Genomic DNA, 57,508 nt, shown 5'->3' with positions numbered 1-57,508 from the left:
CGCAGTTCCACCGAGGTGAGGGAGTCGAGGCCGAGGTCCTGGAAGGTCATGTCCGGCGAGATCGCGTTCGCCGAGGCATGCCCCAGCACGGCGGCCACCTGCCCGAGCACCAGCGTGGACACCGCCTCGCCGAGCGCCCGTCCCGACAGCCCGCCCAGGGCGGCGAAGGCGGCAGGCGTGACAGCCGCCTGCCGCATGGGAGCGGGCACCAGCGCGCGGAAGACCGCCGGGACACTGCTTCGCGCCCGCAGCGCGGCCCGATCCAGCCGCGCCGCCACCACCACCGGCTCCCGGCTCGTCATGGCGGCGTCGAAGAAGGCGAGTCCCTGCTCGGCGACCAAGGGCAGCAGCCCGGCCCGGGCCATGCGTCGCATGTCGGTCTCGGTGAGGGCGCTGGTCATCCCGGCGTCCTGCTGCCACGGCCCCCACCCGATCGACACGCCCGCCAGCCCCTGAGCGGCGCGCTGCCGTACCAGGGCGTCGAGGAAGGCGTTCGCCGCGGTGTAGCTCGCCTGGCCGCCGTTGCCGAGCGCCGCGGTCACCGAGGAGAACACCACGAACGCGGTCAGGCCGAGGTCGCGGGTGAGCTCGTGCAGGTGCCAGGCGCCGTCCGCCTTCGGCCGCAGCACGGCGTCGATCCGCTCGGGCGTCAAAGCGTCGATCGGGCCGTCGTCGAGCACACCCGCGGCGTGTACCACCCCGGTGAGCGGGTGCTCTGGCGGGATCGCAGCGATCACTTCGGCCAAGGACTCACGATCGGACACATCGCAAGCCATGACCATGACCTCGGCACCCAGGGCCCTCAGCTCCGACACCAGCTCCGCCGCGCCCTCGGTATCCAGGCCACGACGACCCACCAGAGCCAGGTGACACACACCATGTTCGGCCACCAGATGACGCGCGACCAGCGCGCCCAGCCCACCCAGACCACCGGTGACCAGCACCGTGCCGCCGGCACTCCACACCGACGCGGCACCGTCGACACCCCCGGCGGTGCCCGGTGTCGGCGAGACGGTGCCGGCAGCCGGCCCGCTCTGAGAGTGGTCGTCGTCGACCCTGACCAGGCGCGGCACCCGCAGCAGCCCGTCACGCACCGCCAACTGCGGCTCGCCGGGATCCAGCGCCGCGACCAGCATCCGTCCGTCCACCCGACCGGCATCCACCTGATCGCGATCAAGGTCCAGCAGGACGAACCGCCCCGGGTACTCCAGCTGCGCCGAACGCACCAGACCCCATACCGCCGCCGCGACGGGGTCGGCCACGGTTTCGGTGGCCACCGCCACCGCGCCTGAAGTCACGAAGACCACCAGGCGGTTGGCGTGCTCGTCGCGCCCGGCCTCCCGCAGCCGGGCCAGGACCGCCGAGGTCACCGACCGCACCGCGGCCGGAACGTCGTCCCCGGCGGGAACCGGGACCGGTACCAAGGTCACGTCCGCGGCAGGCTCCATCTCATGCGCGATGTCCGCCACCTGCCCGGCTTCGCGCAGGGCGGCGACCAGACCCCACCCGTCGGAGCCGAGCACCGACCACCGCCTGGCCGGATCGTCTCCGTTCCCGGATGCCGCCGCGAGCGGCCAGTCCAGCCGCAGCAGCGGCCCGCCGCCGGTGCGTGCCGCAGGCCGCGAAGCGCGGAACGCCAGGGAGCGCACCGAGGCCACCACGCCCCCGGCATCGGCCACGACCAGCGTGACCTCGTCCGGGCCCGCCATGCTCATCCGGACCCGCAGCGCCGAGGCGCCGGACGCGTGCAGCGACACCCCGCTCCAGGCGAAGGGCAGCAGTCCGCCCTCCGCCTCGTCGAGCCCGGCCAGCGATGCCACCTGCAGCACAGCGTCGAGCAGGGCCGGATGCAACCCGTAGGAGCCCGCGTCGGCGGCGACGTCTTCGGGCAGGGTGACCTCGGCGAACACCTCCCGCTCGGTACGCCAGACGGCGCGCACCCCCCGAAACGCCGGACCGTAGGAGAAACCCACCGCCGCCCGCCGGTCGTAGAAGCCGTCGAGGTCCACCGTGACGGCGTCCGCGCGCGGCCACTCCTCCATCCCCGCGTCAGGGACGCTCGTCGGCGCGGCGGAGGCGAGCACACCGGTGGCGTGCTGAGCCCACGGCGCGTCCGCTTCACCCTCCGGGCGGGAATACACCCCCACCGTCCGCCTGCCGCTGTCGTCGACGGCGCCGAGCGCCACCCGCACCTGAACACCTCCCCGCTCGGGTATCACCAGCGGGGAGGTGAGCGTGAGCTCCTCCACCAGGCCGCAGCCGACCTCCTCGCCGGCCCGCAGGGCCAGCTCGACGAAGGCCGTGCCGGGAAACAGCACCTGCCCGGCCACCACATGGTCCGACAGCCACGGATGCGCCGCGGTCGAGACCAGACCGGTGAATAGGAACCCGCCGGTGTCGGGCAGCTCCGTGGCCGCGCCGAGCAGCGGATGCCGCGGCAGGTCCAGTCCGGCAGCGGTGACATCGCCCGCGGCCACCGAGAGTTCGGGCCAGTAGCGCACCCGTTGGAACGCGTAGGTCGGCAGATCCACCCGGTGGGCGGCCGGGAACAGCTCCCGCCACCGCACCGGCACACCACGCACGTGCAGCCGGGCGGCCGCGGCCAACGCCGCCGCCTCCTCACCGCGGTCCTTACGCAGAACGGGAAAGGCAGCCGCCGGCTTGTGCGAGTCCTGGCGAACCGAAAGGTTCTGGTGAACGAGCGCCGACAACCCGCCGTCCGGGCCCAGCTCCAGGAACACCCCGGCCCCCGCCGAGCCCGCAGCTTGCACCGCCGCGGCGAAACGCACCGGACGCACCACATGGTCCACCCAGTACTGCGCCGAGCACAGGTACGCGGCGTCGACCACCTCGCCGGTCACGGTGGAGACGATCGCCTTCCTCGGCTCGTGGAAGGTCAGCCCCTCGGCGATCTGCCGGAACTCCGCCAGCATCGGCTCCATCAGCGGCGAGTGGAACGCGTGACTCACCCGCAGCCGGGTGGCCTTGCCGAAACACGCGGCGGTTCGCAGGACGGCGTCCCCGTCCCCGGCGATCACCACCGACGACGGCCCGTTCACCGCGGCGATGACGGCCCCGTCCTCCAGCACCGGCTCGACCTCCGCCTCCCCGGCCTGAACCGACACCATCGCCCCGCCCTCGGGCAGGCGCTGCATCAACCGGCCCCGGGCCGCGACCAGCGCGCAGGCATCGTCCAGCGACAGCACACCGGCCACATGCGCGGCGGCGATCTCGCCGATCGAGTGCCCCACCAACAGGTCCGGTGTCACGCCCCAGGACTCGACCAGCCGGAACAAAGCCACCTCGATCGCGAAAAGCGCCGGCTGGGCGAACTCGGTACGGTCCAGCAGCCCCGGATCCGCACCGAACATCACCTCAAGCGGTGACCGCTCCAGCTCGACCGCCAGCCGCGCGAAAACCTCGTCCAGCGCGCGGGCGAAGACCGGGAACCGGGCGGCGAGCTCGCGGCCCATCCCGATCCGCTGCGCGCCCTGCCCCGCGAACACCACCGCCAGCGCGCCCGGCGGCCCGGCGACACCACGTGCCGCCTCGGTCACACCGCCGCCGGTGGCCAGCAACACCGCCCGATGAGCGAACTCCGAGCGCGCCGCCACCAGTGAATAGCCGACATCGACCGGATCCGCACCGGTCTCGGCCACAAAGGAGGTCAGCCGATCGATCTGGGCACCGAGCGCGGCCTCGCTCTTACCGGAGACCACCCAGGGCACCACGACAGGCGCCGCACCCGGCGTCGTACCAGGCCCGGAGGGCTTGGCCGGAGCCTCCGAAGCGGGAGGATCGGACGGCTGCCCCGGCTCGGACACGGGGTCCGGCACCTGCTCGACGATCACATGCGCGTTGGTGCCGCTGATCCCGAACGACGACACACCGGCCCGCATCGGACGACCACTGTCCGGCCACGGTCGGCTGCTGGTCAGCAACTCGACCTGACCACCTCTCCAGTCCACTCTGGACGATGGCTCGTCGATGTGCAGTGTGCGCGGCAGGGTCCGCTGTTGCATCGCCAGCACCATCTTGATCACGCCGGCGACGCCGGCCGCCGCCTGGGCATGGCCGATGACGGATTTCAGTGATCCCAGGAGAAGTGGTGTGCTCCGGTTCTGGCCATAGGTCGCGAGGATGGCCTCGGCTTCGATCGGGTCGCCCAGACGGGTTCCGGTGCCATGCGCCTCGACCGCATCGATGTCTTCTGCGCGTAGGCCGGCATCGTCCAGAGCCTGTTCGATGACCCGCTGCTGCGCGAGGCCGTTCGGCGCGGTCAGCCCGTTGGACGCGCCGTCGGAGTTCACCGCCGACCCGCGCACCACCGCCAGCACCTGATGGCCGTTGCGCCGGGCGTCGGAAAGCCGTTCCAGCACCAGCACGCCCACGCCCTCGGCCCATCCCGTGCCGTCGGCCGCGTCGGCGAACGCCTTGCACCGCCCGTCCGGGGAGAGACCGCCCTGCTTGGCGAACTCCAGGAAGATGCCCGGCGTCGACATGACGGTGACCCCGCCCGCCAGCGCCAGCGAGCACTCCCCCGACCGCAGCCCCTGCGCGGCCAGGTGCAGGCCGACCAGCGACGACGAGCACGCGGTGTCCACCGTGATCGCGGGACCCTCCAGCCCCAGGGTGTACGCCACCCGGCCGGACAGGACACTGGGCGAGGTGCCCGTCAGCGTGTACCCCTCGGCGTCACCGGACGCCTCGTGCATCCGGGCACCGTAGTCCTGCGCCATCGCACCGAGATACACGCCGGTCCGGGTACCGCCCAGCGACGACGGCGGGATCCCGGCCCGCTCCACCGCCTCCCAGGTCACCTCCAGCGCCAGCCGCTGCTGCGGATCCATCGCCAGCGCCTCACGCGGCGAGATCCCGAAGAAGTCGCTGTCGAACCCGGCCGCATCGGCCAGGAATCCGCCTTGCTGCGGCAGCGTTGACAACGCGTCGAGATCCCAGCCACGGTCGACCGGGAACGCGGAGATCGCGTCGGCACCGGAGTCCATGAGACGCCAGAGCGCGGCCGGCGAGTCCACTCCTCCCGGCAGACGGCAGGCCATTCCCACGATCACCACGGGATCGTCGTCGCCGGCTACCGGCTCTTGGTTCACCCGGACCGGCTCCGATCCGTCGGCAAGAGAGTCCAGGTAGGACGTCAACGCCGCCGGAGTCGGATGGTTGTAGATCACCGTGGTGGACAGCGAGAGCCCGGTCGCGGCGACGAGTCTCGCCCGCAGGTCGGCCGCGGTGACCGAGTCGATGCCGAGTTCTTTGAACGTGGCAGTGGGGTCGAGGTCGGTGTGGCCGAGCACGGCGCCGATCTCGGCGGCGACGATTCCGGCCATGTTCACCGCGGCCGGCCGCTCGGCCTTCTCCGGCTCGTCAAGCCAGTACCGCCGGCGCTGGAAGACATAGCCCGGCAACCGAACGCGGCGCCCGGCATCGAACACCGCGTGCCAGTCCACGGTGACGCCGTGGGTGTACGCGGTCGCCAAGGACAACAGGAACCTGTCGAGTCCTCCGTCGTCGCGGCGCAGTGTGCCCACCACCGAGACATCACCCTCTATCGAGGGCGTCAGCACCGGATGCGGGCTCATCTCCAGGAAGACCTCGTGCCCGGCGGCCTTCAGCGCATCCGTCGCCGCCTCGAACTCAACGGTCTGGCGCAGGTTGCGCACCCAGTAGTCGCCGTCCAGCACTTCGCTGCCGTCCACCGTGGACTGGATGGGAATCCGAGGTTCCTGTGGTCGTATCGGGGCGAGCAGCTCGGCCAGTTCCGCCATGACAGGTTCGACCTGTGCCGTGTGGGAGGCGTAGTCGACACCGATCAGCTTGATCCTGACACCGGCTTGGGTAAGGTCGTCGACGAGTTGCCGCATCGGGCCAGGTTCACCTGCCACGACGACGGATTTGGGGCCGTTGACCGCCGCGACCGAGATTACCGGCGGGAGCAACGGTCGCAGCTCGTCGAGGGACATCGCGACCGATGCCATCCTCCCGCGACCGGCAAGCCCCGCACCGATGACCTTGCTGCGCATGGCGACGACACGCGCACCATCCTCTATGGACAACACGCCGGCCACATTCGCTGCGGCGATCTCGCCCTGGGAGTGACCGACGAGTGCTGCGGGCTCGACACCGTAGGAACGCCAGAGCGCGGCGGCGGAGACCATGAACGCCCAGAGCACCGGCTGCACGACGTCCACTCGGGCGAGCGCGGCTTCGTCGTCGAGCACGCTGAACGGATCCCAGGTCACGAACGATCTCAACGCCTCCGCGCAGGCGGTGTACTGCTCGCGGAAGACCGGTGACGTGTCAAGGAGTTCGGTCCCCATACCGACCCACTGCGTCCCTTGCCCAGGGAACACGAAGACCGGTTTCACCTCGGCACGGGCCTTGGCGCTGACCACGTTCGGTCCGGTAAGGGTGTCGAGAGCCCCCAGAAACTCGGTCCGGCTGGTCGCGCTGATCACCGTCCGGTGCGGGAACACGGTGCGGGTCGTCGCCAACGAGAAGCCGACGTCCGCGGGACTCAGGTCGGGACGGGCCAGAAGCTCCGCGTGCAGGGCGCGGGCTTGGTCGCGGACCGCGCCCGCCGTCTTGCCCGACATCGGCCACAACAGCGGTGCCTCGACGGGGTTCTCCGGTGCGTCGGCCCCGCGCCCGGTCGACGAAAGCACGACGTGACAGTTGGTCCCGCCGACTCCGAACGACGAGACACCCGCCACCGCACCGTCTGGCAGCGGGGTGTTCTCCTGGACGACCTGGAGGCGCCAGGCGTCGAAGTCGATCTCGGGGTTGGGTTCGGCGAAGTTCAGGCTGGGCGGAACCATCCGGTGCCGCAGCGAAAGCACGGCCTTCAGGAAACCTGCCAGCCCGGCCGCGCCTTCCAGGTGGCCGATGTTCGTCTTGACCGACCCGACCAGCAACGGCGAGTCCCGGCCCGGGGCGAAGACCGCGCCGAGCGCCGCCGCCTCGATCCGGTCGCCGACCGCCGTGCCGGTCCCGTGCAATTCCACGTAGTGCAGATCGCTCGGCGCCACCCCGGCCCGGCGACAGGTGGCCCGAATCACCGCCTGCTGCGCCTCACCGCGCGGCACCGCGAGCGAGTCACCGCCGCCGTCGTTGTTCAGCGCGGTCCCCCGTATGACGGCGTACGCGTCGTCGCCGTCCTCCCACCGTTTGAGCACGACACAGACGCCGCCCTCACCGCGCACGTAACCGTTGGCGCGAGCGTCGAAGGTGAAGCATCGCCCGTCGGCGGACAGCCCACCGAACTCCTCGACGATATTGGTGCTCTCCTCGGCCATGATGAGGTTCACGCCGCCGACCAGGGCGATCTCGCTCTCGCCGCTCCGCAGACTTTCGCATGCCAGGTGCAAGGCGGCCAATGACGAGGACTGCCCGGTGTCGACGGTCAGACTCGGCCCGTTGACACCCAGGAAGTACGAGAGGCGGTTGGCAATGATCCCGCGGCCGATTCCAGTCAGCGAGTGGTGGCCGATGCGCCCGGCGCGATGGCTCAGATACGCATAGTCGTCGGCCATCGCACCGACGAAAACGCCGGTCGGCGTCCCTTTGAGGACGCCTGGGATGATTCCGGCGTCTTCCAGCGCCGCCCAGCCGAGTTCGAGCATGATCCGCTGCTGCGGATCGGTGTACCGGGCCTCTCGTGGGGAGAGTCCGAAGAAGGCCGCGTCAAAAGCCGCCTTGTCCGCCAACCGTCCCGCCCACCTCGGCCCACCGTCACCGGTCCGTTCGGTGACCGCGTCGACCCCACCGGTCAACAGGTCCCAGAACGCCGCTGGACCATCGGCCTGAGGCAACCGACAAGCAAGACCCACAACAGCTATATCCGCCGAAGTCGCCAGTTTACTCATGGGGTTGTCTCCAAGGGGCTGGCCTCAGTTCGTGATCCACTTTCCCCGGGATTGTAAGGACGGTGTATCTAGGGCAATGCCTAGTTCTCATTCGGTCCTGAATACCGACCCGAGTTCAACAGATAATTGCTCTGTTGGGGTCATGATGGACTCGTTTGCGCAGCTCGGCGCGTGAGGGCCTATCGGGACGGGCGAATTCTCCTGGAGGCATGCTTCGGCTGGAAATGCTGCGTCGACCTGGGTTTTCCCTGTATGGCCCAGTGCCGCGTTCGTCTTTGGCCGGATAGATTCGCAGTAGTGGGTGCCGAGTCAGCCGCTCGAATGTGACTTGCCGTGCCGAAGTTCCTTCTCACCCGCTCTTTGGGATTACTCGTCGCCACCCGGGACCGCTCGATCAGGCCCCTCTCCATGATCAGAAGATATGCCAAGGGCGCCACCCGAAAATGGGAGCGACGGCGACGAAGCAGGGCGACCCGGCGTGACGGAGGGACGACAGCGACGGGAACCACAGTCGGCCGGACACCCGATGGCGGACATCCGGATCTGTCAAGATCGACGCCGTCCGCCGTTGACAGGCATACCAACCAAGCGCATGATTGGCACTTCTAAATAGAACATGTTTCAACAGCAGGTACCGGGCGCGAGGTGCCGGCAAGGCCGTTTCTCATGCGAAGGGTCTTCGAATGCCTGCTCACAGTTCCCATCCGACCCGCCGGCAGGTGCTGCGCGGCGCCGCCGCCGGCGCCGGGATCGCGTTCGGCTCAAAGATAATCGGCAGTGTCGCCGCCCATGCGGATATCGCTGACGCGCCGGAGTATGACGTCGTGGTGGTCGGGGCCGGGGCGGCCGGGATGACTGCTGCGCTGGTGGCGGCAGAGCGAGGGCTGAACACGCTCGTGGTCGAGAAGGCGGCCAAATTCGGCGGCTCGGCGGCCCGGTCGGGTGCGGGGATCTGGATACCGAACAACCAGGTCATTCTCGCCGCGGGGGTACCGGACACCCCGGCCAAAGCCGCCGCCTATCTCGCGGCGGTCGTCGGGAGCGAGGTGCCCGCGGGCCGACAGGCGGCGTTTCTCGACAACGGCCCCGCCATGATCTCTTTCGTGATGCAGAACAGCCCGTTGCGCTTCCGCTACATGGAGGGCTACTCCGACTACTATCCCGAACGGACCGGCGGCCTGCCGAACGGCCGATCCATCGAGCCGGACATGTTCGACGGGAATCTCCTCGGCCCGGAACTGGCCAACCTGAACCCTGCCTACATCCCGGTTCCGAACGGCCAGGTGGTCTTCAGCGCCGACTACAAGTGGCTCAACCTCGCCCTGGTCAACGCCAAGGGCGCCGCCATCGCGCTCGAAACCTACAGTCGCTGGATCAAGGCCACCGCACAGGGCAAAAAACCGCTCACCATGGGCCAATCGCTGGCCGGAGCGCTGCGGGCCGGACTGCTGCAGGCCGGTGTGCCGGTCTGGCTGAACACCCCGCTCGTCGATCTACGCGTCGACGCGGGCCGGGTCACCGGCGTGCTGGTGACCCGCAACGGCACACAGACCCTGCTCAAGGCCAAGTACGGGGTCGTGGTCGCCTCGGGCGGCTTCGAGCACAACGCCGGCATGCGCAACCGATATCAGCAGCAGCCCATCGGCACCGATTGGACCATCGGTGCCGCCTCCAACACCGGCGACGGCATCTTGGCCGGCCTCGCGACCGGCGCCGAGGTCGCGCTGATGGACGACTCCTGGTGGGGGCCGGTGATCCCGCTGCCCGGCGAACCGTACTTCTGTCTGGCCGAGCGCACCCTTCCGGGCAGCATCATCGTCAACCAGCAAGGCATGCGCTTCGTGAACGAAGCCGCACCCTACAGCGACGTGGTCCATGTCATGTACCAGAAGAACGCCACGGCGCCGGACATCCCCTCCTGGATGATCATCGACCAGAGCTACCGCAACCGCTATCTTTTCAAGGATCTCGCGCCGACCCTGCCGTTCCCGGACGCGTGGTACGGCAACGGTGCCCTCGTCAGGTCGAGCACGATCGCGGGTCTGGCGGCCAAGATGGGCGTCCCCGCCAATGCTCTGCAGGGCACGATCAGCCGCTTCAACGGCTTCGCCGCGACCGGCAGGGACCTCGATTTCAAGCGCGGCAACAGTGCCTACGATCACTACTACACCGACCCGGCGGTCATTCCCAACTCCTGTCTCGCCCCGCTGTGGCTTCCGCCGTTCTATGCCTTCAAGATCGTCCCCGGTGATCTCGGCACGAAGGGCGGAATGGTCACTGACGACAAGGCCCGGGTGCTCTCTCCGGCCGCTGCGGTCATCCCCGGCCTCTATGCGGCCGGCAATGCCAGCGCCGCCGTCATGGGCCACAGTTACGCCGGCGCCGGTTCCACCATCGGCCCCGCCATGACGTTCGGCTACATCGCCGCCAACCACATCGCGGACAACCGCTGAGCAAGGACGGTCACGCGGCGATCCGGGGTCCCTCTGCGAATTGTGCCGTGTGGGCGGAGTCCACTTCGTTCACACGACCAGTTACGGTCGGGTGACCTGTGCGGCTCGCTACAAACCTGATGGTGTGGATGCGACCTCCTCCCGGTGCGCCGGCCATACGTCACCGGCCCGAGGGCGAAGCCGGCCGGCGGAACGACGTCACAGAGTCGAGAGGGTGGAATCGGGTGGCGCAGGATTTCAATGATTCGGGCCGCGTGGATTCTCGATCGACAACGCATAATGTCCGTACGGGAATCGGGGGATTCTTTTATGGGGAGCGATATTGAGAAAGTACGGAGGGGTCCTCTCCGCGTGCGCGGGACTCCTGCTCGGCGCGACACTGTTGACGGCTCCACCGGCGGCCCTCGCCGCGGACGAGCCCGTCCCGGTGCTCGCCTACGGTATGGACGAGGGCGCCGGCAGCGTTGTCGGCGACGCGTCAGGCCGCGGCAATACCGGCACCGCCACCCTCACCACGTGGACGGACGGGAAGTACGGCAAGGCCATCGCCCTGAACACCCCGTCGAGCAGGGTGATCGCGCAGGACGTCTCGTCCCTGCGCCTCACCTCGGCGATGACGGTGGAAGCCTGGGTCAATCCCACGGACTCGGGAAGCTCGCAAGTGCTCGTCAACAAGGGCACCTCCTACAGCCTCGCGGGCTTCAGAGGCTCCTCGGCGTCCGTCCACACCTCGACCGCCTACCAGGTCACCGGTCCCATTCTGCCCCCGTACACCTGGAGCCATCTCGCCACCACCTATGACGGTCAGACCCTGCGTCTTTACGTCAACGGCGCCATGGTGGCCTCCCGGCCGGTTCAGGGCGCCATCATGGCGACTGCCGCCCCGCTCGCCATCTCCCGGGGGGGAGGTCTCGTCGACGAGGTGAGGATCTACGACACGGCACTCAGCGAGGCCCAGATCAACGCCGACATGACCAGGCCGGTGACCGGCGGGGCTCCGAACAGCCCGCCGACCGCACTGGAGGGCCTGGCCGTCGTCCCCGGGTACGGCAAGGCCACGCTCTCCTGGCAGGCCAGCACCGACGACGCCGGGATCACCGGCTATCAGGTCCACAGATCCACGGACGCGAACTTCACGCCCTCGGCCTCGACCCTGCTGAGCACCGTGACCACCACCTCCTACGCGGACGTCCTCCAATCCCGCGGCACGTACTACTATCGCGTGGGCGCGGTCGACACCTCAAGCCAACTCGGACCGCTGTCCGAGCCGGTGGTCGCCCAGGTGATGGAACCGGACAGCCCTCCTACCCCGCCCTCGTCGGTCTGGACCGCCGGCCACGGCGGGTCGGCGACCGTGTGGTGGAACGGTGCTTCCGACGACCGTGGAATCGGCGCCTCGGAGATCCACCGATCGGCGGTCTCCGGCTTCACCCCGTCGAGCGCGACCCTGGTCGCCACGGTTCCGGAGCCCTCATTCTGGACACATCTGGACCCCGTGCCGGCGGCCGGCACGTACTACTACCGGATCATCACGGTGGACCGAGTCGGTCAGCGCAGCGTGCCTTCGCGAGAGGCGCCGGTGACGACCCGTCCGGAACCCGACCTGTCGCAGAACCTGACACTCGCCTACGGCATGAACGAGGGCGCCGGCACGACCGTACGGGACGGCTCGGGGCGGGGCAACAACGGCACGGCCCTCGACACCACCTGGGCGGACGGCAAATTCGGCACGTCCATACAGTTCGATGACAAGGGGGAGATCTTCATGCAGCCGTCCACGTCACTGCGGATGACCGAGGGCATGACCGTCTCCGCCTGGGTAAACCCCTCCCGTTCCGGGACGGCGCAGAGGCTCCTCAAGTGGAGGGGCACGGAAACCGAACTCGAGATGCTCGCGTCCGACTCAGGCCCGCCGGGCCCCTCTGTCGTGGCCTTCGACTGGGAGACGAACTCCGTGTTCCGGCTGCCGAGCTACCGCACCCTGCCCGTCGAGGTCTGGAGCCATCTGGCCATCACGTTCGAGAAGGACACCTTCGCCCTCTACATCAACGGCGAACTGGCGGAAGTAAGGAGGAGGTCTTTCTCCCCGAGGGGCGAAACGGGATTCCTCTGGATCTATTCGGGCACCAACCCCTTCGCCGGCAAGATCGACGAGGTCAGGACCTACGCCGCCGCCCTCTCTCCGGCCCAGGTCAGGACCATCATGGAGACACCCGTTCCCTGACGGGAAGTGAGGTACGGTTCGCGCGTCCGCGCGCGAACCGTATCGGCACGGAACCGGCGGCGGGAATGATCGGCTTTGGGGAGCACCTCGGCCTCATCTCTTTGACCTGCGGGCTTGCACGATGCCTGACTGGCGATCACCAGGCCCGGCGGTGTTGACACGCAGGTGTATCAGGAGAGGCGTCACGCATAGAGGAACCAGAAGCCGGATTGGGGGGTGCAGGTGTACGAGGCCCACCGACCCTCCTGGATGCCGAGGTTCCCGACCCGGTGGCAGTCCCAGTCGTAGTAGTAGACGTTTCTGAGTGTGGCGGCCTGCGCGGGCGCCACACCGACGGATAGCGCCAGGCCAGTGGTCAAGAAGGCTGCGACGAGCAAAGTTCGCACTTTGCGCATCAATTCTCCTGCGGCATGAAAGAAGTGTATTTCCGGGGAAACATGCTGGTCACTCGATTCAGGCTTCCCGGCACCGGAAGTATCACATCGGCAGCCGTCCGAAGGTAGCCAACCACCGGTTCCAGATTTCGGCACGGGTGTGACCTGGTAGGGCTACAAGGAGGCGCGTGGCGAGCGTGAAACGTTCATTTACCGGGCGTTTAAAAATGAGATCCGGAGCCGGCGGGCAGGATGGAGGATGTCGCAGCCGAGGTGCTACCCGTCGCGCGTCACCCGGTAGCTCAGCTGCGGACTCACCCGGTGCAGCGCGTTGAGCAGCCTGATCTTGCCCACATAGACGTGGTCGCGATTTCGGTCGATGGCGCGGGCGATGGCCCGGGCGGCGTCCTGCGGGCTGATCTTTCCCCTGCCGCGGCCCGCGGTCATGTCGGTGTCGATGAGCGGCAACATCGCCTCGGTGACCGCCACTCCCGACGCCGCGGCCTGTTCCTGGTAGCGCAGGCTCCGGGTGAAGGTGCGCAGGCCCGATTTCGTCGCACAGTACACCGCGGCACCGCGCTTGGGCGCGATGGCCAGCCCCGAGGTCACGTTGACGATCCGAGAGCCTGGCCGGGCCCGTAGCAACGGCAGGCAATGTGCCGTCAACCGCAAGGGGCCGGTCAGGTTGATCGCGATCTCCCGGCTGATGCGATCGCACCCCTGGTCCGGTGTCAGGTCTCCGAGTTCGTAGACGTCCTGGACAGCGGCATTGTTGACCAGCAGCGACAGCTCGCCCAGGCGGGTCGCCGCCTCGGCGAGAAGACGCAGTTGCGTCACATCGGCGAGATCGCACGGGACTGCCGTGACCTGCGGCAGGGCGGCAGCGACACGGGCCAGAGCATCGGCGTCCCGACCGCACAACAGCAGCCGATATCCGCGCCGTGCCAGCTCGTGCGCCAGTGCGGCACCCACTCCGCGCGACCCTCCTGTGATCAACGCCAGGGGCATGACACGCTCCTCTCACCCTGATTCATTACGCCCGTGTATCGTAACGTATCTAGGTGAGAAGATAAGCCCATGCGTGACATCGACCGGCCGCGCGGCGGCAGACCCCTCGACAGTGACGCCTCTCAGCGCATCCTGCGGGCCACGCTCGAAATCGTCGCGGAGAACGGGCTGGGCAGGACGACCATCGAGGCCATCGCGCGCCGTGCGGGCGTGGGCCGCCCCACCGTGTACCGACGCTGGCCCGACATCGCCCCGCTGATCTCCGACGCGGTGGACATGGCCTTCGCCCAGGTGAGCGAGATCACCGAGGAGACCGACGACGTCGCCGTCGCCCTGGAAACCCTGCTCCACAAAAAGATCACCGTGCTGACGACCACCCTCGCCGGAGAGTTGATCAGACAGCTCGCACCGCATTTCGCGGCCGACGACGCCCTGGGAAAGGCCCTGTCGCAGACTCATCAGCACCAGCAGGCATCCTTGGCCCCCATCATGGAAAGGGCCCAGCGAGAAGATCGGCTGAACCTCCCGAGCGTCGCGCTGGCCACCGAGGCCGTGCTGGGCATCATCTACCTGCGCCTGCTGACCGCGCTGCCCCCGCTCCACCCCGAACAGGCAGCGGAGCTGGCCGCGCTGGCCATAAGCCCGCGTTCAGAGTCGACGCCAACATAGATCACGCAGGCCCGGGTCACGGCCGTCACCCATCCCGCACCACAACCTCGAAGCACCTGCGGTGGATGGCATGCTGAAAGTGTGATCGAATCTGACATCCGCCTGCATATCGCCCCCGAGTTGCTCCTGTTCCTGCCCGCGCGCCGGCGAGGCGAGTGGCAGCGGGTGGCGCCCGACGGGACATCGACGCTGGGGCATGTCGTGGAGTCACTTGGCATTCCGCTGCCGGAGGTGGGGCCCTTGACCGTCGAAGGCGCGGAGGTCGGCCCGTCCTACCAGCCCGCCGCCGGTGACGTGGTCCACGTTCACGCCGTGCCCCGCCCCCAGCGAGTGCCGCTCGAACCGGGACAGCAGGCGCCCCGGTTCCTGCTCGACGTCCACCTGGGCACCCTCGCGCGACGGCTCCGGCTGCTGGGCGTGGACGCGACCTACCACAACGACATGGACGACCCCTCCCTGGTCGTCGAGGCGAACCGGGAACGCCGCGTGCTGCTGACCCAGGACCACGGCCTGCTCTGCCGCCGGGCGCTCTGGCTCGGCGCCTACGTACGAGGCAACAAGGCGAACGATCAGCTCCGTGACCTGCTGGAGCGATTCGCGCCACCGCTGCGGCCGTGGACCCGCTGCACGGCCTGCAACGGGGAGTTGATCCCCGTTGAGAAACACGAGATCGACCGCCTGCTGGAGCCCGGGACCAAGCGTTCCTACGACGTCTACGGCCGATGCTCGGAATGCGGCCAGGTCTACTGGCGCGGCGCGCACAGCGAGCGCCTGGAAGAGATCATACGATCGGCCATGCGCATGGCCGATCTGGGTCCGGAGAACGGCTGAGCACGGCGCGGCGGCACGGAGATCGAGAACCATGGCGCAGCGTCCGGAGTCGATCTGCCCGTCACTCCTCGATGTGGATGGCCAGCGCCGGGCAGACCACCGCGGCGTGCCGGACGTCGGCGGCCTGTTCCGCCGGTGGGTCCGGGTTGAGCAGCACGACGATGCCGTCCTCGTCACGCTGGTCGAACACGTCCGCGGCAGCGACCACGCACTGTCCGGAAGCGACACACTTGTCCTGGTCGATGGTCACCTTCATGAGATCCTCCTGTCGTTTGCCTGCCCTGCGGGGGAAGGTCACCAGGTCACGGGGAGTTCGTAGACTCCGTAGACGGACCCGTCGTGCTTGAACGGGATCTGGTCCAGATCCGCGGCCGACCGCAGGGTGGGGATGCGCCGGTAGAGGGTGCTGTAGACGATCTGCAGTTCCAGCCGGGCCAGCGACTGGCCCAGGCACTGGTGCACTCCGAAGCCGAAGGCCATGTGGCGGCGGGCGTCGCGCTGGATGTCCAGCCGGTCGGGGTCGGGGAACGCCTCGGGGTCACGGTTGCCGATGTCGTTGGCCAAGATCAGCCCGTCGCCGGCGCGGATGAGCCGCCCGGCGATCTCGATGTCCTCCAGCGCCACCCGGCGCCGCCCGTTGTGCGTGATGTGCAGGTAGCGCAGCAGTTCCTCCACCGCCGAGGCGACCAGCCTCTCATCGCCTGAGTCGCGGAGGAGGGCCAGTTGGTCGGGGTGTTCCAGCAGGGCGAGCGTGCCGAGCGCGATCATGTTCGCGGTGGTCTCGTGCCCGGCGATCAGCAGCAGCACCCCCATCCGGGCTGCTTCCTGCCGGGACAGTTCTCCGGTCCTGATCCGCTCGGTCAGCCCGGACAGCATGTCGTCACCGGGGTTGGTGAGCTTCTCGCCCAACAGGTCGTTCAGATAGCCGGCCAGCCGGCCGAGGGCGGCCGACCGCTGCTCGGGCGTCGCGTCCCGCTTGATGACGGTCTTGCTGTTGTCCTGGAAGAAGTCGTGGTCGGCGTACGGCACACCGAGCAACTCGCAGATCACCAGTGAGGGCACCGGCAGGGCGAACGCCTCGACCAGGTCGACCGGTTTCGGGCCGGCGAGCATGTCGTCGATCAGGTCATCAGCGATCTTCTGCACGGCCGGCCGCAGCGCGGCCACCCGCCTGATGGCGAACGGCGCCGTCACCATCCGCCGCAGCCGAGCATGTTCGGGATCGTCCATCAGGATGAAGCTGACCTTCGACGAATCGTTGACGGGGGCCGAGCTCGGGTAGCCGGGCCGGGTGACGTCGGCGCTGACCCTCGGGTCGGCCAGCAGTGCCCGTTGCTCGGCGTAACGGGTCACCAGCCACGGGGTGCTGCCGTCCCACAGACGGACCTTGGCGAGCGGTCCCTCCTGCTGCTTGGCCCGCAGGGTCGGGGGCGGGTCGAACGGGCAGCCCGCCGCCCGGGCCATCGGGTACTCCGGAATCTCCGCGGGGTGCTCACTCGCCGGATTCAACGTACTGGTCATTGATTCCTCCAATGGAACCCGTACCGCGACATGTTCGCGGCAGGCGTTGATGAGCACTTCCCCTCCTGAAGGGGCAGTGGTCGTCGCCGAGAGCGGTGTCGGACCGGCGTCTCTCGGCTGTCATCGCAGGGCTGATCGAGCACCTCCGGTGCGATCGGCACGCACTGGCCGGCACCGCGGCATTCGACCTCGTCCACAGTGACTTTCATGGTCAGCTCCTCCTTTGCCCGCGATTCACCGAGGCGCGAAGGCTCTCGTCATGGGCAGGGCGTGACCGGTGCCAGCCACAGCCCGACGAGCGCGTCGATCAACCCGGTCGCGGCGTCGTGCCAGCTGGACCGGGGGGTGGGGGTGCCCTCCGCGAGAGCGCGCTCACGCTCGGCGTACATGTGCACCATCAGCTGACGGGCCATGTCACCGCGCTCGGCACGCACCTCGGCCGGCAGTTCGGGAAGGCAGCGGTTCAGCCCGTCGAGGACCTGGTGCAGCGACGGCGAGGTGAGAAACTCGTCGACCATGATTTCGCGGAATGCGGGGTCGGTCATCACCTGGGCACCGAACCGGGCATACCACGTGAGGTCCCCCAAGGCGGCCAGATGCTCGGCGCTCGGGCGCACCAGGCAGGCCACCCAGTCCCGCACGTTCGAGCTGTCGCCCATCTCGGCCAGCATCCGCACGCGTACCCGCTCGATCTGCTCGGCGTGTTTGCGCACGACGGCGCGGACCAGATCGGCCTTGGTCCCGAAGTGATAGCCGACCGCGGCGTTGTTTCCCTGCCCTGCGGCCTCGCTGACCTGGCGGTTGGAGACGGCGAACACCCCGTGCTCGGCGAACAGCCGCTCCGCCGCCACCAGGATCGACTCCCGCGTCGCATCGGCCCGCTCGGCCCTGGCGGTCCTGCCGGCCATGGTCACCATCGCACCGGAACCTCACGCAACCCGCCGACGACGAGTCCCTCGACCTTGTGCAGCTCTTCCACCGGAACGGCGAGTTCCAGGGAGGGAAGCCGGCGCAGCAGCACCTCGAGCACGACCTGCAACTCGGTGCGGGCCAATGCCTGCCCCAGGCACGAGTGCGCGCCGACACCGAAGGCCAGATGGGGGTTCGGGCTGCGGCCGAGGTTCATCTCGTCGGCCCCCTCGAAGGCACTCTCGTCGCGGTTGGCCGCGGCCATGCTGCACACCACGGTCGTCCCAGGCGGTAGCAGGGTCCCGGCGACCTCGATCTCCTCGCCGAGATAGCGCGGCATGCCGAATCCCGGGTTGGCGTCGAACCGCAGCGCCTCCTCCACCGCGGAGCGCACCAGCGACCGATCCACCAGGAGCCGCTCCCAGCGCCGCCGGTCGGCCAGCAGCATCGCCACCATCTTGCCGATCATGTTCGCGGTGGTCTCGTGTCCGGCGACCAGCAGACCCTGGCCGGTGGCCACCAGTGTCGCGTCGGACAGCCGCTCGCCGTCGGCGTCGGCGCCGGTGATGAGCTCGCTGAGCAGGTCCTCGCCCGGTTCCGCGCGCTTGGCGGCGATGTGGGCGGCCATGTACGTGACGAACTCGGCCTGTGCCGCGTCGATCTCCGCCTGCGTGTACCGGGTCAGGTTGAGCAACGTGTCGGACCAGTACGCGAACCTGTCCCGGTTCGAGTCCGGAACCCCGAGCAGGTCGCAGATCACCCACACCGGCAACGGGAAGCCCAGGCTCGCCTTGAGGTCCGCCGGCCGGCCCCGCTCCAGCATGTCGTCGACGAGCCGCTCGGCCATCGCCTCCATCTCCGGTCGCAGCGCGGTCATGCGCTTGACGGTGAACCATTTGCCGATCATCCGCCGCCACCGCTTATGCCCGTCACCGGCTTGCGGTATCGACATCGACATCTCATTGTCGAACAGCCCGCCCGACTCGTTGGCCGAGATCCGGGCCGCGTCGTCCGCGTGCGTCGGCCGGGTGAACCGCGGGTCGGACAGCACCCGCCTGACGTCCTCATAGCGCGTGACCAGTGACGCCTCGTCCCCGCTGGGCAGCGTCACCCGCGCCACCGGACACCCCTGCCGCAGTCGCGCCCATTCGGCCGGCGGCTCCAAAACCGCCTCGCTGGGAATCGGATAGCTCAGCTTCGGCCCACCGTCACCCTGACTCACCATGCCCCCTCCGAACCGACCTTCGAGTCATGATCAGTCAACCGGGACTGTCAACTTAAGTCAAGCAACTGACTTAAAACCTGTCTAAAATCTGTCAGACCATCCGCACCCGTACTGTCAGGCCGGAGATTTCGCCATGCCCCATGCCGAACCTGCCGTGGCATCCCCCCGCGGACGAATACCGTCGTGGTGGTGCCGGCCCTCGCCGGGATCGTGGGCTCGCTGATGCACGGGCGAAACAGGAGAACGCCTCAGCGGCAAACGTCTCCAGTCGCGCCCGCACGGCCTCGACTCCTTGAGGGGTCATGTTTCCTCGCCCCCAAAGCAGGTGACATACCGTCTCTTACCCGAAGTAACCAAGTCCTACTAGGGCTTAGGTAGTTTTCTCCCGAGGAGGAAGGCCGTCAGAAGCTCGCGGTAGAGGTCAGGACGGCCGTTGGCGATGGAGTGCCCTGCGCCGGGCACGTAGAGGAATGTCGAGTTCGGCAGAGTGCGCCGGTATTCGTCGGTGACCTGCCACTTGAGGTAGTCACACTGGCCGCGCACGATCAGCGTCGGCACGTGGACCTGGCGCAGCTTGGGCCTGGGATCAGGTACGGTCTCCGCGTCCGCGGAGGTGACCTGGTTGACGTAGAAGCCGGGCTGGTTGGTGTGCGTGGGCGCGGGCGCCGCCCCCGGGCAGCCGGTGGCGTCCTTGGCGGAGATGAGCAGTTCGCGGAAGTAGGCGTCCGCCTCGCGGTCGGGCACCATGCTGTGCGCGGCCGCCGGGTTGAGCCCGAGCAGGACGTTCTGGACGAGGAAGCGCAGCGAACCGTCGGGCCCGTCCCCGTTCCCCCAGGGCGAGCCCACACCGTCGGGATAGGCAGGCTCCCAGATCGCTCCCGGCGAGGTCAGCACGGCCCTGGCGACACGGTCGGGATGGGCCGCCATGTACGCGGCCGCCAGGGTGCCGCCCCAGGACCTGCCGACCAGGATCACCCGCTCGGCGCCGAGCGCGCTGCGGACGGCGTCGAGATCGGCGACATGCCTGGCCACCGTGTAACCACTGACATCGTCGAGGCGCGTGGAGCGTCCAGCGCCGAGTTGGTCATAGGCATAGACGTCGAACCCCTCACCAGCCAGTTCCCGCCCGCCCTCCGGGACCCCCTCGCCCGGTGTGCCGGGGCCGCCGTGCAGGAAGATCACCGGATACGGCCTGGCCGTACCCCTGGCCGGTTCGCTGACATAGGCCAGGCGGGAGCCGGTGGGCAGGTCCCAGAACCGCACACCCGCCGGAATCACCGGTACCGGCGCGGGAAACGGGAGCAGGACGGCGACGGCGGCGATACCGCAGAGCACAACGGTGACACCTGCGGCATACAGCGCTTTTCGCGCGACCAACCACGTGATCGACACGATCGAGACGGCGGCCGCTCCGGCGAAGACCGGGTACACGGGCACGACCATGGCGACGCCGAAGAAGATCAACGGCGAGAGGATCAGGGCGAGGACTGCCCCCAGGACAAGCTTCATGGGATCAACGCTAGGAAGGCGAGGAGCCCGGCTCTTCCTCCGTCAGAATGGACTGCTCCCCCGCCGCGCGGCGGGGCGGACCAGGCCCGTCTCGTACGCGGCGATGGTGGCCTGAAGGCGATTGCGTACGCCGAGCTTGCCGAGGATCACCGCGATGTGGTCCTTGACGGTGGCCGGGCTGATGCCGAGCACCGCGCCGATCTCGGCGTTACTCAGGCCGGTGGCGACCTGCTTGAGCACTTCGGTCTCGCGCGGCGTGAGCACGCCCGTGCTGCCGTTGTACGGCGGCGGCTCTTGCGCGAATCGGTCGATAAGCCGCCTCGTGATGCCTGGGTCGAGCATGGCGTCTCCGGCTGCGACCACTCGGACCGCGTCGATCACCCGCTCGGGCTCCGCGTCCTTCAGCAGGAACCCGGCGGCGCCGGCACGCAACGCGCCAAAGACGTAGTCGTCCAGCCCGAACGTGGTCAGCACCACCACCCGCGTCCCGGGCACCTCGGCGGTGATGCGCGCCGTGGCCCGCAGGCCGTCGAGGCCGGGCATCCTGACGTCCATCAGCACCACGTCGGGGCGCGACTGGAGAGTCAGCTCGACCGCCGCCTGCCCGTCGGCCGCCTGACCCACCACGGTCATATCGCGCTCGGCGTCCAGGACGGCTGCTATGCCCGCCCGCACGACCGCCTGATCGTCGGCGACAAGAATGGTGATCATTCGGGTAGCCATACCCGTATCGTGCCATCAGCCATGGTGATCAGTTCCCCTCCAACCGCGTCAGCGAGGTCTCGGAGCCCGGCCGTGGCCCTGCCCTCAATGCTTACGCCACCGTTCAGGTAGGCCACGGTCACCTCGTCGCCGTGCTCGAAGAACTGCTCTGCCGCTCTGAACGCGGCCACCTGAACCGCCGGGTCCACCTCGCGGCGCTCGCCCGTGAACTTGACGATGGCGCCCTTGCGGGAGGCCAGCGCCGCTACTCCGGCCAGCGTAGGGGCCGGATCTCCCGTCTCGCCCAGCTCTTCGAGCAGGTCTCTGAGTGTGGTGAGTCCACCCCTGGCCTCGGCCAGCGCGTCGGCGAGCCTGCCCGCATCTGCCGCCGCCACGACCGCCTCCGCGTGGCGCATCGCCGTACGCCGCAAGCCGCCCGCGATCCTGTCCCGCTCCGTTCGTACAGCTGCCGCCGTCAGCTCACCCGTCGCCGTGCGCGCCTGCGCCTCCCCGACCGACCGCCGCGTCCGGATCGTCGCGACGGCCGCGCCGAGTGCCCAGGCGGTGACGGCGGGCACGGTGACGCCCAGGCCCAGAACCACCCACGCGCCCAGCCGATTGCCCGTGATCCCCGGGCCGGCCGCCAGCGCCAGCCCACCTACCGCCGCCATGCCCAGGCAAGCGGGAAGGCCCTTCCCGCTTAGTCCGATGGCGTAGAGCAGCGCCAGTTCCACCCACGAGCACCACAGGAACACATCTCCCGCGGGCGGTACGGCTCGCGTCGCCACCAGCACCGGGTAGATCGACAGCGCCACCGCCAGCGCGAAGCCGGGTGCCCGTCTGCGCCAGCCGAGCGGTAGTGCGTGGAGGGCGCAGAGGGGAAGGAGAAGCAACAGGTCGGCGGGGTCGCTGTCGAGCAGGCTGGTCCCGACCGACAACCCGACGGCCAACGCCGCCAACGCCCAATCCGCCCCCCGTCTCCCTCGCCACCCGTCCTTCCTCCCCCGCCCCCGTGTCGTCATCCGGAAGGACGCCACCACGGCCCACCCATCCCCCTGGGGGCCGGCGGTCAGCGTTCCTCCGCACTCGGCCACGGCCGCCCTGAGCCCGGCCAGCCCCTTTCCCGCCCCGAGGCCGTCCTCCACCCTGCCGCCTTCCCCGGCCTGGTTGATCACCGTCACCACCAGGTCCCCGTCGGTGGCGGCGAGCTCCACCCGTACCTGCGCGCCCGGCGCGTATCGGGCGGCGTTGGTCAGCGCCTCCCGCACCACCCGGTACGCGACCGCCGCCACCTCCTCCCGCACCTCGTCCACCGTCCTGCGGTACACCACCCCGGGTCTGGCCAGCGTGTCGACATCGGCCAGCCGTGGCACCCCGGGAACGCCATCCGTGAGCGCGGCCAGTTCCCTCACCACCAGCCGCCCCTCAGCCGCCGCGTGCTCCAGCGCAGACGCCACCAGCCGCGCGTCCCCCAGCCGCAGCGCTGAGGCCGCGCCGACCACGATGCCGGTGAGCCGATGAGCCGCGGTGTCGTGCAACTCGCCGGCCAGCCGAAGCCGCTCCACCGCGGCAGCCGTCGCGGGCACTGCCTCAACCCCCGCCAGAAAGGCGGCGAGCGCATCCCGCTTGGCGAGGACCCGCCGCCGCCACCGCCCCAGCGCCCACGCCACCGCGGCCAATCCGGCGGCCAGCAACAGGCTCCCGACGACATCACGGACCCGCCACCCCAGAAAGCCGGAGACCCCACCCGTGATGACGACAAAGGCAAGCGCCACCACCCCGGCCGCCTCCGCGGTGCGCCGTACAGCCGCGCCGTACACGATCAGCATGGCGAGGACGAGCGCAACCCACTGCATGGAGGTCAGGAGGGTTCGAGGCGGCGGCAGGGCGAAATCCGGGTGTCCAGGACGACCAGCCTGATCACCACGACGGCCGCAACCAGGATCCGCCGACTTCTACCGATACTTACGCTCCCCACTGTGCATCAGTAGCACATCTGACCGCCCGATCCTCATTCAGCACCATTCTCGGGGTCTGAGGAACATCGGAACTGTGACCGGGAAGGTTCGCCGGTCACAGCGCCGGGTGTCCCGGAGCCGGCCCTTGAGACGCCGAGAGCCCCTGGCCACGGCCGGGAGCTCCCGGCGTTGAGCGGTCACCCGTGCCGGCGGGTCCCGGCTCGGCCGGTGGGATCGTTCGCCACGGCCGGAGCCGGGCATCAGCCGCCCACCAGGTCTCGGTATGGCCGTCACGGAAACGACGCCGCACGCGTGTCCAGTCGGCGGGAGCGTCCAGGCCGCCCCAGGCCAGAGCGCGGGCGGCGTCGATCGGGGTGTGCGGGGGCGACGTGCTCGGCCGCCGGTTCTCCCAGGCCGACCGCATCATCGGCCCCGGTCCGCCGTACGCGACCACGCGTTCCGCATCGAAGGTCGCATGGGTCTTGGCAGATTCGTGGAGCAATTACACGCGAGAGGTGTCCTCCCGATCAAGGTGACGGAAGCCTGAAGAACTCCCATCATCCCAGGTCAGAGGGCACCTCCTGGCATTTCAGGATCTTCACTTCAGATTCGACTCGGTGGATCCAGCCTCAGATGCCGAACTCGCCACCCTTGATGCCATTCAGAAACGCCGACCAAGCGGCGGGGGCGAAGACGAGCGCTGGGCCGGTCGGGTTCTTGCTGTCACGGACGGCTACGACGCGAGGAAGGTTGGTTGCGACCTCGACGCACTCACCGCCGTTGTTGCCGCTGCGGGAACTCTTCTTCCACACAGCCCCGGAGAGATCCGTGATGGTCAGATCTTCACGTTCCATCGCTCCACTGCTTCCTTGATCTTTTCGAGTGATTCGCCTGGACGATATGCCTCTGTACTCAGTCTGTCATAACGGTCCAGGATCCGCGTGACGAGATCATGCTCTGCTGACACTTCGCCTTTACCTGCCGAATCGACGGAGACGGCGGGTGGGGCATCGGGCAATTCCGCGATGACGAATGCCGACAACAAGCCATCTGTGCAAGAAGTGTCATACGGAATGAGCTGTACCGTCACGCGGCGATGCTGCGCGATAGCTGCCAGGTGGTCGAGCTGCTGATACATGACTTCCCTGCCACCAATCGGACGTTTGACCACCCACTCATCCAGAAGCACCCGAAGTTCGGGAGGATTATCCCGGTTGAGAATTTCCTGTCGCCGCATACGAGCCACTACCTGATCTTCTATCTCCGCTTCGGGAGTCGAGAAGTGACCGAGGAAGACGGCTCGCGCGTAATCCTCCGTCTGGAGTAGGCCGGGGATCAAGAAGGGTGCCCAGATCCGCAGCACGGTTGCCCCCGGCTCGATCTCCTCAATCCAGCGGAGGAACCATCCCGGCCCGGAAGGTGATTGGTGGATCCGTCGATATAACCGGACGAAGTAGTCACTCTCGGGAAGATTGAAGACGCGATCGCATGCCTCCGCGAAGTCAAGTTGCGGGTTGCGGGTACCGGCTTCGATGTGCCCCACAAGAGACGGTGAGCATCCAAGGCGATCGGCCAGCCGTCTTTGTGACCACCCTGTTTCCTTACGACATCTGGCCAGCTCACGGCCAAAGCGCGCGAGAGGAGACAGGTGGGAATCGAGGTTTTTGACCATGACCGCCTCCGAGGTTCCTTGGCATACCGCCGACCTTTGCTTACACGGTAGCGAAATCTCTTACATCAGCCGAGGTTTTCTGCAATCGGATTGTCCTTCGACTTCCTGTGCGAGACAGCTATGCCTACCTGCATTCTGGGCGTACATCAAACGAGCCACCAGGGAAGATCGCAACGATAAACCGACAATTACCTCACACAGCTGGAGCCCGAGATGACAAATCAAGATTCCGAAAGTCGCACTATCCGGACAAATGACAGCGCATCTGTAAGCACTCAGCGGATTCCTTGGCGCGTGAAAGAAGATCAGTACCTTCACCTGGTCCGATTGGCATGGGACCTGCACAAGCTTGGCTTGAGCGCGATGGTTGAGCTGCCGACCGGAAAGGAACCGGCTCTGCTGGTTTCCCGGGCGGCCGGGCCCTTGCGGATCATGGCGCTGAGGTTCAAGGGAACGTGGTTCTTCACCTGGGGCCGGGGCGAGGGCCAGCGAGTGCGGGCACTGTCGAGTGAGGCGTCAAACCGTGTCTGGGAGATGGCGCAATGAGCACCGTTAGGCTTCTGGGTGCCGTTGACCTCCCCGGCTCGCCGAGTTCGATCGCAGTGGCGCGGGCGTATGTACGGAAGTTGCCGGGAGTGGCAGGGCATCCGAGGGCGAATGAGGTTGAGCTACTGGTCAGCGAACTGGTGACGAATGCCGTACAACACTCCGACTCTGGGCGCAGGCCGCAGGGAATGCTGCGGCTGGTGGTTGCCGACCATGACCACACGCTGCATGTGGAAGTGATCGACGAGGGCTCCTCAGGCGCCATTCCACAGGTTCCCACACAGGTGGACTCGCTCAGTGAGAACGGCCGTGGTCTGTGGCCTGTTCAGGAGCTGTCATCGGCCTGGGGCTGGAAGGAGAGCGAAACCGGGCGAGTCGTCTGGTTCGACCTGCCCACCCGGCCTCAGCAGCCCTGACCTCCCCAAACCTCCGGACAGACGGGACCGTCCCCCGATCCCGCTGACCCCGGAGCCGGTCCACGCCGACGGCTCCCCCGTACCGGGCGTGGACCGTACAAAAGGCCGGCGTCCACGGACCTGATCCCACCATCGTCCGGGACGCCGGCCTCCCCCACCTCGGCCACAAGCGGGTCGTTTACGGAGCGAGCCGGTGCAGGTCGCGGGGAAAGAGGGTGACCTGGCGTATGTTCGGCACGTCGAGCAGGCGTGCCATGAACCTTTCCAGCCCGAAGGCGAAGCCACCGTGCGGCGGCATGCCGGAGCGCATCGCGTCGAGGTATCCCGAGTACGCCGACAGGTCGCTCTCGCCGCGCGCGGTCAGCGTTCGCACGTAGTCGGCGTGCCGGTGCATCCGCTGGCCGCCGCTGACCAGCTCCAGGCCCCGGAATATCAGGTCGAACGCGCGCGAGTAGCCGGGCCGCGCCGGGTCCGGATGGGTGTAGAAGGCGCGGTGCGCGGTCGGGTAGCCCTCGACGAACACGAAGTCCGAACCGTGCTCGCGCAGGGCCCACTCCCCGATCCAGCGCTCGTGCGCCGGTGCGAGGTCGGGCTCGGCGGTGATGTCCTGGCCGGTCTCCTTACTGATCATCTCAAGGACGTCGGTGAAGTGCACCACCACTGGTCTCTCCGTCAGCGCGGGCATGGTGACGTCGAGAAGCTCAAGTGAGGGACCGGCCGACGCGCGGATACCGGCCAGCATGCCCCCGACCGTCGCGTGGCACGCGGCGATGACGTCGCGGTGGTCCTCGATGAAGCCCATCTCGGCGTCGAGGGACGTGTACGACGCCAGGTGGCGGGCGGTGTCGCTCGGCTCGGCGCGGAAGACCGGTCCGACCTCGTAGACCCGCTCGAAGACACCGACCATCATCTGCTTGTAGAGCTGAGGGGACTGCGCCAGGTAGGCCGGACGGCCGAAGTAGTCGAGCTTGAAGACGTTGGCGCCGCTCTCGGTCGCCGCGCCCACGATCTTCGGGGTGTGGATCTCGACGAACGACATCGCTTCGAGCGCCGTACGGAAGCCGCCGACCGCGGCCGCGCCGATGCGGTGGGTGGCGGCGAGCTTCGGGTGGCGCAGCGCGACCGGCGCGTGGTCGAGCATCGTTGGCAGGCTCGCGCGCAGGTCGGGCCGGTAGAGGTCGAACGGGACCGGCTCGGCGGGGTCGGTCAGTGCCTCGATCACCGGCGAGGTGATCTCGACACCGCCCGGCGCGGACGGCTCGACGGTGACCGTGCCGACGACGGAGACCGTCGTCTCCTCCGGCAGGGCCTCCAGCCGAGCGCGGACGGCCTCCTCGGACACCACGACCTGGGTCAGGCCGGCGGCGTCGCGCAGGATCAGGAAGGCGACCGACTTCAGCAGTCGGCGACGGTGAATCCAGCCCGCGACGCGTACGGTCTCACCGACGTGCGCGGACAGCTGGGTGGACAGGATGCGTTGCATGGTGGTGACCTCCTCTGGTTCGCAACGCGTCCCCTGAGAGGCGTGGGCGAGCGGGATCCTCGCGGTGCCACCACACCTTCGCCACACCGCCGGCTTGTGCGGCGTGGCCTCTGCAAACCCTTGACGTGGGCGATTCGGCGGGACTCTACTGGGCCCGGAGGCCGTTCTTCCCCGCAGCTCGGGAGGGTCTTCGCACCCCGGCCGGAGTCCGCCTTCGCAGCTGCCGGCGGCTCTCTCCGACTCCGGTGATCGAGGCGCTACTCGTCTCCGTCATCGCTATTGATCGCCACCCTACCCGGCTTCCCAGGGACTTGCCCAGCTCGTTGACCGTCTTACGCGGAATGTCTGTTACGCCGGTAAGCAGGACAGCGATTTCTTCGCTTGGTTCGCCGACGACGTGGCGATGCGGCTACGGCTGCGAGCGTTCACCGATACCGATACTGAGGAATCATGAGCCATGACGCCGCTCAGCACCTGATTAATTGGACGTCCGCCTCCACTGCCACCTGTACCACCTTCACGAGTCCCTCTTTCCCACGCGAGAATGATCGATATGCGGAGCTGGTTGAGGGATTACGCGGAGCTCGTACGCGAGAAGCTTCCCAGGAAGACGGCAGAACAGCTGATCGAGCTGGCTCGCCCGGCGATCCGGCTCTCTCGGGCGCACGAGGGCGACGAGCTGGTCGGCCGACTCGGCGGGACGGCCGCCTTGCCGCCCAAGATGGAACTGCCGCCCGGGCTGGCGCTTGCGGCCGAACTGGACTGCGCCCGCCTGACCCGATACGAAGTCGACATCGCGTTACCCGGCGACGGCACACTGCTGTTCTTCACCGAACCCGAAGGGGACAGGTCGGACGTCATTTACCTCCCGGTCGCCACGGCTATGGTCCCGCGTCCCGCGCCGTACGAATATCCCGAACTGCCCCTGACCGCGTCGACCGTGGTGACCTGGCCAGAAGGCTGCCAGCCCGCCCTGGTGGAGGCCTTCGGTGGCGTCTCCGAAACGTACGAGGCGGTCTGGGACCACGGCGGTTTCGCCAAGTCGATCGCGACCTACGAACGCGACAGCTCCCCAGGTCCCCTGCACCACGTGGGCGGCTACTCCGTCGCCTTCCAGAACCCGGTCGAGGCGGAGGCGGCCCACGCCGCGGGCGCCGGCTGGTACGGCGACCCCACGTTCCACGCCGAGGCGAACCAATGGGTCACCCTCCTCCAACTCGGCGAGGACACCGACGCCGACATGATCTGGGGCGACGGCGCCTTCGTGATCTGGGCCATCCGCACGGACGCACTGGCATCCCGCGACTTCACGAAGACCTACTTCTACGTACAGGGTCACTGAACGTTTTCATCCTCATATGGCGGTCTGCCGGCCACGGCATGATCGCGGACCCGGTCGCCGCCTATGCGGGCCCGACCTCCTGGTAGGTGGCCCACAACCTGGAGGCGTCGCGCGCCGCGCTCGGCGAGCCGAAGCTCACGGGCAGCCAAGTCGCCGGAGGGTGCCGGTGAGCATCTACGTGATCGTCGCCGACGACCAGGCGCCCACCCGAGAGGGTCTTTTCCTGCCGTCCGAGCCGGACATGGAGGTCGCGGCGGCGGCATCCGATGGGTTCGAGGTGGTCTAGACGGCCAGGCGGCAACAGCCCGGCGTGGTGCTCGCCGGCGTCACTTGAGTAATCGCCGGACACAGTTTCCGATGTGCAAACCGAGCCCGCATACGCCTTCCGGGGCACACCTCAACCGGTGGTCAGGTGAACGGTGCCCCGTCCCGGCAATCACTCGCGCCGCATCACCGCCAGGCTGTTGGAGCACCTCGACCCCCTGAGCCGGTTCCAGGTTGGCTGTCTCTCCGTCGCCTGGGACTGGAGCCGTCCGAAGTCAGGGCGTACCCGGATAGATAGCGACATGATGTTGCTATAGTTCGCGACATGATGTCGCCAAGCTCTCGTCAAAGCTGGCTGCCTCTCTTCGTGCTCGCGGTCGGCGTGTCGATGGTCGTCATCGACGCGACGATCGTGAACGTCGCCGTTCCGGCGATGATCGACGATCTGGGGCTCACGGTCACCGATGTGGAGTGGGTCAACTCCCTCTACCTACTGGTGTTCGCGTCCCTGCTCATCCCACTGGGCCGGATCGGTGACCAGCGCGGCAGGCCGCGGCTGTTCGCCACGGGCATCGTGGTCTTCCTGGCGGCGAGCCTGCTGGCGGCGATCGCGGGGAGCGGCGCGATGCTGATCGGGGCCAGGGGGATCCAGGGAGTGGGCGCCGCGATGGCCATGCCCATGACGCTCGCGATCATCAACTCCACCTACTTCGGCAGGCAGCGGGTGATCGGATTCGCGATCTGGGGCTCGATCGTCGGCGGGATGGCCGCCATCGGGCCGCTGGTCGGCGGCTGGCTGGTCACCGACCACGGCTGGCGCGCGGCGTTCTGGATCAACCTGCCCATCGGCGCACTGGTCCTGCTCGGCGCGCTGCGCATCCCCGCCTCCCGTGAGGATCGGGCCACCGGCCACGACCCGCTGGGCATCGCGCTGGTCGTGCTGGGCGTGTTCTCCATCGTCTTCGGCCTCATCGAGGGGCAGAAGTACGGCTGGCTCGCTCCCCTGCGGACCGCCGAACTCTTCGGGCTGCGGTTCGAGAAGGTCTCCCCGGTGCCCTTCGCGTTCGGCATCGGCATCCTGGCCGTGGCCGCCTTCATCCTGCTGGAACGGCGCCGCGAGCGGGCCGGGCGCCCCGTGCTGATCGACCTGACGCTGTTCACGCTGCCCGGCTTCCGCTACGGCGCGATAGCCGCGATGATCGTGGCGCTGGGCGAGTTCGGCGTGATCCTGGTGCTGCCGCTGTTCCTGCAGTCGGCGCTCGGCCACAGCGCGTTCACGGCCGGACTCATCATCGCCACCCTCGCCGTGGGCACCTTCCTGGCCGGCGGCGTGGTCCCCGGCCTGACCAGGAAGTCGAGTTCACGGACGGTCGTGCAGATCGGCCTCGCCCTGGAGGTCGTGGGCGCCATCGGCATCGGCTTCTCCCTCGAGGCCGGCATGAGCGTGTGGCGGATCGTGCCCTGGATACTCGTCTACGGCATCGGCATCGGCTTCGCCACGGCCCAGCTCACCAGCGTGCTGATGGCCGACGTGCCCGCCCGGCAGTCGGGTCAGGCCTCCGGGTTGCAGAGCGCGATCCGCCAGGTCGGTGCGGGGCTGGGGGTCGCCGTCCTGGGCGGGGTGCTGGTCACCGGGCTCGGCTCGTCGGTCGAGAAGAACATGGCGGCCTATCCGGAGCAGGTCCGCACGAGCGTGGCGAACGCCGTGCAGGAGAGCGGTGGCGCGGCCATCCCGGGGCTGAGCGATCCGGCCATCCACGCGGCGGCGGTCGCGGGCGCCACGGAGGCGACCCGCAGGGTGCCGGTCATCACCGGGCTGGTCCTGCTGGCCGGGCTCGGCTTCACGTTCCTGCTTCCGCGCACCGCCGCTCCCGCCCGAGACCCCGAGGACGAGGACGAGGACGGAGCAGGGACGCCCGAGCCCGATACTGGAGGACGCCACCTGGAGGTGTAGATGCCAAGGATCAGCGCGGCGACCGTCGCCGCCCACCGGGCCAACCAGCACGCCGCCCTGCTGGAGGCGGCGCGCGAGATCCTGGCCGCGCAGGGGGTGCACGCGCTCACCCCGGCGGCGGTGGGCGCCAGGATCGGCCTGGCCCGATCCAGCGTCTACCGCTACTTCTCCTCCACCGCCGACATCCTCGCCCAGCTCACCGAGGAGGCCTTCCCCCGCTGGGCCGATCGCCTGCGCGCCACCGTGGCGGAGACCCCGCCCGACGGGCCCGCCCTGCCGCTCGACGAGCGGATCCGGGCGTACGGCAGGACCGCGCTGGAGTTCGTCCGCAGCCCCGACTACGCGCTGGTCCCGGCGACGCAGGCGCTCGGACTGCCGCCCGAGTGCCTGGTACGGCTGAACGAGCTGCACGGGTCGCTCATCGAGCCGCTCGGCGACGTGCTCCGCGAGGCGGGATGTGACCACCCCGCGCTGCGGGCCGAACTCGCGTGGGGCGTGCTCCGCGCGGGCACCCGGCGCCTCGTGTCGGGCTCCTCCGGCGGCCCCGGCGCGGAGGACACGACCGAGATCATCGAGATCACCCTCGACATGTTCTGCCGGGCTCTGCGCTGACCCACCGCCGGTCAAACGATCCGTCTCGATCCGGATCGTGGAAGGGCGGATGCACGTCGGGGCTATGATTCCCGAATGTCTCCTAGATCCGCTATATCGCTTCTACTGGTCGTTGGTCTCCTCGCCGGCTGCGGGGTCGCCCAGGAGAGCAGCGCGGACAGAATTACCTCTCCGAAACCGGCCGCCTCGTCGGCGGAGACGATCCAGGGGCGCTGGTGGACCTGGGCGGCCTCGGAAGGCGAGAACACGAACCCCGTGACGGACGCGACCGGGGAGTTCTGTGACCGGAACCAGCCAGAGGATGTGTGGTTCCTCGCCGGAACCTTCGGCGGGACCGTGCAGCGGACATGCAGGATTCCCGCGGGGCGGCCGGTGGTGTTCCCTCTGGTGAACCAGACCGGCTCCGCCGCGCAGTGCAAGGAGATCATGGCCACCGCGGAAGGCAGAGCCACCCTTGACGGTAAGCCGGTCACGCCTGAACGGCTGGAAGACGACAACGTTGCCGTGACCGGTGTGGCCGGTAACCCTCTGACAGGTGCGGAGGGAACGACCACTTCCTACGCCTGCGGCATCTGGGTGCGTCTCCAGCCGCTGCGGCCCGGCCGTCACACACTGACCATCCGCGGATCCTCCGGCGACTTCCATACAGGCGTTGACTACACACTTATCGTCGAGGCCAAGCAGCAAGCATGAGTGCCCCCTGAGATTTCGACGAGTGGTCAGTGAGGCCCAATGGCTACCGCCCCGCCTGTTACTGAGCAATTGGGACGGCACCGGCCTGTTCACGTTGGATGCCTTCACGCTACGTCCGACATTTCGGGCGTCCCGAGTAGCGGTGACCGTGCGGGCGTAGAGAAAACCGCCGCCAAGACGGGCCACCGGCCAGGTCGCTGCTTTCCCATATGACAGCTGCGTACCATTTCCCCATGTTTGAAGTGATCGTGGGTTTTGCAGTGGTGCTGAGCATCCCCGCGGCGTTCGTGTACGGCTCGGTAATCTTCGCGGCGCGATCAGCCCCTCGCGGCCAATATGGCCACATGCGTGGACATCACCTGGCCTGGGGGGCGGCACTGTCGACGGCCGGCATCGTGGTGATGGTGCTCACGGCGTGGTCCACCCATGAAGACCAGCACTATGACGACTTCGGGTCAGCAATGACCGCCCTGGCAGGCGTGATGGGCGGAACGCTGCTGATCCTCGGGTTAGGGCCCTTCACCCCATGGCTGCTGGGAGTGCTCGGGCGAAACGCCGTACGGCTGCCGCCGGCATTTCGGCTGGCAGCCCGTCACATGGCCGACAAACCTGCACGAACTGCTCCCGCAGTGGCGACGACAATGAGCGCGACCGCCGTCGCAGTCGCGGTGATGATCATCGCGGTTGCCGTAACGGCGCAGGCCAGGGCGGAGTATCAACCCCCGGCTCGGCCAGGCGCGCTCGTCGTGGAGGGGTTCTCCGCAGGCCAGGCGGCCACCGTGCGAGCGGCCGTCCAGCACGAGTTGTCCGGCGCACCCATCGCACAGAACAATCGTCAGCGCGAGACCGGCTACCTCAGTGTGCGGACCTTCGACCATTCCGTCTGGACGGAGGCCTACATCGGCGACCAGGCACTGCTCCGCTACCTCACCGGAGATCCGTCAACTCCCTACGACGAGGGCACAGCCGTAGTAGTCACGGCAGACGACGAAGAAGCCGACTCAGCGCAGATCCAGTACACCTTCCCCGCAACCAACGACTCGCCATCCACCAAAACCATCCCGGCGATCACCGTCAGACCCACCGATCCCCGTGTGGGCGGAGTCTTCATCCCCGCGAAGGTCATGCAAGATCTAGGCTTCCATCTGGAGCCGGAGCAGCTGATCATCGACCCTTCTTTTCATCGAACCTCGGCGATCGAGCAGGAGCGGCTCGACCGCCGGCTGGGCGAGACCGCGGTCACCTACCTTGAGCGGGGATTCCAAGCTCCGACCGACTGGCTGTACTTCGTCGCAGCGGTGGCCCTCATCGCCCTCGCCGGCGCGCTGACCGCGATCCGCTTGGCTGGATCGAGGCGCGTCCTGCTACGGGTCAGCGGCGGCTCAGCCGCGACCCTACGGTCCTTGGTCGCCTGCCGAGCAGCCTTCAGCGCGGCCTGCGGCACGGCGATGGGCGCATCCGCCGGGTGTGTCATCGGCCTGCTCCTGGCGTGGCCCATGACCGCCCCGATCGACTGGGACCCGCCGCCACGGGCGCCGTTCGAGACCCCATGGACGCCGATCGCCATTCTGGTCGCCGGACTTCCCATACTCGCCGCAGCGATCGCAGCCCTCGCCTCCCCCAGATGGCTCACCCGGTTGGACCTCACGTCGAGCCCCATGCTTCCCACCTCTCCCGGGTCGCGGTGGGCTTCTCCTACATCAAAGCCTTAAAAGGGAGCTCAGATCGGTCGATCGCGGACGGCCCGGCAGCAAGCACCACCTGATCACCGACGCGTTGCTGTCACTGGAGATCAAAAAGCCCCGAGCGATGATCCGCCCGGGGCATTCTTGCTGGTGAAGTGTGGTGATCAGGGGCAGGGTCGAACCGCCGACCTTCCTCTTTTCAGGCGTCCCATCCTTGCCGGAAGCCCTGCGATCGCACCCGCCGCAAGCCCTTGCACCCGGCTTCCTCCCTGCATGTAGACGTGATCGACGAGGGCTCGTCGGACGCCATTCCGCAGGTTCCCGTACGGGTGGACTCGCTCAGCGAGAACGACCGTGGTCTGTGGCTTGTTCGGGAGCTGTCGTCGGCCTGGGGCTGGAAAGAGAGCGGAGCCGGTCGAGTCGTCCGGTTCGAGGTAAGGGGATGATCACGCCCGGCCCGGCCTCGGTGGTCAGGCGAACAGGGCGCGGCCCCAGTAGTCGCCCGCGTCGCGTACGCCAGGAGGGCAGGCGAACAGGGCGCTGGAGACGTGCTTGATGTACTCGTTGAGGGAGTCCTTGCCCGCCAGGGAGCGCTGCACGGTGACGAACTGGCGATGGGGGTCGCGCTGGTAGGCCATGAAGAACAGGCCGGCGTCCAGCCGGCCCAGGCCGTCGGAGCCGTCCACGTAGTTGTAGCCGCGGCGCAGCAGGTGCGCACCGCCGTTGTGGGACGGGTGGGCGAGCCGTACATGCGCGTCGTCGAAGATCAGGGCCTTCCCGTCGGGGCCCTTGGCCTCGAAGTCGATCAGGTCGAACTCGTTCTTCTTGCCCAGCGGGGCGCCCTCTCCCTTGTCCCGGCCGAAGATCTGCTCCTGCTCGGCCAGCGGTGCCCGGTCCCAGGTCTCGACCAGCATCCGGATCTTGCGGGTGACCAGGTAACTGCCGCCGGCCATCCAGTCGGGGCCGTCACCGGGCCCCACCCAGAGCTGCTCCTTCAGCAGCGCCACGTCCTCCAGCTTGAGGTTGGCCGTGCCGTCCTTGAACCCCATCAGGTTGCGCGGCGTCGCCTGCGCGCGCGAGGTCGACGAGGTGCGGCCGAAGCCGAGCTGGGACCAGCGCACCGAGACCCGGCCGAAGCCGATGCGCGCCAGGTTACGGATGGCGTGCACCGCCACCTGCGGGTCGTGCGCGCACGCCTGTACGCACAGGTCACCGCCGGAGATCTCCGGCAGCAGCGCGTCGCCGGGCAGGTGCGGCAGGTCGGCCAGCGCGGCCGGCCTGCGCGAGGCCAGCCCGAACCGGTCGTCGAAGAGCGATCCACCGAAGCCGACGGTCAGCGTCAGCCCGGAGGCGGGCAGGCCGAGCGCCTCGCCGGTGTCGTCCGGCGGCGCCTCCGGCTGGCCGCCGACCGCGCCGAAGGTGCCCGCCTCCTGGCCTTGGGTCATCCTGGCCGCGGCGGCGGTCCACTCCTGGAGCAGCTCGGCCAGCTCCGCCTTCTTCTCGGTGATGACGTCAAAGGAGACGAAGTGCAGCCGGTCCTGTGCCGGGGTGACGATGCCCGCCTGGTGCTCGCCGTAGAAGGGGACCGCGTCGGAGACGGAGGCGACCGTGGTGGGCGCGGGCTCGTCACCGATCCCACGCACCGCGATCACACCCGCACCGGCGACCGCCACGCCGGCCGCCCCCATGCCGAACAGCTTCCTGCGGCTGATCCGCTCGCTCATCGCACCTCTCCCCCACCTGGAACGATCGTTACTTTGCCACCACCGCGGCGATCTTACTGATCGGCTCGGCGAGCGCGTTGATCGCGTCTGACAGCTTCTTGAGGTCGTCCTTGGACAGCTCGGTGTGCAGCTTCCAGCCATCGCCCTTCTGGTGCGCGCCGAGCGCGGCCTCGGCCCCGGCGAACTTCTCGTCCAGCGTCTTCACCAGTTCGGGGGCGCGCTCCTCCAGAACGGGACGGAGCGACTGAACCGCGGCCTTGGAACCCTGCAGGTTGGCGTCGAAGTCCCACAGGTCGGTGTGCGAGTAGCGGTCCTCCTCGCCGGTGATCTTCCCGGAGGCCACCTCGTCGAGCAGACCCTTGGCACCGTTGGCCAGCAGCACCGGCGACAGCTCGGCGGAGTTGGACTGCTCCACGATGGTCTTGATGTCGGCCATCAGCTTGTCGGCGATCGGGCCGTCCTTGCTGATGTCCTTCTTGACCCAGAGGTCCTTCTCGATCCGGTGGAAGCCGGTCCACTCCTCCCCCTCGGCCACGTCGTTCTCCCGGGCGTCGATGGCCGGGTCGAGGTCGCCGAAGATCTCCGCGACCGGCTCGATCCGCTCCCAGTAGGTGCGGGAGACCGGGAAGAGCGCCTTGGCCTTCTCGATGTCCTCGGCCTTGACCGCGTCGACGAACTCCTGCGCCTTGATCAGCAGCGTGTCGCTCTGCGACTTGATGTAGCGCTTGTAGCTGGCGGTCGCCTCGGCGAGCTGGGCGTCGTCGCTGAGCGGCTTGTGCTCGCCGGTGACCTTGAGCGGGCTGCGGACACCCTTGCCGACCATGCCGGGCTTGCAGGTGGCCTCGTAGCTGCCGGCTGGCAGCTCGACGATCACCTCGCGGGTCAGGCCCGGCACGATGTTCTCCACCTCGCCCATGACCCGGTCACCGGGTGCGTAGACGTAGAACTCGGTGACCTTGGCACCGCCGTTGGTGATCGCGAACGTCGAGGTGCCCGCGGCCAGCTCGGTGACGGCGACCTTGCACTCGGTGTCGGTGGCGGCCACCGCGACGGGGCCGCCCTTGGCCGGGGCGGCGGAGGCGCCCGTGCCCGTGGCCGCGGTGGGCTCGGAGGAGCAGGCCACGAGGCCGGTGAGAGCGAGTGCACCCGCGGCGATGGCAAGGAAAGTACGCATGATCGTCCTGTTCAGGCGGTTTCAGCCCGCGGGCTGCGGGTCGGTCGAGGGGGTGGCGGGTGAGGGCGTCGGGCGGCTACGCCACGGTCGCAGGAAGAGGATAAGCGTGGGCACCGCGTAGACGGCCCACGCCACCATCTCCAGCACGCTCGGCTGCGGAGTGATGTTGAACATCCCGGACAGCAGGGTGCCGTACCAGGAGTCGGCGGGCAGCACGCCGCTGATGTCGAAGGCGTAGGTGGACAGGCCCGGCAGGATGGCGGCCTCCTGCAGGTCGTGCACGCCGTACTTGAAGATTCCGGCGGCGACCAGGATCAGCAGGAGACCGGTCCAGGTGAAGAACCTGGTCAGGTTGATCCGCATCGCGCTGCGGTAGATGGCCCAGCCCAGCACGACCGAGGTGATCAGGCCCAGGCTGATCCCGATCAGCGGGACGGCGGTGGTGGTGGCGCCCTGCACCGAGGCGAAGAACAGCAGCGCGGTCTCCAGGCCCTCGCGCGCCACGGCGAGGAAGGCCATCACGGCCACCGCGAGCGCGCCGACCTCCAGGGCCTCGCTCAGCTTGGCGCGCAGGTCACCGGAGATGGTGCGGGCGGCACCCCGCATCCAGAAGATCATCCAGGTGACGAACACGGTGGCCAGCAGCGAGGTCGTCGCATCGAACAACTCCTGCTGCCGGTGCTCCAGATGGGCGACGGTGAAGGTGAGCAGCGCGCCGAACGCGATCGACAGCACGAGAGCGGCGCCGACCCCGGCCCAGACGAGGGGAAGCCGGTCACGTCGATCGCTTTTGACGAGGAGGGCGACGAGCACGGAGACGACGAGGGCGCCCTCCAAGCCTTCGCGTAATCCGATGAGATAGCTGGCGAACACCGTCACTCCATGAGATGGAAAGCCTTACCTAAATTAGGGCAGGGCAACCTTACTCTTCACAAGGAGGTAATTCCCACAGGGGTACGAAAGACATGAACAGGGCGGTGATAATGCCGTATGCGTACGATCAAGTGATTCACGCCACCTTGGGGCGTTCCACCCTTGGCACCTCGTGCCCTCTCCTACCTCGTCACCGAGGCCTCTGTGGCCTCGGCGGCCCGCAGGGATCGCCAGATCCGCTCGGGAAGCAGCCGGGACGCCTCGTCCAGGTCGATGCCGGGGGCCCCTGCCAGCCAGCGGCGGGCCGTCTCCGCGACCGGGCCGACGACCAGCATCTCGATCAACTCGTCGGGCAGTCCCACGACCAGCCCCGCCTCGACGTACGGTCGCAGCCAGCCCAGGATCCAGGTCAGCCTGGGTTCCCTCTCCGCCGCGATCAGCTCCACGTGCGCGGCCAGGAAGTCGGCGTAGGCGGAGGCGTGGACGAAGCGCGCGGCGGCCCTGTGCTCTCGGGTGAAACCGAGATATCCGGTGACCACGGCCCGGACGCCGGCGGCGGCCCGCGCCTCCGTGCCGTCACGGGGGCCTCCCTCCTGCCCCTGCGGCACCGCGTCGAGTGCGGCGATGACGGCGTCGAGCAGGTCGGACAGGCAGCGCGCGTAGAGGGCGGCCGCCAGCCCGTCGAAGCTGCCGAAGTGGTGGTAGAGGCTTCCGACGCTGACGCCGCTGGTAGCGGTCACCGCCGTCATGGTGAAGCCGTCGGCGCCCTTCTCCGCGTAGAGGTCCAGTGCCGCCGCCAGCAGCCGCTCCCGGGTCTCCTCGCCGCGCCGCTGTCTAGGCGACACCGGTCAGCTCCGCGGCCTGCGTCCACAGTTTCCCCGCCCACGCGAGGTCAGCGGCCACGGAGGCGAGGGGCAGTTCACGGTCGACGTCGAAGTACCGTCCGGTGCCGGCCTGGTCGAGCGCCAGCCGTACGACCGGAGCCGCGCCGTCGGCCGGTGCCTTCCACAGCAGCTTCGCGGTCTTCAGCAGCACCCCCACCGGGCCGCCCCGGTCGCCGAGCCCGGTCCTGATCACTCCGGGGTGGACGGCGTCGATCGTGATGCCCCGCGGCTTCCAGCGCTCGGCCCACAGCGGCATCAGCGCCAGGTTGCAGAGCTTGGTGTCGGCGTAGGTGCGCAGGGGAGAGAAGTCCGTACCGGCCGGGGTGCGCGCGAGGTCGGCACGGCCCTTGACGTACAGGCCCGCGGTGACCTGGACGACCCTGGCCAGGCGATCCTCCAGCAGGTGGTTGAGCAGGAAGGGCGCCAGGTGATTGACGGCGAAGGACTCCTCGAACCCGTCCTCGGTGAGCCGCCGCGCCGATGGCCAGACCCCGGCGTTGTGCACCAGCACGTCGAGCCGCGGGCAGGTTCCGGCCAGCGCCTCGGCGACAGCCCGGACCCCTTTCAAAGTTGAGAGATCTCCGGCGACCAGATCGGCGCCGAGCCGGGCGGCCTCGCCCGCCGCGGCGGGATTCCTGGCCACGATCACCACCCGGTGATCGCGGCGGGCGAACTCCTCGGCCGTGGCCAGCCCGATCCCGCGGTTGCCACCGGTGATGACGACAGTAGGTCCCATGGCGAAATCGTAGCCGATTCTAGAGAGTCTCTCTAGATTCGAGAAACCGCCGGACGGCCGGGCCGTGCGATCGGCGCCGCACGGCCCGGCCGTCCCTCAGGTGCGGAACGGGCCGGTCACGCAGTAGGTGATCCCCCCGGAGGAGGAACCCGACGTGCCGCGCTGGGAGGAGAAGTACAGGCGATTGCCGGCGGGGGTGAAGGCCGGACCGGTGATCTCCGAGGATCCCTGGCCGCTGATGCGCAGGAACGGGGAGATGGTGTCGTTGGGAGTGATCAGGCAGATCTCCATGTTGCCACCGTCCTCGGCGACGTAGAGGTCGCCGAAGGTCGAGCCGGTGACGTTGTCCACGCCGGTCAGCGGCGCGGTGCCGGGGCTGACGAGGTTGTCGTCGTAGGCGAGCTCGTAGGTACCGGCGGCGACGGGGACAGGGAAGACATGGATAGATGCGTCCCTCAAGTCCAGCTGGCAAGCTCCAAACGAGTCGACGCCCAACTCCTGGCCGTTGATGTTCAAAGGCTTGTAGGTGACATGGCGACAAACCGGCCCGCCATACGCACGGTCTAGCTCGTCCATGATTTCGCGGACACTCTGATAGGTGCCGCCATCAGCTGGTGGACTCGTCGTCCGACAGGCCAGGACAGCGGCCCCCTCAGTATATTCCGGCTCCGTGTCCGCAAGCTCTGGCGTTGAAACCGCCACTGGGGACACGCTCGTTTCCGGGCTTGCGGAAGCGGCGACTACCTCGGGAGCGGGTCCGGGCATCTGTGCAACAATCCCCCCACCCCCGCGGCGACCGCGAGGCCAGCAGCAACTAGCACCCATCTCACTTTTGAGCGCCTACGAGGCTGCGGTGCGGCCACCTGTTGCGGCAGCAAGTTCCCCAAGGACGCCCAGGCGATCTACTGCTGGACGACCAAGACCATCGTCTTTCTTCTCGACAAGGATGTTCTCACCGGCACAAGCGACCTGTTCCTGTTCGAGAGCGTCTCCCACGAGTACGGCCACCATGTCCAATGGCTCTCCGGGATCATGGAGGCCTCCTACCTTCGCACGTACCGCACCCCACAGCAGGGAGATAGCTGGCGCAGGTTTGAACTCCAGGCCAACTGCCTGAGCGGAGCCTTCATTGGCAGCGTTTGGCGCTCCCTGAAGCGCCCCCAGTCAGACTTCGCCGACCTGCGGCTTCTCCGCGAGGACCTTTCCACCCACGGCAAAGCCAGCAACTACGCCTACTGGCTGAACCGCGGTTTCCAGGCCAAGGGGCCCGGTGCTTGCAACACCTTCGCCGCCAAGTCCAGAGTGTCTTAACCGCTGCTCACATGTCCGCGCCAATATGAGCCCTCTCGACGCTGCCATGACTGGTAGAGAAGTCCGCCCCCGTCTTCTTCTGGGCGGGGGCTTTCCGCTGTTCATGCCGTTCTGGTATGGCGTGTAACCCGTGAGGCGTATGGGACGTCCCATGATCGTTGGTCCCGGCTCCGGCGACGGGGAGTCGGGGCCTCACGCGGTGCTGCGGCCCTGCACATCGATAGGCGGCAGCACTCGCACCCGCTCACGGAGATCCCGTACCGCGGCGACATCCACATCGCCCAGCGTGGCCGCCACCTGCCGTAGGCGCTCCCGGGAGGTGGACCGCAGCCGATCCGCAGGGACCCGCTCCAGCACATCCAGAGCCCGCGCCGCCGCATCCCCAGGCTGGCCCAGCGCCTCAGCTTGAGCCAGGACAAGCGTCGCCGCCGCCCACCCCGGCGTGTGTGGCACACAGCCCGTCGCCGACGCCTCAGCCCGGCCGGCGGCCCGATCGGTGCGCCCCAGGGCGAGCCACGCCTCCGCCTCGTGCAGATCCAGCTCGGGCGCGTCGAACCCGAACCGGCCCGGGGCGCCGCCCTCAGGATCCGCGGCAAGGATCCTGGTCGCCTCGCTGAGTGCCTGTTCGGCATCACCCATCTGCCCGAGTTGGGCGAGGGACGGCAGCACCGCCCAGCCCAGCAGTTGAGCCCGTACCAGCGGACTCGGGGCACGCTCCAGCCCGGCCTGCGCGTAGGTGAGGGCGGCGGGTAGGTCGTGGCGGGCGCGGGCCAGCATGCTCTGCGCTCCGAGTGTCCACGCCACCAGTCGGGCGTCACCGGTGTGTGCCCCGAGCGAGGCGGCAACGGCGAGGTGGGCTCGCGCGCCGGTGTGGTCGGCGAGGTGGAAGGCGAGATTGCCGAGGAGTGCGGACAGCCATCCGGCCGCGCGGCGTAGCTCTGTCCCGGTCGCAGCGTCGGCGGGTGTGGCCAGCGCGTCGCCCAGCAGGATCCGGGCGGCGTGCACCTCGTCGAACAGCACTGCGGGGGCGTGGCGGGAGTAGGTGAGCGCGTAGTGCTCGACAGCGGCCTCGGCGAGCTCCACCACAGTCGGGTTGCCGTGTGGGGCGTCCAGCAGGGCCAGGCGCAGCGACTCTCGGACGGCGGGCAGTCCACTGGCTGTGCTCATCAGCTCTACTCCTGGCAGCAGGACCGGCGCCCGCGCTGGGGCCTCCGGTTGACCGTACCCAAGGTCACGGTGCCCGCACACGCACCGCGGCCTCAAGCCGAGCTGATCCGGGTGCGCCCCGTAGGCGCGGGCGAGCATGCTGGCGTACTCCGGGCCTGGCCGGTCAGGGCCGTGCTCGAAGCGGCACAGCATCGCCTCCGACAGGGCCGGCGGTCGTAGTCCGTCAGCGAGGTACAGGGCTGCGACCTGGGCGACGACTTGGGTACGCGACCAGCCGAGGGCCAGCCGCCATGCTTCCAGCGCTGTCAGTTCCGGGCAGGTGCTGCGTAGAGCGGTGACGATCCGCTCCTGCGGGAAGCCTTCCCGTTGTCCGCGGATGCGGATGGTGGCCGCCTCGCGTTGGATCTGTGCACGCCTGGACCTGGTGATCTGCCCCATGGGGCGCCTCCGCAGTCGGAACGCCGATGGATGCACCGTAACTGACCGGGCACACGCTGTCAGGAGTGTGTGATTGAGGCCATGCCCTCAATGAGCGGCGGGCAGCCCTGCAATGACAGCACCCGCCCGCAGCGGCGACCGTGGAAGCGCAAGCCAGCAGGCACCACCGACTTGGAGGACCCACCGTGACCGTCATCCTCGACCGGCCCGCCACCACCCCCCGCACCCTCGTCAGCCCCGACCTGTTCGCCAGGCTGACCGCACGGATCGCCGTCGACCACCCCGAGCACGCCCATCAGGCCGAGCTCATCATGGAGCAGGCGCTCGCCTTCCTCGCCGCCTGCGCCGTCAACCCCGGCGTCGGCCTCGGCCCGTCCGACACCGTGGACATCGGCTGGCACACGTTCATCCTCTACACCAGCGAGTACGCCGAGTTCTGCGAGCGGGTCGCCGGGCGGTTCATCCACCACGCCCCCGACGACGTCCCCGGCGAAACCGGGACCGGGAACAGCCTCGCCGCTACCATGGCGGCGATGGAGGCCTCCGGCTACCGGGTCGACCCGGTGGTGTGGCCGACCTCCGCCGAGTGCAGCAGCGGCAAGTGCAACCAGTGCTATGCGGGGTGCAGCGATTCACCGAAACCGAAGAAGGCAGTGGGCTGACCTGCCCGCACCTGCCCGCGCGGCGATCGAAGAGCAGACCGGCCCGGTCACCGGTATCCGGTCGGCGGAGATCGGGCTGACCTCCGGCGTCGCCGCACACGTCACCACCACTGCGGGGGCCGTCTTCGTGAAGGCGGCCTCCGCCGCCGCGCCGGTCGCTGGGCACCTGCTGCGCGAACGCGCCGCCAACCAGGCACTCCCCGTGAGCATTCCCGCCCCGCGGTTCCTGTGGACAGCCGATGTCGCCGGCTGGCATGTGCTGCTCTTCGAGCACGTCTCCGGCAACGCCGCTGACCTCTCCCCGGGGTCGCCGGACCTGCCCGCCGTGCTGGACGCCGTAGCCGCCATCTCCGTTGCCGCCCCGCTGCCCGCGCCTTCGGTGTCAGGCAAGATTCGGGGGCTGCGGCGGGTGGCAGAGGAGCAGCTCGCCGCGTCCCCTGCTGACGCCGCCTACGGGCCGCTCGTCAAAGCGCTCGACCTCGACGACTTCGCAGGGGCTACGCTGCTGCACGCTGATCTCCACGCCGACAACCTGCTCGTCGACAACGGCAAGGTGTGGATAGTGGACTGGTCCATGGCCTGCCAGGGCGCCGCCTGGGTGGACGTCGCCCTGCTGATCCCGCGGCTAGTCGACGCCGGCCACACACCCGCTGGGGCTGAGCAGGTTGCCGCCCGGGTGCCTGCGTGGAGTTCGGCCCCGGCGGATGCGGTGACCGCGTTGGCTGCGACTCGTGCCCTGTTCGCGGGGCGGATGGCAGAGGCCGGGCCTGCGCACCTGAGGGTGAAGCGGGAGCGGACCGCCGCCGCATGTCGAGCGTGGGTGGAGTACCGCACCGCCTGACCTCCGGGCAAGACGAAGACGCCCCGCCGGTCCGAAGACCAGCGGGGCGCCGTCATTAAGACCCGTGAAAGCACTCGCGAGAAGACGCACCATAGAGCCGCAATATGGAGAACCGGTATCTCCTTGCCTTCGGCAATCCATGCTCACCTTGAGGTGCTCTCCCCACCCGACGGATTCGTGAGGAGCCACCCACAGTGAAAATCCGCAGACTCCACACCATGGTCGTACTCGCGGCAGCGGTGAGCATCAGCGCCCTGACCGGCGCCGCATCCGCTTCCGCCGCTACTCAAACCAACGCGTTTGAGCCTTGGGTGGTTGTTTACGGCCCCTACCCCACCCTGGAGGAGTGCGTGGCGGAGCGGGAAATCGTTCTCCCATACGGTGACCCGACTGGTCCCTGCTTGGGCTCCCCCTCGTTCGGCTACCGCTTCAAGGTGTACATCACCTGAGAGTGCCCGACGAGAGCGGGTGCGTGGGATCGGTGTGGGGCCTCGTCGGTACGGCCGCACGTCAGAGACCACACCACCCCAGTATGCCGGGGCGGAAACACGAAGAAGCCCCGCCGCCCCGAAGGGCAACGGAGGCTACCGATGGTGCTCTCGACCGGATTCGAACCGGCGTTTCCGAGTCCCTGACGGGCGCTCGGTGTCCTAGGCCGCTAGAACGACAAAAGCACCTACACGATCAGCTTACAGGCCGGCCGCGTAAGGGCAGCGGCACCCGGTAGCACCTGGAGCACCAACAGAACACAGTTCACCAGTCAACCGTCTCATAGGCGGCCCATCCCCTGCTCTGGGAGTGATCCTTGATCCGACGTCTGCTCGTCTCCGCCGCTCTGGTCGGCTCCGCACTCATCGCCTCAACCGCCGTCGCCCTGCCCGCCTCCGCGACCCCTTCCGCGTACGCCACCATCATCGGCTACTACCCCAGCGCCGAATCCTGTAATTACTTCGGCCAGCAGGGGCTGGGCACTGCCTGGCCCTGGTACACCTGCTTCCAGTCGGGCAGTGTCTGGGCCCTTCAGGTTCCCTGGTAGACCGCCTGCGAGCGCGGTAGCCGTATAACGCGAAAGAGCGCCGCACCCCCGTCTAGGGTGCGGCGCTCTCGTGTATGCAGTGCGGACTAAGGGGCCTGCGTCGGAGTCGGCCTCGTCGAGTCGGGGTGGGCTCCGGCGTCGGGGTGATGGTCGACCCGCTCGTCGGCGCGGGGTTGGGGACGCCGAGCTTGCACTTCAGGCGGGGATAGCCCTTGACCGAGCCGTCCCACTTGCACAGGGACTGGACACCCGAAGGGGCGGGGCGGTGAACCGCTCATGACGTGGGTGCGCCACAAGGAGCGCTCCGCACACAAGTGCCCAGCGCCATCAGGTTCGTCCGGCATACCCGACGGTGACATCGGCGATCTCTGGCGATGCGCCTGTGGCAAGCTGTGGTGCATCACCCTGAACGCCAACTTCGAGTTCTTCTGGTGGCCTGCCGTACGGTGGCAGCGGCTCCTGTACTGGCGGAAGGGGCGATCGTGAGCGAGGGCATCAACTGGGAGCCCGCTCTCATCGCCATGGCAGATCAGTGGATGCGCACGGAACCCGTCACCCTGCCACCCGGCCTTGTCGCCTTCGAAGCGGGCACGTCCGCCACGGTGGACATGACGCTGAAGGACGGGCCGATGCGGCAGGTCGGGCCACTCCGTATCGTGCTGACCGCGACGTTGGCCGACGGGTCGAAGGTCACGAGTGTGAGGAGCTTGGAGCCATGAGCGACCCCGTAGCCAACCTCATCAGCCTGACCGAGGAAGCCGGAGTAGAACTCGACGATCAGCAGCGCGAATGGCTGGAACGGATGAGACGCGAGCACGGCGAGGACGTCCAGTTCGAGCTATGGACCCTGCCGTGAGCACCTGGGAAGAGCGGATGAGCCAGCGGGCCAAAGCCCGCGAGGCAGCCCGCATCGAGGCGAAGGCAGAGCGACTCAGGCAGCTGCTCGAACCGAGGTACGCCCACTTCGTGGAGACCTTGCCCGCTCTGCCAGGCGAGACGCGGCTAACTCTCGATCATTCGGCGACGGATCGAGCGTCTCCGCGGCGCCGGGAGCTTTTGGTCTTGTCTTTGCTGGCTCTGTCGTAGATCGCCGCGAGTAGGGGCTGTGTGTGCTTGGGGGGCATGCCCGCAGGCTAACCCGAAAGGTATGTCTAAGCAGCGAGATCCCAGGTGAAGGAGCCCGAGGTGGCCGAGCCCGCGCACAGCACCTGCAGCGTGCCCGAGGACAGGTCACCCCAGGTGGTGGGGATGAAGCGGTAGAACCGCCCGTTGGTCTCGTCCTCGGTGAGGTAGACGACCTTGCGGACCGGGTCGGCGGCGGCCGCCTCGTGTTTGAAACGGCCCATGGCCGGGCGCTGTGTCGCCGCGCCGCCGAAGGGACGGGTTTCGTAGACGTAGCCGCGGTCGACCTCCTCGCATGACAGCCAGGTGTTCCACGGTGTCGCGCCGCCCGCGCAGTTCTGCCGGGTGCCCGACAGGATCGAGGTGGCCGAGACGGCGTTGCCCGCGGAGTCGAAGCGGATCGCCGAGGCGCCGCCGCCGGGGTTGATCTCCGAGTTGGACACGTAGATCCAGCCGCTGCCGTCGGCGAAGCAGGCACCACCGTCGGGGGCGCTGTGCCAGGTGTAGGAGGTGCCGGGGACCACCTGACCGGATCGGGCGATCACCTGGCTGGTGAATCCGGCGGGGAGTTGGATGCCGTTGGCGTCGGCGGCCAGCAGAGGGCCGTAGGGACCTGCGGCGTTCTGAGCCGGGGCCGCGAGGGCGTCCTGCCAGAGGCTTCCGGTGAGGGCCAGGGTGCTCGTGCCGAGCACCGAGGCGCGAAGGAATGTGCGGCGTTCCATCGACGAACCTCCAGGGCGAGGATCAGCAGAACCACTTTCCAAGTGATCTCGACGATAGGAGCACCGGTGAACGGCCACCCGTGAATGTGGTTAACGGCACATGACCGGTATGTGCCGTTTGATCAGGGGAACGGGGGCGGCGTTCCCCGGTCCGCCGCGCCACGTCCGATCGGGTGCCGGAGGTCGCTCGAGCATTGACAAAATAAAATTTTATGTACAAGATTATTTTGTCCTTGAGGGGCGCGCGAGATCCGGGACGGGGCGGCCGGGCCTCCGGCTCGTTCGCCGGGCACATCGGTTCCGGCACGTGGGCGAAGGGCCGCTCCGGCGCTCGACATCCGGACGGGAGAACCACCAAACAGGAGGTACGAGATGTTGCTGGAGGGCAAGAACGCCGTGATCTACGGCGGGGGCGGGGTCATCGGCGGCGCGGTCGCCCGCGCCTTCGCCCGTGAGGGGGCGACCGTCTTCCTTGCCGGACGCACCCTGGCGAGGCTGGAGAAGGTCGCCGAGGAGATCCGCGCCGCCGGCGGGGTGGCGCGGACGGCCGAGGTCGACGCGCTGGACGCGAGGATGGTCGACGAGCACGCCGACGCCGTGGCGGCGGAGGCCGGAAGCATAGACGTGTCCTTCAACCTGATCTCGCACGGCGATGTGCAGGGCACCCCGATGGCCGACATGTCGCCGGAAGACTACGAACGACCGGTCGTGACCGCGGTGAGGACGATGTTCCTGACCTCGCGGGCCGCCGCCCGCCACATGAGGCGGCAGGGCTCGGGGGTGATCCTGGCGTTCGGCGGCTCGGGCCACCCGCTGCGCGGCCACTACCTGGGAGGCATCCAGGCCGCGTTCGAAGCGATCGAATCCATGCGGAGGCAGCTGGCCTCCGAGCTCGGACCGCACGGCGTGCGCGTCGTGACCCTGCGCACCGGCGGCGTGCCCGAGACCCTCCCCGAGGGCTTCGAGGGGCGCGAGGCGATCGTCGAGGGAATCGAGAAGATGACGATGCTCGGACGGGCCGCGACGCTCGACGACGTGGGCAACGTGGCGGCCTTCGTCGCCTCCGACCGCGCTCGCGCCATGACCGCCGCCACCGCCAACATCAGCTGCGGCTCACTGATCGACTAGAAGTCGGTCAGTTCACTCTGTCCCCAGAGGCGATATGCGGCACGCGCTGATCATGTCGTACCCGATCCCGTTCCTCCTGAAGGAGGAGAGACCGGGCAGGGGTGAAACACGGGTAGCACCGCGGGTTCCTCTCCGTGGAGGAGGGAACGGGCGGGCCGTTTCCCTAGATTCGGAAACATGAAAGACGGAGAGCCCGCGGACACGCGGGTACGGCCCGGCAGGTGGCGACCACGAAGGCTGCTGCTGCGGATCATCGCCTGGGGCACGGGACTGTTCGTGCTGACGGCGGGGGCCGGGTTCCTCTACGAGACGGTCGCCCGGCAGGACGACGCCGGACGGCACCGGGCACCGGGGCGGCTGGTCGACGTGGGTGGCTACCGCCTCCACCTGCACTGCACCGGGAAGGGCGCGCCCACCGTCGTGCTTGAGGCGGGACTGGCGGAGTCGAGCGCGAACTGGGAGACGATCCAGCGCGGGCTCGCCGTGGGCAACCGGGTGTGCTCCTACGACCGGGCCGGATACGCCTGGAGCGAGGACAGCCCCCTGCCGCGTACGGCGGAGCACCTCGCCGAAGAGCTGCACACGTTGCTGGCCGCCGCCGGGGAGGCAGGGCCGTACGTCCTGGTCGGGCACTCCTACGGCGGCAACATCGTCCGCGTCTTCGCCGACCGGTGGCGAGACCTGACCACCGGGCTGGTGCTGATCGACGTCACCGACGAGACGGCCGATACCGCGCTGCGGATCTCCCGGCCGCTGATCTCGGCCCAGTTCACCGTAAACCAGCTGATCGCCCGGCTCGGCCTGCTCCGGCTGCTGAACGACGTCTTCGTACCGGCCGACGCCACCGCGACGGCCCGCGCCCACGCCACCGTCGTCTACGGTTCCAGGAGCATGGCAGCCGGCCGCGCCGAGGCCTGGGCCTCGGTGGACAGCGCCGCCCAGGTCCGCGCGACAGTCCGTCCGAAGGCCTGGGGCGACCTGCCGGTAGTGGTCATCTCCGCAGGAGGCCAGCCGGCCGAGGCCGTCGCGCACGCCCGGAGCCTGGCCGCGCTGTCGGCCCGGGGGCGCCTGGTCGTCGCGGACACGACCGAGCACTATGTTCAGAACGCCCAGCCCGACCTCGTCCTCGACACGATCAGCGAGGTCGTCGCCGCCCACCGGAAGAGCTGACCCGCCTCGCGCCGCCGGACGCGTACAAGCCGACGGCGTGGGGAGTCCCTGTCCACCTCCGTCACCGTTGCCCGGCGTCGAACACGCGGGGTGCGATGATCTGCCCGTCGCGCCCGACCTGGTGGCCGCCCGGGTCTGCGCCCGCGCCAGCCGGACGCTCACCCCGCAGGAATGGGGGTGGACCTGCAACGGAACCGGAACGCACGTTAAGCCGGTTCGGGGTCGGCGGGGCCTGGTCGCGCTCGCCGGGGGCGGCATGGCCCCGCCGGGCGGTCTGTTCGGCCAGAGGCGGGGCCTAGATCGGGTGGCGATCCACGCGCAGACCCTTCTGGGGGACGATGCAACTCGCACCGCTCGACATCAAGAAATGGGCAACGAGGGCAGAACTCGCCAACGCGGTGTTTGAATGGATCGAGTGCTGGTACACCCCTTATAGGCGGCATTCCAGCATCGGAGTGCTCAGCCCGAACGAGTACGAGCGGCGTCACCAGCCGCCGGACCCGGGAGCCTGATGTCACACCGCCGGTGTCCGGGCTACGGGGGAAGCTCAGGCGTGACGAAACTGCGTGTGTGGCCTGCGGCGCGGTTCACCGTCGGCTGAGCACGCGCGCAGTGCACAGGAGGTGCCCGATGCGAGTAGTCGTCGACCTCACGCGATGCCAGGGGTACGGGCAATGCGTCTTCGCGGCGCCCGAGGTCTTCACGATGCACGGGCAGGAAGCCCTGCTCTACGACCCCGATCCCAGCGACGCCGAGCGTGAGCGGGTGCTGCAGGCAAGGGCGGCGTGCCCGGTTCAGGCGATCCATGTCGACAGGCTGACCGCTCATGTCGCCGACGGCACTTCTCAGCCATACCAGGCCGCGGGTGACGGCGACGGCTTCAAACGCAGTGGGCGCATCGTCATCGTGGGCGCCTCGCTGGCCGGCCTGCGGGCCGCGACGGTGCTGCGCAGGGAGGGCTTCGCCGGCTCGCTGACCTTGATCGGGGACGAAACGCACGAGCCGTACGACCGGCCGCCGCTGTCCAAGCAGGTCATCATCGGCCAGATGCCCGTGGAGCACACCATGTTGCCCCAGCTCGAGGATCTGGACGCCGAATGGCTGCTGGGACAGCGCGCGACCGGCCTGGACGTGGCCGGCAAACGGGTGCGCCTCGCCGACGGCCGGCAGATCGGGTTCGACCGCCTGCTGATCGCCACAGGCGTTCGCGCCCGGCCGTGGCCGAACGAGGCGGAGGCCGCCCTGGACGGCGTGTGCGTGCTACGCACGATCGAGGACGCGGCCTGGCTGCGGCAGCGGCTCGCCGCCGGGGCCGGGCGGGTGCTGGTCATCGGTGCCGGGTTCGCCGGATCGGAGGTCGCTTCCGTCTGCCGGGAGTTGGACCGGCCGGTGACGGTCACCGAGCGGGGACCTGCCCCGCTGTCCGGTGCGCTGGGCAGGGTGATCGGTGCGATCGCGGCACAGATGCAGCGCGAGCACGGCGTGGACCTGCGCTGCGACACCACGGTCACGGCGCTGGAAGGAGACGCGGAGGGACGGCTGCGCGCCGCGCGCCTGTCCGACGGCAGCACGCTGGAGGTGGAGACGGCGGTGGTCGCGCTCGGCGCGGTCCGCAACGTCGATTGGCTGGAGGGCTCGGGGTTGGCCGCCGGGGTGTGGGGCGTGGGCTGTGATGCCGGCTGCCGCGTCTTCGACACCAACGGCCTGGTCACCGACGACATCTTCGCCGCCGGGGACATCGCCCGCTCCCCCCACCCGGCCTACGAATACCAGTTCCTGGCACTGGAGCACTGGGGCAACGCGATCGCCCAGGCCGAGATCGCGGCGCACAACATGGTCAGCGAGCAGAGTCAGCGGTGGGCACATCTGGCCCTGCCCGTGTTCTGGTCCAGCCAGTTCGGGGTCAACATCAAATCCGTCGGGGTCCCGACGTTCGCGGACGAGGTGATGATCACACAGGGGTCGGTCGCCGATCGCCGCTTCGTCGCCGCGTACGGATACCGAGGACGTATCACCGCCGCCGTCACCTTCGACCAGGGCATGTGGCTGGAGTTCTACCAGCGGCTGATCGAGCAGGCCGCGCCGTTCCCGCCGGACTTCGACATGGTGGGCAGGCCCGCCGTGATGGAACCGGTTCCGGCAGAGGTTCCGCAGCGTATCGCGGCCGTTCAGGGCGCCACAGTCGTAGTCACCGGCCATGACCCGAGCGAGCGGCGGGCCACATTGGTGCGCCGCCCTCGGTGACCGGCTGAAGTCCCGAAACCGAGGAGCATCGTCATGGCAGAGACCAGCGTCTTCGACCAGATCCTGGACTACTCCCGCCGCCCCGATCCTTACCCGCTGTACGCCGAGCTCCGCGAGACTCCCGTGCTACGGCGGGAGGACGGCAGCTACGTGGTCTGTACCTACCGGGAGATCGTCGCACTGCTGCACGATCCCCGGATCAGCGTGGGTCGCCCCGAAGAAGCGGGGGGCGGCCTGCCATCGGCCGACGAGGGTTTGCCGGGCCTGCCGCCCGGCTTCCGTAGCGATCCGCCCGACCATGACCGGATCCGGCGTCTGGTGATGCGGCACTTCGGGCCGCCCCGTACACCCGGCCGGGTCGAAGGCATGCGGGGCGAGCTCACCGAGATCATCACCGGTCTGATCGACGACTTCGAGGGCAGGAACCGCGTGGACATCGTCGACGACTTCGCCTACCCGCTGCCGGTCATAGTGATCTGCAGGCTACTGGGCGTGCCCACCGAGGACGAACCACGCTTCCGGGAGTGGGCCCCAGCGTTCGCCGAAACCCTCGACCCGAGGGCCGGAGATGACGTGAAGCGGCGGCATGCCGCCGCCGCCGCGGAGCTGGGCACGTATCTGAATGAATTGGCCGATATGCGCGTACGGCAGCCGAGTGATGACCTGCTGTCCGCCTTGGTCACCGACGACGGCGCCGAAGGACGGCTGTCGCGGGAGGAAGTGCTGGGCACCACCTCGGTGCTACTCATCGCCGGTCACGAGACCACCGTCAACCTCATCGCCAACGGCATGCTGACCCTGCTACGCCACCCTGCCGAGCTCGACAGACTGCGCCGCGAACCTGATCGTGTGCAATCTGTCGTCGAAGAGTTACTGCGCTACGAGCCACCGGTGCACATGGCGCCCCAGCGCACCGCTCTGGCCGATATCGAGATCGCCGGCACCACCATCCCCAAAGGCGCCCACATCACGCTGGCACTCGCCGCTGCCGACCGCGACCCCGGCCGCTTCGTCAACCCTGACCGATTCGATCCCGACCGGGAGGACAAGGAGCACCTCGGCTTCGGCGGCGGTATCCACTACTGCTTCGGTGCCCCCCTGGCCCGGTTGGAGACCCAGCTCGCGCTGTGCGAGCTCACGCGCCGGCTGGAGAATCCCCGGCTGGTCACCGATCCACCGCCTTACCGGCGGAACCCGGCGCTACGCGGACCTCGCCACCTCCTTATCGAGTTCGACGGGATCACCAGGTCTCCGGGGTGAGCACACCGGTGAGCCCGACCGGCCGTGACCAGTCCGCACGCGTTCTCCAGGTGCGGGGCAAGTCGGTACCTGGCCGCGGCGGTCACCAGGTCGGCGGTCTCCTCGATGGTCTCGGGACGGTGCGTCGGCGCCGAGCACTGCCACGTGCATCTGACCACCACCGAACAGCAGCGGCGCGAGCAGCTGCGCACGGCCCGCGAAAAGGTCCGCCAAGCCGAAGAGGACGCGGTCGAGTGCCAGCGAGTGGTCTTGGCCCACGACTGGATCGACCGCTACGGCCGGCGCCCCCACCGGGTGGAGCTGCCCACATTACCGTCGCGTCCGCACTAGATCACCCTCACCCACCCCGACGTCCCGCGGTCGGCGGATGCGCCTCATGCGGTGATCGGGGTGTATGAGACCGGCTGGCTGACGATCTGCCCCCGCGCCGGTGAGATCGTCAGAGCTTTCTAGCTGACGCGCCGCTGGATGTCGATCAGGATCTCCATCATCTGAGCCTGGGCACCCTTCAGGCTGGCCACGTCATCCTGAAGCGTGGTGACCTTGGCGTCCAGCTCATTGATTCTGCCGGCCAGCCCCTCGATCTGGTTGGTCAGCCCGGCATTCGCCGAGCCGAATATATAGGCGCTGCACGTGCTCACTTCGCCTCCATCAGGGGTCGCTTGATGCCGTGGTGGGCGAGCAGGAGGTCTATGCCCTGCTCGATCCGCGCCAGCCGCTTGGTGTGCTCGGCCAGGGTCGCCGTGATCTGATCTTGCGTGTTCTTTGTGTCCACTTACTGAGCCCATTTCATCCTGACGTCGCAGGTCACGGCCTGGTAGCAGATCTCTGGACATGATCCAGAAGAAGGGAACCCCTGGTAGAAGGGTTGTCGACGAAGATCAACCATCACATGGATTTTCCGCGATTACTACCGGAACCCCGATAACTCACGGGAAGGGGACGCCCCGGTAGGTCGATGCTCTGTTCGGTCGTGGGATCTCGCGCGCCCGCGCGTAGGGGCCCTCTCGAAACCCTCGAAACCCCCGGCACCCGTGGTCGGCGGGTCTACGGTGGGTGCTCATGACTCTCCCCCCGCTCTCCTCCGACGAGCCCGCCTCCGCCGTCCAGCTCGGCGCCGCCATGGCCGCTCTGGGCCTGTACGACGGGACCAATACCGCCGCCGAGCACGCGGCCGAGGCGGCACGGCTCGGGGGAGACGGCCCGTACCGGATGCGGCTGGCCAACGCGCTGCTCGGCGCCGTCCAGGTCGAGGCGATGCTCGTCGAGAGTGCCGCGACCGGACCCGAGGACCTGGCGGCCGCGCACCGCCAGCAGCTGGTGACCGCGGGCGTGGCCGACGACCCGGACCAGCTCACCGGCTTCCTGCCCTGGCAGGCGCTGCGGGTGGCCGGCCCCCTGCGACTGGTCGCCCAGGATGCGTCGACCGGGCCGATCCCGGTGGCGGCCGCACATGCCGCCGAGGGCCTGCAAAAGCTGCTGGGCGTCATCGGCGCCGGGCAGGTGCCCGACGTGGAGACGGTCAAAGAGCACCTCACCGAGATACGGGCCGCCCGCCAGTGCCTCATCGACGCGATCGGCAACGTCGACATCCTGCTCGGCGAGGACTGATCCGGCCTCTCTCCGGCGCCGTCGACCAGGCGGCCGCTTCTCGGCTCAGCGCGGCGCCCCGGAGGGACCGAACCGCGATCAGGGCCCCTGATTGCCTATCTTGCTGCCGCAGCAAAGGTCAGCGGCTCGCCATCGGCGGCGGCCCGTCACGATTGGCCATCGCTGATGGCCATCACGCCATGAAGGCCGCACGGAATGATCAACCTGAAGACATCAGGATGCGAAGCCGTAGCACTCCGCAGTCGTCTGGAATGCCGGCCTTCTCACGAGGCTGATGAACAGCCTCCGTCAGATGATGGGATCCGATCACTCACAGCTACTTTTCCCCTGGTGACGCCGACCCGAGTGGAGGGCCTTCAGGGGCGGGTGGCCATGGGAAGGCGCAAAGTGAAGCGGGCGCCACCGGCCGGGCTGTCGTGGGCGGTGAGGGTGCCGCCGTGGGCGTGGGCGATTTCGCGGGCGATAGCCAGGCCGAGACCGGTGCCGCCGCTGTTGAGCCTGCGGGCCTCGGGTCGGCGCGCGAACCGTTCGAAGATCTTCTCGCGGGCGTCGGCCGGAATACCCTCGCCGTCGTCGAGGACCTCCAGGACAGCTTGGTCGCCGTCTCGGCCGACGACGACCTGGATGCTGGAACGGGCGTGTCGTTCGGCGTTGGACAGCAGGTTGTCCAGGACCCGGATGAGGCGGATGGGGTTGGCGTCGACGAGCACTCCGGGTGTCAAGGTGACGGTGACAGGGATGCGTTCAGGGCGCCGGGACAGCTCCCGGTCGACGAGTTCGGCGAGGTCGAGGCGTTCAAGGGGACTGGGGGCGCCCAGGTCGAGGCGGGAGAGTTCGAGGAGGTCGTCGACGATGTTGCTGAGGCGTTCGGTGTTGTGGAGAGCGGCCTGCAGGGTGGGGCGGAGTTCGGTGTCGTCGGGGTCGGTGAGGGCGACCTCGATGCGGCTGTGGAGCCCGGCGAGTGGGTTGCGGAGATCGTGGGAGGCGTCGGAGACGAACCGGTGTGCGCGCTCGGTGGCGTTTTGGAGGCGCTGGAGGGTGTCGTTGACGGTCTCGGCCAGGCGCTGGAGTTCGCCGCCGGTCTGGGGGACGGGGACGCGCCGGTCGAGGGCGGTGGCGGTGATGTCGGCCATCTGGGTGCGGATCGCCTCGACGGGCTGGAACGCCAGCCCGATCACCGACCAGGTGGAGGCTGCGACGATCGCGGTCACGGCCAGGAGGATGAGGAGCAGGACGGTGAGGGTGCCCAGGTAGTCGCGGATGCTGAGCAGCGGTACTGCCGCGAGCGCTGTGAGGGGCCTGCCGTAGACCGTTGGCTGCAGGACCCGTATTCCGGTGACGTGGTAGCAGTGGTTCAGCCAGGCGGGGCAGATGACGTCGTCGAACCGCAGTTCACCGGGGACGGCCTTCTTCTGCGACATCGGAGGTCTTCCCTGCATCGGTGTTGTCGCGGCGATCACTTTGCCGTCGGCCTCCACAAGCTGCATCAGCTCCGATCCGGTGGGCGGGATCGGGTTGGGGACGTGTGCCACTACCGCCACGGCGGCCAGCTGGCGTGCGGCGGCCGCCGCCTTGTCGACCTGCCGGTCTTCGGTGGACTCGCGGATGATCGACCAGATGAGGATCAGACACACGGCCAGCGTGAGGGCTGTCACTCCTGCCGCGATCAGTGTCGCCCGTCCCCGGACGGAGGAGAACATCCGCGCTCGCAACCGCCGGATGCCGACCAAAGGAGATTGCATGGTTGGAGTTTCCATCCGGCACCGGTAGGCCCAGTCCCCCAAAAGAGGGGGTTGGCGGACTGCCGCACATTCGATGACTGGCCTTTGAGGGATCCCGGTGGTAATCGCGGAAGCTCCAACGGACCCGCCGCTGACCTGGAGATCCGTCCCTGTAGGCCCGGTGCTCGGGGCGGTCGTACTCCGGCTGCTCCCCTGATCAGCTCTTAACCGTTCGGGAGTATCACCGCGCGGCCGGGGATTTTGCCGGCGTGCAGCCGTTCGTAGGCGAGGGGAGCCTCCTGGAGGCTGTACGTCTCCGTGCGGACGGCAAGCAGCCCCGTCCGGGCGAGGGCGATCACTTCGGCCAGTTCGGTGCGACTGCCCCAATACTGGGTGAAGACCGACAAGCCGTACGGAACCTGACCAAAGCCCGTCTTGATGCCGCCGCCGCCGAGGCCGACCAGCTGCACTTCGGCCTCCATTGCGGCCATGGCGACCGCCGCCCGGCCGGTGGCGTCGACGCCGACGAAGTCGAAGATCGCCTGGGCGCCGAGGCCGCCGGTGAGTTCGCGCACCCGCGCGGCGGCGGACTCGTCCGACGTTAGGGGCCAGTTGGGGCGGTGCTCGTCAGGGAAAGCATACGCGCACGGTGAGGCCGCCCCTGGGGTTGGCCTCAGCGGTAACGGCGGCGCCGTGGGCTCGGGCGATGGAGGCGACGATGGACAGGCCGAGCCCGGCGCCCTCGCCCGCCGTGTGCCGACGTTCGTGGAGGCGGCGAAACGGCTCGAAGAGCAGAGGGGCCTCGTCGGCGGGCACGAGCGACCCGGTGTTGGCGACGGTGAGCGTACGGTCCGGAGCGGTGAGGGTGATCCGGACGATGCCGCCCCGCTCGTTGTAGCGCAGGGCGTTGCCGAGCAGGTTGCGGACGAGGTGGGCGAGCAGCACCGGGTCGCCCTCGACGGTTGTCGGCGCGGCCGTGATCTCGACGGAGATGCCGCGCTCCCCTGCCTCGTCGGCGAGTTCGGCTGCCACGTTCGTTGCGGTCTTGTCCAGCGCGACCGGTTCGGGTCGCTCGAGTCCCTGGTCGGTGGCGGCGAGCAGCAGCAGCGAATCGATGAGGTGTTCACTGTTGTCGGCGACCTCGATGAGCTTGCTGCGGATCCACCGCACCCGTTCGGGGTCCGTGTCGAGCAGGCCGATGTCGGCCGCAGCCCGCTGGACGGCCAGCGGGGTGCGCAGTTCGTGCGCGGCGTTGGCGGCGAACCTTCGCTGGGCGGTGACCAGTGGCTCGATTCGGTCCAGCATCTGGTCGAAGGTGTCGGCCAGTTCCTTCAGCTCGCCGGGCGGGCTCTTCAGGCCGATGCGCTGGTGGAGGTTCTCGCCGGAGAGCTTTCTGGTGGTGGCGGTGATCACGGCGACCGGGCGCAGCACTCGGCCTGCCATCCACCAGGCCAGCAACAGTGAGAATGCGGCGAAGACGGCGAGCGCGATGCCGGAGACGGTGAGCAGGCGGCTGAGCGTGGCGTCGGCGGCGGCGCCGACCATCTTGGTCTGGGCGTACTCGCCGGCCTGGTCCGAGGGGATCAGGGTGCCGGGGCGGGGTTCGGATGTCGTGAGCGGGAAGACTCGGATGCTCGGGTGTACGCCCGAGAAAGCGCTGCCGATGCGGTCGTTGAGCCCGTCCTGGACGAAGGAGTAGATGACTGTGACAAGCACGCACGCCGCGCCGAGCAGCAGGCTGCCGTACAGGACGG

52 protein-coding genes and 1 tRNA gene (2 of these 53 running past the window's edge) are annotated in these 57,508 nt (G+C 68.5%); 25 read left to right on the top strand and 28 right to left on the bottom strand.

The features are described from left to right. On the bottom strand, positions 1-7,826 hold part of the coding region annotated (locus ABT061_RS29350) for a type I polyketide synthase (protein WP_350923968.1) (this coding region is incomplete at its 3' end). The annotated region extends 3,513 nt beyond the left edge of the window; 7,826 of 11,339 annotated nt are visible. Between the two features lie 773 nt (positions 7,827-8,599). Between ABT061_RS29350 and kstD the strand changes: the two genes are divergently transcribed. Together kstD and ABT061_RS29340 are read left to right on the top strand one after the other, a co-directional pair. Further along, positions 8,600-10,333, top strand: a complete 1,734-nt coding sequence (kstD, locus tag ABT061_RS29345; protein ID WP_350923966.1) for a 3-oxosteroid 1-dehydrogenase — start codon at positions 8,600-8,602, stop codon at positions 10,331-10,333. Between the two features lie 322 nt (positions 10,334-10,655). Next, the gene (locus tag ABT061_RS29340) at positions 10,656-12,557 is read left to right on the top strand and encodes a LamG-like jellyroll fold domain-containing protein (RefSeq protein WP_350923963.1); all 1,902 of its coding nucleotides are present in this window, start codon (positions 10,656-10,658) and stop codon (positions 12,555-12,557) included. Between the two features lie 182 nt (positions 12,558-12,739). Here ABT061_RS29340 and ABT061_RS29335 read toward each other — a convergent pair whose 3' ends face one another. After that, positions 12,740-12,952 carry a hypothetical protein gene (locus ABT061_RS29335; protein WP_350923961.1) on the bottom strand — a complete coding sequence of 71 codons (213 nt, stop codon included), beginning with the start codon at positions 12,950-12,952 and terminating at the stop codon, positions 12,740-12,742. Between the two features lie 255 nt (positions 12,953-13,207). Beyond that, positions 13,208-13,939 carry an SDR family NAD(P)-dependent oxidoreductase gene (locus ABT061_RS29330; RefSeq protein ID WP_350923959.1) on the bottom strand — a complete coding sequence of 244 codons (732 nt, stop codon included), beginning with the start codon at positions 13,937-13,939 and terminating at the stop codon, positions 13,208-13,210. Positions 13,940-14,008: 69 nt separating this feature from the next. On the opposite strand from ABT061_RS29330, the gene ABT061_RS29325 reads away from it, so the two are divergent. Both ABT061_RS29325 and ABT061_RS29320 read left to right on the top strand, forming a co-directional pair. Further along, positions 14,009-14,608, top strand: coding sequence for a TetR/AcrR family transcriptional regulator (locus ABT061_RS29325; RefSeq protein WP_350923957.1), 600 nt, complete (start codon positions 14,009-14,011; stop codon positions 14,606-14,608). A gap of 81 nt (positions 14,609-14,689) precedes the next feature. Continuing rightward, positions 14,690-15,439 (top strand): Mut7-C RNAse domain-containing protein, encoded by a 750-nt coding sequence (locus ABT061_RS29320; RefSeq protein ID WP_350923955.1) that lies wholly within the window; start codon positions 14,690-14,692, stop codon positions 15,437-15,439. A gap of 61 nt (positions 15,440-15,500) precedes the next feature. Here the strand turns inward: ABT061_RS29320 and ABT061_RS29315 are convergent, their stop codons facing one another. From ABT061_RS29315 to ABT061_RS29270, 10 genes are all read right to left on the bottom strand, one after another. Continuing rightward, the gene (locus ABT061_RS29315; RefSeq protein WP_350923953.1) at positions 15,501-15,695 is read right to left on the bottom strand and encodes a ferredoxin; all 195 of its coding nucleotides are present in this window, start codon (positions 15,693-15,695) and stop codon (positions 15,501-15,503) included. 38 nt (positions 15,696-15,733) lie between these two features. Beyond that, positions 15,734-16,960, bottom strand: a complete 1,227-nt coding sequence (locus ABT061_RS29310) for a cytochrome P450 (protein WP_350923951.1) — start codon at positions 16,958-16,960, stop codon at positions 15,734-15,736. A gap of 257 nt (positions 16,961-17,217) precedes the next feature. Then, on the bottom strand, positions 17,218-17,877 hold the full coding sequence (locus ABT061_RS29305) for a TetR/AcrR family transcriptional regulator (RefSeq protein WP_350923949.1): 660 nt from the start codon (positions 17,875-17,877) through the stop codon (positions 17,218-17,220). Further along, on the bottom strand, positions 17,871-19,094 hold the full coding sequence (locus ABT061_RS29300) for a cytochrome P450 (protein ID WP_350923947.1): 1,224 nt from the start codon (positions 19,092-19,094) through the stop codon (positions 17,871-17,873). The genes ABT061_RS29305 and ABT061_RS29300 overlap by 7 nt, the downstream gene beginning before the upstream one ends. A gap of 363 nt (positions 19,095-19,457) precedes the next feature. Then, positions 19,458-20,603: an alpha/beta fold hydrolase gene (locus tag ABT061_RS29295; RefSeq protein WP_350923945.1), complete on the bottom strand. Its 1,146-nt coding sequence runs from the start codon at positions 20,601-20,603 to the stop codon at positions 19,458-19,460. 42 nt (positions 20,604-20,645) lie between these two features. Then, positions 20,646-21,314: a response regulator gene (locus ABT061_RS29290; RefSeq protein WP_350923976.1), complete on the bottom strand. Its 669-nt coding sequence runs from the start codon at positions 21,312-21,314 to the stop codon at positions 20,646-20,648. Next, a complete protein-coding gene (locus ABT061_RS29285) occupies positions 21,311-23,161 on the bottom strand; it encodes a sensor histidine kinase (protein ID WP_350923943.1) in 1,851 nt (616 codons plus the stop codon). The genes ABT061_RS29290 and ABT061_RS29285 overlap by 4 nt, the downstream gene beginning before the upstream one ends. A 217-nt stretch (positions 23,162-23,378) precedes the next feature. After that, positions 23,379-23,765, bottom strand: a complete 387-nt coding sequence (locus tag ABT061_RS29280; RefSeq protein ID WP_350923942.1) for a hypothetical protein — start codon at positions 23,763-23,765, stop codon at positions 23,379-23,381. A gap of 127 nt (positions 23,766-23,892) precedes the next feature. Continuing rightward, positions 23,893-24,117, bottom strand: coding sequence for a DUF397 domain-containing protein (locus ABT061_RS29275; protein ID WP_350923940.1), 225 nt, complete (start codon positions 24,115-24,117; stop codon positions 23,893-23,895). Then, the gene (locus tag ABT061_RS29270; RefSeq protein ID WP_350923938.1) at positions 24,099-24,935 is read right to left on the bottom strand and encodes a helix-turn-helix domain-containing protein; all 837 of its coding nucleotides are present in this window, start codon (positions 24,933-24,935) and stop codon (positions 24,099-24,101) included. The genes ABT061_RS29275 and ABT061_RS29270 overlap by 19 nt, the downstream gene beginning before the upstream one ends. A gap of 213 nt (positions 24,936-25,148) precedes the next feature. Here ABT061_RS29270 and ABT061_RS29265 point away from each other — a divergent pair, with 213 nt between their 5' ends. Together ABT061_RS29265 and ABT061_RS29260 are read left to right on the top strand one after the other, a co-directional pair. Next, entirely contained in the window at positions 25,149-25,481 is a 333-nt protein-coding gene (locus ABT061_RS29265) for a hypothetical protein (protein ID WP_350923936.1), read from the top strand. Then, positions 25,478-25,897: an ATP-binding protein gene (locus ABT061_RS29260; protein ID WP_350923934.1), complete on the top strand. Its 420-nt coding sequence runs from the start codon at positions 25,478-25,480 to the stop codon at positions 25,895-25,897. Before ABT061_RS29265 ends, ABT061_RS29260 begins: the two co-directional genes overlap by 4 nt. Before the next feature lie 178 nt (positions 25,898-26,075). On the opposite strand, the gene aspS is transcribed toward ABT061_RS29260, so the two are convergent. Further along, positions 26,076-27,380 (bottom strand): aspartate--tRNA(Asn) ligase, encoded by a 1,305-nt coding sequence (aspS, locus tag ABT061_RS29255; RefSeq protein WP_350923932.1) that lies wholly within the window; start codon positions 27,378-27,380, stop codon positions 26,076-26,078. A gap of 553 nt (positions 27,381-27,933) precedes the next feature. On the opposite strand from aspS, the gene ABT061_RS29250 reads away from it, so the two are divergent. The 5 genes from ABT061_RS29250 to ABT061_RS29230 all read left to right on the top strand — a co-directional run bounded on the left by ABT061_RS29250 (position 27,934) and on the right by ABT061_RS29230 (position 33,957). After that, positions 27,934-28,722 (top strand): DUF1963 domain-containing protein, encoded by a 789-nt coding sequence (locus ABT061_RS29250; protein WP_350923930.1) that lies wholly within the window; start codon positions 27,934-27,936, stop codon positions 28,720-28,722. Between the two features lie 589 nt (positions 28,723-29,311). Then, positions 29,312-30,940, top strand: coding sequence for an MFS transporter (locus ABT061_RS29245; protein ID WP_350923928.1), 1,629 nt, complete (start codon positions 29,312-29,314; stop codon positions 30,938-30,940). Next, positions 30,941-31,552 carry a TetR/AcrR family transcriptional regulator gene (locus ABT061_RS29240; protein WP_350923926.1) on the top strand — a complete coding sequence of 204 codons (612 nt, stop codon included), beginning with the start codon at positions 30,941-30,943 and terminating at the stop codon, positions 31,550-31,552. Between the two features lie 255 nt (positions 31,553-31,807). Beyond that, positions 31,808-32,245: a signal protein gene (locus tag ABT061_RS29235; RefSeq protein WP_350923924.1), complete on the top strand. Its 438-nt coding sequence runs from the start codon at positions 31,808-31,810 to the stop codon at positions 32,243-32,245. A gap of 233 nt (positions 32,246-32,478) precedes the next feature. Continuing rightward, positions 32,479-33,957 carry a hypothetical protein gene (locus ABT061_RS29230; protein WP_350923922.1) on the top strand — a complete coding sequence of 493 codons (1,479 nt, stop codon included), beginning with the start codon at positions 32,479-32,481 and terminating at the stop codon, positions 33,955-33,957. A gap of 443 nt (positions 33,958-34,400) precedes the next feature. On the opposite strand, the gene efeB is transcribed toward ABT061_RS29230, so the two are convergent. The 6 genes from efeB to ABT061_RS29200 all read right to left on the bottom strand — a co-directional run bounded on the left by efeB (position 34,401) and on the right by ABT061_RS29200 (position 39,780). Further along, entirely contained in the window at positions 34,401-35,654 is a 1,254-nt protein-coding gene (gene efeB / locus ABT061_RS29225) for an iron uptake transporter deferrochelatase/peroxidase subunit (RefSeq protein WP_350923920.1), read from the bottom strand. A gap of 28 nt (positions 35,655-35,682) precedes the next feature. After that, positions 35,683-36,828 carry an iron uptake system protein EfeO gene (gene efeO / locus ABT061_RS29220; RefSeq protein WP_350923918.1) on the bottom strand — a complete coding sequence of 382 codons (1,146 nt, stop codon included), beginning with the start codon at positions 36,826-36,828 and terminating at the stop codon, positions 35,683-35,685. Positions 36,829-36,849: 21 nt separating this feature from the next. After that, positions 36,850-37,701 (bottom strand): iron uptake transporter permease EfeU, encoded by an 852-nt coding sequence (efeU, locus tag ABT061_RS29215; protein ID WP_350923916.1) that lies wholly within the window; start codon positions 37,699-37,701, stop codon positions 36,850-36,852. A 182-nt stretch (positions 37,702-37,883) separates the two neighbouring features. Next, on the bottom strand, positions 37,884-38,546 hold the full coding sequence (locus tag ABT061_RS29210) for a TetR/AcrR family transcriptional regulator (RefSeq protein ID WP_350923914.1): 663 nt from the start codon (positions 38,544-38,546) through the stop codon (positions 37,884-37,886). After that, positions 38,536-39,321 (bottom strand): SDR family NAD(P)-dependent oxidoreductase, encoded by a 786-nt coding sequence (locus ABT061_RS29205; RefSeq protein WP_350923912.1) that lies wholly within the window; start codon positions 39,319-39,321, stop codon positions 38,536-38,538. The genes ABT061_RS29210 and ABT061_RS29205 overlap by 11 nt, the downstream gene beginning before the upstream one ends. 96 nt (positions 39,322-39,417) lie before the next feature. Beyond that, a complete protein-coding gene (locus ABT061_RS29200; protein ID WP_350923910.1) occupies positions 39,418-39,780 on the bottom strand; it encodes a hypothetical protein in 363 nt (120 codons plus the stop codon). 306 nt (positions 39,781-40,086) lie between these two features. On the opposite strand from ABT061_RS29200, the gene ABT061_RS29195 reads away from it, so the two are divergent. Continuing rightward, entirely contained in the window at positions 40,087-40,632 is a 546-nt protein-coding gene (locus tag ABT061_RS29195) for a neutral zinc metallopeptidase (RefSeq protein ID WP_350923974.1), read from the top strand. 192 nt (positions 40,633-40,824) lie between these two features. Here the strand turns inward: ABT061_RS29195 and ABT061_RS29190 are convergent, their stop codons facing one another. Beyond that, entirely contained in the window at positions 40,825-42,237 is a 1,413-nt protein-coding gene (locus ABT061_RS29190) for an NsdA family TPR-like regulatory protein (RefSeq protein WP_350923908.1), read from the bottom strand. Between the two features lie 185 nt (positions 42,238-42,422). On the opposite strand from ABT061_RS29190, the gene ABT061_RS29185 reads away from it, so the two are divergent. The 3 genes from ABT061_RS29185 to ABT061_RS29175 all read left to right on the top strand — a co-directional run bounded on the left by ABT061_RS29185 (position 42,423) and on the right by ABT061_RS29175 (position 44,189). Further along, positions 42,423-42,899 carry a glycine-rich domain-containing protein gene (locus tag ABT061_RS29185; RefSeq protein WP_350923906.1) on the top strand — a complete coding sequence of 159 codons (477 nt, stop codon included), beginning with the start codon at positions 42,423-42,425 and terminating at the stop codon, positions 42,897-42,899. After that, positions 42,853-43,740: a phosphotransferase family protein gene (locus ABT061_RS29180; RefSeq protein WP_350923904.1), complete on the top strand. Its 888-nt coding sequence runs from the start codon at positions 42,853-42,855 to the stop codon at positions 43,738-43,740. Before ABT061_RS29185 ends, ABT061_RS29180 begins: the two co-directional genes overlap by 47 nt. A 218-nt stretch (positions 43,741-43,958) precedes the next feature. Further along, on the top strand, positions 43,959-44,189 hold the full coding sequence (locus ABT061_RS29175) for a hypothetical protein (RefSeq protein WP_350923902.1): 231 nt from the start codon (positions 43,959-43,961) through the stop codon (positions 44,187-44,189). 142 nt (positions 44,190-44,331) lie between these two features. Here ABT061_RS29175 and ABT061_RS29170 read toward each other — a convergent pair. Continuing rightward, a tRNA-OTHER gene (locus ABT061_RS29170) sits at positions 44,332-44,414 on the bottom strand. A gap of 131 nt (positions 44,415-44,545) precedes the next feature. Between ABT061_RS29170 and ABT061_RS29165 the strand changes: the two genes are divergently transcribed. From ABT061_RS29165 to ABT061_RS29155, 3 genes are all read left to right on the top strand, one after another. Next, a complete protein-coding gene (locus ABT061_RS29165) occupies positions 44,546-44,776 on the top strand; it encodes a hypothetical protein (RefSeq protein WP_350923899.1) in 231 nt (76 codons plus the stop codon). A 482-nt stretch (positions 44,777-45,258) separates the two neighbouring features. Further along, positions 45,259-45,495 carry a hypothetical protein gene (locus tag ABT061_RS29160; protein ID WP_350923897.1) on the top strand — a complete coding sequence of 79 codons (237 nt, stop codon included), beginning with the start codon at positions 45,259-45,261 and terminating at the stop codon, positions 45,493-45,495. Beyond that, positions 45,492-45,632, top strand: a complete 141-nt coding sequence (locus ABT061_RS29155; protein WP_350923895.1) for a hypothetical protein — start codon at positions 45,492-45,494, stop codon at positions 45,630-45,632. Before ABT061_RS29160 ends, ABT061_RS29155 begins: the two co-directional genes overlap by 4 nt. 295 nt (positions 45,633-45,927) lie before the next feature. Here the strand turns inward: ABT061_RS29155 and ABT061_RS29150 are convergent, their stop codons facing one another. Further along, positions 45,928-46,620 carry an alkaline phosphatase PhoX gene (locus tag ABT061_RS29150; protein ID WP_350923893.1) on the bottom strand — a complete coding sequence of 231 codons (693 nt, stop codon included), beginning with the start codon at positions 46,618-46,620 and terminating at the stop codon, positions 45,928-45,930. Positions 46,621-46,992: 372 nt separating this feature from the next. Here ABT061_RS29150 and ABT061_RS29145 point away from each other — a divergent pair, with 372 nt between their 5' ends. From ABT061_RS29145 to ABT061_RS29120, 6 genes are all read left to right on the top strand, one after another. Next, positions 46,993-47,748: an SDR family NAD(P)-dependent oxidoreductase gene (locus tag ABT061_RS29145; protein WP_350923891.1), complete on the top strand. Its 756-nt coding sequence runs from the start codon at positions 46,993-46,995 to the stop codon at positions 47,746-47,748. A gap of 177 nt (positions 47,749-47,925) precedes the next feature. Continuing rightward, on the top strand, positions 47,926-48,918 hold the full coding sequence (locus ABT061_RS29140) for an alpha/beta fold hydrolase (protein ID WP_350923889.1): 993 nt from the start codon (positions 47,926-47,928) through the stop codon (positions 48,916-48,918). A 338-nt stretch (positions 48,919-49,256) separates the two neighbouring features. Then, positions 49,257-49,430, top strand: coding sequence for an IS3 family transposase (locus ABT061_RS29135; RefSeq protein WP_350923887.1), 174 nt, complete (start codon positions 49,257-49,259; stop codon positions 49,428-49,430). A 118-nt stretch (positions 49,431-49,548) separates the two neighbouring features. Then, positions 49,549-51,162, top strand: coding sequence for an FAD-dependent oxidoreductase (locus tag ABT061_RS29130; protein WP_350923885.1), 1,614 nt, complete (start codon positions 49,549-49,551; stop codon positions 51,160-51,162). 33 nt (positions 51,163-51,195) lie between these two features. Beyond that, entirely contained in the window at positions 51,196-52,422 is a 1,227-nt protein-coding gene (locus ABT061_RS29125; protein WP_350923883.1) for a cytochrome P450, read from the top strand. Between the two features lie 24 nt (positions 52,423-52,446). After that, complete coding sequence (locus ABT061_RS29120; RefSeq protein ID WP_350923881.1) at positions 52,447-52,752, top strand: hypothetical protein; 306 nt, start codon at positions 52,447-52,449, stop codon at positions 52,750-52,752. 119 nt (positions 52,753-52,871) lie between these two features. On the opposite strand, the gene ABT061_RS29115 is transcribed toward ABT061_RS29120, so the two are convergent. Continuing rightward, a complete protein-coding gene (locus ABT061_RS29115) occupies positions 52,872-53,063 on the bottom strand; it encodes a hypothetical protein (RefSeq protein ID WP_350923880.1) in 192 nt (63 codons plus the stop codon). Beyond that, complete coding sequence (locus ABT061_RS29110) at positions 53,060-53,197, bottom strand: hypothetical protein (protein ID WP_350923879.1); 138 nt, start codon at positions 53,195-53,197, stop codon at positions 53,060-53,062. Before ABT061_RS29110 ends, ABT061_RS29115 begins: the two co-directional genes overlap by 4 nt. A gap of 287 nt (positions 53,198-53,484) precedes the next feature. Between ABT061_RS29110 and ABT061_RS29105 the strand changes: the two genes are divergently transcribed. Continuing rightward, a complete protein-coding gene (locus ABT061_RS29105) occupies positions 53,485-54,033 on the top strand; it encodes a DUF6245 family protein (RefSeq protein ID WP_350923878.1) in 549 nt (182 codons plus the stop codon). A 356-nt stretch (positions 54,034-54,389) separates the two neighbouring features. Here the strand turns inward: ABT061_RS29105 and ABT061_RS29100 are convergent, their stop codons facing one another. From ABT061_RS29100 to ABT061_RS29090, 3 genes are all read right to left on the bottom strand, one after another. Then, positions 54,390-55,775 (bottom strand): HAMP domain-containing sensor histidine kinase, encoded by a 1,386-nt coding sequence (locus ABT061_RS29100; protein ID WP_350923876.1) that lies wholly within the window; start codon positions 55,773-55,775, stop codon positions 54,390-54,392. A 203-nt stretch (positions 55,776-55,978) separates the two neighbouring features. Then, the gene (locus tag ABT061_RS29095; RefSeq protein ID WP_350923872.1) at positions 55,979-56,329 is read right to left on the bottom strand and encodes a zinc-binding dehydrogenase; all 351 of its coding nucleotides are present in this window, start codon (positions 56,327-56,329) and stop codon (positions 55,979-55,981) included. 52 nt (positions 56,330-56,381) lie between these two features. Next, on the bottom strand, positions 56,382-57,508 hold the 3' portion of the coding sequence (locus tag ABT061_RS29090) for a sensor histidine kinase (RefSeq protein WP_350923871.1). It continues 73 nt past the right edge of the window; the window shows 1,127 of its 1,200 coding nt (coding positions 74-1,200); its start codon lies beyond the right edge, outside the window — the gene reads right to left on this strand; it ends in the stop codon at positions 56,382-56,384.

The organism is Streptosporangium sp. NPDC002544 (assembly GCF_040295965.1).
Classification (GTDB): domain Bacteria; phylum Actinomycetota; class Actinomycetes; order Streptosporangiales; family Streptosporangiaceae; genus Streptosporangium.
Note: the sequence above shows the minus strand (reverse complement) of the source record. Positions and strands in the feature narration are given on the sequence as shown.

Bases quoted from the DNA above. Each gene is read 5' to 3' on its own strand.
- efeB (WP_350923920.1), bottom strand. From the start codon at position 35,654: ATGAGCGAGCGGATCAGCCGCAGGAAGCTGTTCGGCATGGGGGCGGCC.
- ABT061_RS29335 (WP_350923961.1), bottom strand. From the start codon at position 12,952: ATGCGCAAAGTGCGAACTTTGCTCGTCGCAGCCTTCTTGACCACTGGC.
- ABT061_RS29260 (WP_350923934.1), top strand. From the start codon at position 25,478: ATGAGCACCGTTAGGCTTCTGGGTGCCGTTGACCTCCCCGGCTCGCCG.
- ABT061_RS29275 (WP_350923940.1), bottom strand. From the start codon at position 24,117: ATGGAACGTGAAGATCTGACCATCACGGATCTCTCCGGGGCTGTGTGG.
- ABT061_RS29125 (WP_350923883.1), top strand. From the start codon at position 51,196: ATGGCAGAGACCAGCGTCTTCGACCAGATCCTGGACTACTCCCGCCGC.
- ABT061_RS29270 (WP_350923938.1), bottom strand. From the start codon at position 24,935: ATGGTCAAAAACCTCGATTCCCACCTGTCTCCTCTCGCGCGCTTTGGC.
- ABT061_RS29300 (WP_350923947.1), bottom strand. From the start codon at position 19,094: ATGGTGAGTCAGGGTGACGGTGGGCCGAAGCTGAGCTATCCGATTCCC.
- ABT061_RS29305 (WP_350923949.1), bottom strand. From the start codon at position 17,877: ATGGTGACCATGGCCGGCAGGACCGCCAGGGCCGAGCGGGCCGATGCG.
- ABT061_RS29315 (WP_350923953.1), bottom strand. From the start codon at position 15,695: ATGAAGGTGACCATCGACCAGGACAAGTGTGTCGCTTCCGGACAGTGC.
- ABT061_RS29330 (WP_350923959.1), bottom strand. From the start codon at position 13,939: ATGCCCCTGGCGTTGATCACAGGAGGGTCGCGCGGAGTGGGTGCCGCA.
- ABT061_RS29285 (WP_350923943.1), bottom strand. From the start codon at position 23,161: ATGCAGTGGGTTGCGCTCGTCCTCGCCATGCTGATCGTGTACGGCGCG.
- ABT061_RS29205 (WP_350923912.1), bottom strand. From the start codon at position 39,321: ATGGGACCTACTGTCGTCATCACCGGTGGCAACCGCGGGATCGGGCTG.
- ABT061_RS29230 (WP_350923922.1), top strand. From the start codon at position 32,479: ATGTTTGAAGTGATCGTGGGTTTTGCAGTGGTGCTGAGCATCCCCGCG.
- ABT061_RS29325 (WP_350923957.1), top strand. From the start codon at position 14,009: ATGCGTGACATCGACCGGCCGCGCGGCGGCAGACCCCTCGACAGTGAC.
- ABT061_RS29190 (WP_350923908.1), bottom strand. From the start codon at position 42,237: ATGGGGCAGATCACCAGGTCCAGGCGTGCACAGATCCAACGCGAGGCG.
- aspS (WP_350923932.1), bottom strand. From the start codon at position 27,380: ATGCAACGCATCCTGTCCACCCAGCTGTCCGCGCACGTCGGTGAGACC.
- ABT061_RS29295 (WP_350923945.1), bottom strand. From the start codon at position 20,603: ATGAAGCTTGTCCTGGGGGCAGTCCTCGCCCTGATCCTCTCGCCGTTG.
- ABT061_RS29310 (WP_350923951.1), bottom strand. From the start codon at position 16,960: ATGACCAGTACGTTGAATCCGGCGAGTGAGCACCCCGCGGAGATTCCG.
- ABT061_RS29145 (WP_350923891.1), top strand. From the start codon at position 46,993: ATGTTGCTGGAGGGCAAGAACGCCGTGATCTACGGCGGGGGCGGGGTC.
- ABT061_RS29290 (WP_350923976.1), bottom strand. From the start codon at position 21,314: ATGATCACCATTCTTGTCGCCGACGATCAGGCGGTCGTGCGGGCGGGC.
- ABT061_RS29150 (WP_350923893.1), bottom strand. From the start codon at position 46,620: ATGGAACGCCGCACATTCCTTCGCGCCTCGGTGCTCGGCACGAGCACC.
- ABT061_RS29135 (WP_350923887.1), top strand. From the start codon at position 49,257: ATGCAACTCGCACCGCTCGACATCAAGAAATGGGCAACGAGGGCAGAA.
- ABT061_RS29265 (WP_350923936.1), top strand. From the start codon at position 25,149: ATGACAAATCAAGATTCCGAAAGTCGCACTATCCGGACAAATGACAGC.
- ABT061_RS29250 (WP_350923930.1), top strand. From the start codon at position 27,934: ATGCGGAGCTGGTTGAGGGATTACGCGGAGCTCGTACGCGAGAAGCTT.
- ABT061_RS29180 (WP_350923904.1), top strand. From the start codon at position 42,853: ATGCGGGGTGCAGCGATTCACCGAAACCGAAGAAGGCAGTGGGCTGAC.
- ABT061_RS29130 (WP_350923885.1), top strand. From the start codon at position 49,549: ATGCGAGTAGTCGTCGACCTCACGCGATGCCAGGGGTACGGGCAATGC.
- ABT061_RS29240 (WP_350923926.1), top strand. From the start codon at position 30,941: ATGCCAAGGATCAGCGCGGCGACCGTCGCCGCCCACCGGGCCAACCAG.
- ABT061_RS29105 (WP_350923878.1), top strand. From the start codon at position 53,485: ATGACTCTCCCCCCGCTCTCCTCCGACGAGCCCGCCTCCGCCGTCCAG.
- ABT061_RS29175 (WP_350923902.1), top strand. From the start codon at position 43,959: ATGGTCGTACTCGCGGCAGCGGTGAGCATCAGCGCCCTGACCGGCGCC.
- ABT061_RS29245 (WP_350923928.1), top strand. From the start codon at position 29,312: ATGATGTCGCCAAGCTCTCGTCAAAGCTGGCTGCCTCTCTTCGTGCTC.
- ABT061_RS29155 (WP_350923895.1), top strand. From the start codon at position 45,492: ATGAGCGACCCCGTAGCCAACCTCATCAGCCTGACCGAGGAAGCCGGA.
- ABT061_RS29100 (WP_350923876.1), bottom strand. From the start codon at position 55,775: ATGCAATCTCCTTTGGTCGGCATCCGGCGGTTGCGAGCGCGGATGTTC.
- efeO (WP_350923918.1), bottom strand. From the start codon at position 36,828: ATGCGTACTTTCCTTGCCATCGCCGCGGGTGCACTCGCTCTCACCGGC.
- ABT061_RS29140 (WP_350923889.1), top strand. From the start codon at position 47,926: ATGAAAGACGGAGAGCCCGCGGACACGCGGGTACGGCCCGGCAGGTGG.